We start from the raw sequence: 52,622 nt of genomic DNA on the forward strand, positions 1-52,622 counted from the left end.
CGGCCAAACTGTCAGACTGACAGTTTGGCCGGCTCCGGGAGACGAACTGGATCAGCGCGTCACTTGAGCTCGGCGCTCGAGAGTCCGAGGACCCGGCGAGCGACGATGAGCTGCTGGATCTGCTGCGTGCCCTCGAAGATGTCGAGGATCTTGGAGTCGCGCGCCCACTTCTCGAGCAGCTCCGTCTCGGCGTAGCCGACGGCGGTGCAGAGCTCGACACAGGAGAGCGTGACGTCCGAGCCGACGCGGCCGGCCTTGGCCTTCGACATCGACGCCTCGAGCGAGTTCGGCTTCTTGTTGTCGGCCATCCAGGCGGCCTGCATCGTGAGCAGGAGCGCACCCTCGAGGTCGGCCTCGAGCTGGAGGAACTTCGCAGCAGCGGCGTGCTGGAGGTAGGCCGGCTTGTCGTAGTCGATCTCGACACCGGCCTGCGCGAGCAGGTCACGGGTCAGGTCGAGGGACGCCTTGGCGCAGCCGACGGCCATGCCGGCGACCAGCGGGCGGGTGTTGTCGAAGGTGGCCATCGCACCGGCGAAGCCCTCCTTGACGTTGATCTCCGGGTTGCCCAGGAGGTTCTCCGCCGGGACGCGGGCGTCCGTGAAGGTGATCACCGCGGTGTCGGAGGCGCGGATGCCGAGCTTGTGCTCGAGACGCTCCACCTTGACGCCCGGGGTGTCCTTGAAGACGACGAAAGACTTGATCGCGGCCTTGCCGAGCGACTTGTCGAGCGTGGCCCACACGACGATCGAGTCAGAGCGGTCACCCGCGGTGACGAAGATCTTCTCGCCGTTGATGACGTAGTGGTCGCCGTCCTTGACCGCGGTGGTCGTGATGGCCGACGAGTCCGAGCCGAACGACGGCTCGGTGATCGCCATCGAGGCCCACGTGCCCTTGAACCGCTTCATCTGCTCGTCGGTCGCGACGGACGCGATCGCCGAGTTGCCCAGGCCCTGGCGCGGGAACGCGAGCATCAGGCCCGTGTCGCCCCAGCACATCTCGATGACCGAGAGGACGGACGCGATGTTGGAGCCGTTCTTGTTGCCCTTGTCGACGGGGGCGTCCACACGGACACCCGCGGCGCCGGCACCCTCGGACGAACCCGACGACTCGAGGCCGTCGATCATCGCGGCGAGCATGTCGAGTTCCTTGGGGTACGCGTGCTCAGCGAGGTCGTACTTGCGGGAGATCGGGCGGAGCATGTTCATCGCGACCTGGTGGGCCTGCTCGATGAACGCCTTCTGCTTCTTGGGAGTCTCAAGATTGATCATGGCTGTATTCCTGTCTGAGGCCGTGAGGCTCAGACCAGGACGCCTCCTTCCAGGATGCCGACGGCCCGCAGGTCGCGGTACCACCGCTCGACCGGGTGCTCCTTGGTGAAGCCGTGGCCACCGAGCAGCTGGACGCCGTCGAGGCCGATCTGCATGCCCTTGTCGGCGCAGATCTTGCGCGCGAGCGCGATCTCGCGGGTGGCGTCCTGACCACGGGCGACACGCGAGGCGGCCTTGTAGGTGATCAGGCGCATGGCCTGGAGCTCGATGGCGATGTTGGCGACCATGAACGCGACCGACTGGCGGTGCGAGATCGGCTCACCGAAGGCCTCACGCGTCTGGACGTACGGCACGACGTAGTCGAGGACGGCCTGGCCGGTGCCGATGGCGAGCGCGCACCAGGCAAGGCGCGAGTAGCGCACGGCCTCGGTGTACGTCGAGCCGTCGGTCTCGCCGAGGATCGCGTCCGCATCGACGGTCACGTCGCGCAGGTGCAGCTTGGAGAGGCTGGCGGCCTTGAGGCCCATGGCCGGGTCACCCTCGACCTTGATGCCCTCGGCGCCGGACTCGACCAGCACGAGGACGTTCTTGCCGTCGAGCTGCGCGCCCACGACGAAGAGCTCGGCGTCGGCGCCGCGGACGACGAGCGACTTGGTGCCGTTGAGGACGAGCTTGTCGCCCTGGCGTACGGCGGTGGTGGACGGCTTGAAGACGTCGAAGAGGACGGCCGGCTCGGTCAGCGCGAGCGCCGCAGCCGGAACGCCGTCACCCTCGGTGAACGACGGGAGGTAGGTCTGCTGCTGCTCGTCGGAGCCCCACAGGCTCAGGGCGGTGGCAACGGCGCCCGGCGCGAGGAGCGCCACGGCCATGCCCATGTCGCCCTTGGAGAGCGCCTCGTGGACCAGCGTGCCAGCGACGGCGGACCGCTCCTCGGCGATGCCGCCGAGCGACTCGGCGACACCGAGGATCGGGAGACCGATCTCGAGCGACGCAGCGAGCACGTCCTGCGGCGTCACGGCGGCCTCGTTGGCCTCGGACGCGAGCGGACGGACGGCCTCCATCGCGAACTCGGAGACGACGTCGACGAGCATCTGCTCGTCCTCGGTCGGGGTCAGGTCGAAGAGACCCTTGCCGGCCGCAGCCGGGGTCTTGACGCCGGGAGCGCCCTTCTTGCCCTTCTTGGCGAAGGTGCGGCTCGCGGTCGCAGCGACCTTGAATCCGCTCTTGGTGGCGTTGAAGACGACGGCTTCGGTCGTCTTGCGCATCTTGAGCTTGTCGAGGAGGGGGCTCTGGCCGAGCTTGTTCAGCGCAAGGACGGCGATACCGATGGGATCGCGGGTCTCCTTGCTGGAAAGACCGAACTTGCCGCCGGCCCGGGTGACAGGGTTCTGGGACATGCGGCAACTGTAACTGTGAGTTACACATTGCGCTACAGAGACGCGCAGCACACTAGAATTTCCGCCATGACGAGTGACTCCCCCGCATCCCACGCGCCGCACGGACCGCTGCCGACCGGCGGCACGGTCCGTCCGATCACCCGTTGGGGCGAGCCCGTCATGCACCACGCGCTGCAGCCGGTGACGGCGTACGACGAGGCGCTGCGGGCTCTGGCTGCCGACATGGTCGCCACGATGTACGCCGCCGAGGGTGTCGGCCTCGCTGCCAACCAGATCGGCGAGGACCTCGCGCTCTTCGTCTTCGACTGCCCGGACGCAAGCGGCGCGCACACCGTCGGCGTCGTGTGCAACCCGGTCGTCACCGTGCCCCAGGGCAAGGGACGCCGGCTCGACAAGGGCGACGAGGGCTGCCTCTCCTACCCCGGCGCGTTCGTGCCGCTGTCCCGCCCGGACTACGCGGCCGTCGACGGGTTCGGCCTCGACGGCGAGCCGGTGCACTTTGAGGGTGACGGCCTGCTCGCGCGTTGCCTCCAGCACGAGACCGACCACCTCGCGGGCACGGTCTTCGGCGACCGCCTGGCGTTCGGCGCCCAGAAGAAGCTGCGCAAGCAGATGGAGCAGGCGATCGAGGAGTTCCCGCTCACCTGGCCCGCCAACCTCGGCTGACGGGCCGCGCGTCGCGGGTCAGGCCTTGCGGCCGGTGCCGTACGCCTGCCCGAGCATCGTGTCGGTGACGCTGTTGGGCATCAGGTCGAACGACCCCCGGATCAGGCGCGCCCCCTTGCCGACCGGGTAGACCGCCTTCGGGCGCTTCGCGGTGGCGACCTTGGCGATCTTGCGGCCGACCACGTCGGGCGTGCAGGACATGGCCGGACCGTCGGCGGTCTCGAGCACCTTGAACGCGCGCTGGGCGTACGGGCCGTATGCCGTGCTGCCGGACGTCTCCAGGAGCGAGTCGCGGGAGATGGTGTTCCACTCGGTGACGACACCGGCCGGAGCCACGCACGACACCGAGACACCGAACGGCGCGACCTCGAGCCGCATCGAGAAGCTCAGGCCCTCCACCGCGAACTTCGTGGCGTGGTACCAGGCACCGAACGGCTCGTAGAGCCGCGCGCCGATGCTGGAGATGTTGATGATCCGGCCGCTCTTCTGCTTGCGCATGGACGGCAGGACGAGCTGGCTCAAGCGAGCCAGGCCGAAGACGTTGACCTCGAACTGGCGGCGCGCTTCGTCGATCGGGACGTCCTCGACAGCGCCGTAGGAGCCGTAGCCGGCGTTGTTGACCAGCACGTCGATGCGGCCCTGCTCCTGGAGGATCCGGTTGACGCAGGCCTGCATCGAGGCGTCGTCGGTGACGTCGAGCGCGACCACGTGGGCACCCTTGTCGGCCAGCCCGACCATCCGCTCGGTACGCCGCGCGGCGGCGTACACGATGAATCCCTTGCCGAGGAGCTCGACCACGGCGGATTCGCCGATGCCGCTCGAACCGCCGGTGACCAGTGCGACCTTCTTCGTCATGCGAGGCAGCGTAGCGACCGGGGCGCCCGCGCGCCGTCCTCCTCAGGGAGGAGATCCAACGGCCTCAGCGCGTGGCGTAGAACGTGACCGCGGTGGCCGCCGCGACGTTGAGCGAGTCGACGCCCGGCTCCATCGGGATCAGCACGCGGTGGTCGACCTGCTGCTCGGTCTTCTTGTGTACGCCGGCTCCCTCGGTGCCGAAGACGAAGGCGAGCCGTTCGTGGCGCATCGCGGCGAGCTCGTCGAGGGTGATCGCGTCGTCGGCAAGGGTCAGCGCAACGGGCACCACGTCCGCGGCCCGCAGAGCGCGCAGGATGTCCTCCATCCCCCGCGCCCGTGTCCAGGGCATCGAGTAGACGTTGCCCATGCTGGTCTTGCTGGCTCGGCGGTAGAGCGGGTCGGCGGTGCGCTCGGTCAGCACCACCGCGTCGACGGCCAGGGCTGCCGCGTTGCGGAAGATCAGGCCCACGTTGCCGTGGTCGACCAGGTCCTCGAGGACGGCGATCCGCAGCTTGCCCGGCTTCGCCAGGAGGGTGCCGAGATCCGGCAGCGGCTTACGGTCGAACGACGCGAGCGCGCCGCGGTGCAGGTGGAAGCCCGCCACCTCGGCGATCTGCTTCTCCCCCAGCACGTACGCCGGGGCGTCGCTCGCCGCGAGCACGTCGGCGAGGCCGTCGACCCACTTGGGCTGGAGGAGGAAGGCGCGTGGGGTGAAGCCGGCCTCGGCCGCACGGCGTACGACCTTGGCGCCTTCGGCGAGGAAGAGCCCGTGCTCCCCCTCGAGGGAGACACGCAGGTCGACGTCACGCAGGTCGCGGAAGTCCGCGAGCCGCGGATCGTTGACGTCCGTGACGTCGACCAGGCGGGCCATCAGCGGCCGTAGCGCTCCGGGTTGGCGACGGCGACGACCTCGCCCACGACGATGATCGCCGGCGGCGTGACGCCCTCGGCGACGAGGTCGTCAGCGAGCGTGCCGAGCGTCGAGAGCACGGTGCGCTCGTCCGGCATCGTGCCGTCCATGATCACCGCGACCGGCGTGTCCGCCGGGCGGCCCCCGTCGACGAGGGCGGCGGCGATCTTGGGAGCGTTCTCGACCGCCATCAGCAGGACGAGCGTGCCCTGCATCTGCGCCGCGGCAGCCCAGTTGACCAGCGAGTCCGGGTGCCCCGGCGGGATGTGGCCGGAGATCACGGTGAACTCGTGCGTCACGCCGCGGTGCGTGACCGGGATGCCGGCACGCGCGGGGACCGAGATCGACGAGGACAGGCCCGGGATGATCTCGACGGGTACGCCGGCGGCGTTGCAGGCGATGATCTCCTCGTAGCCGCGGCCGAAGACGAAGTTGTCGCCGCCCTTGAAGCGAACGACCCGCTTGCCCGCGAGAGCCCGGTCGACGATGACCTCGTTGATGAACTCCTGGCTCGCGTAGCGACCGCGCGGGAGCTTGGCGACGTCGATCAGCTCGACGTCCGGCGCCAGGTCGGCCAGCAGCTCGCGCGGGGCGAGGCGGTCGGCGACGACCACGTCGGCCGACGCGATCGCGTTGCGGGCGGCGATGGTGACCAGGTCAGGGTCGCCGGGACCGCCGCCGACCAGCACGACACCGGCCTTCTTCGACTCGACTGACGGGGTGCGGAGCGCCGTGCCGTCGCGCAGCGCCTCCAGGATCTGGTCGCGCACGGCAGCCGAACGCCGCGGCTCGCGGTTGGCGAGCACGGCGATGGTCAGTCCGTCGTGGCGGCCGACTGCCGGCGTCCACGCGGTCGCTTCGGAGGCGTCGTCGGAGCGGACGCAGAAGATCCGGCGCTCCTCGGCGGCTGCGGCCACCTCGGCGTTCGTCTCGGCGTTGTCCGTCGCCGCGATGGCGTACCAGGCGCCGTCGAGGTCGGCCGGCTCGAAGTCGCGGATGGCGAGGGTGATCTCGTCGGACATGCCCTCGATCGCCATCGTCGCCTCACGGGCGACGACGTGGACGTCAGCGCCGGCAGCGATCAGCGTCGGGATCCGGCGCTGGGCGACATGACCGCCACCCACGACGAGCACCTTGCGGCCGGCGAGCCGCAGCCCGACCGGGTACGTCGGCAGGTCGGCCATCACTGACCGCCCGCCATGACCGACGCGAGGGTCGCCATCTCGGTGAGGATCCGGGCGGCGGCCTGGACGATCGGCACGGACAGTGCCGCGCCGGTGCCCTCGCCGAGGCGCAGGTCGAGCTCGAGGAGCGGACGCAAGCCGAGCTGCTCCAGCGCGATCCGGTGGCCCGGCTCGAAGGAGCGGTGGCCGGCGATGCAGTAGCCGACCGAGGCGGGCGCAATCTTCTGCGCGACCAGCGCGGCGGAGCCGGCGATGACGCCGTCGAGGATCACCGGGATGCCGCGCGCTGCTGCGCCGAGGACGAAGCCCGCGATGCCGGCGTGCTCGAGGCCACCGACCTCGGCGAGCACCTCGACGCCGTCTGCGTCGGCACTGATGCGCGCGACGGCGTCGGCCACGATCGAGGTCTTGTGCGCGAGCATCTCGTCGTCGATGCCGGTGCCACGACCAGTGACGACGTCGGCGGCGGTGCCGGTCAGCGCCGCGATCAGGGCAGCGGACGGCGTGGTGTTGCCGATGCCCATGTCGCCAGTGATCAGGAGGTCGGCGCCACCGTCGATGAGCGTGTTGGCGACCTCGATGCCGGCCTCGAGGGCCTGGATGGCCTCGTCACGGGTCAGCGCCGGGCCCTTCGCCAGGTCGGCGGTGCCGGGGCGGACCTTCTTCGAGACCAGCTCCGCGCCGCCTTCAGCGCCAGGGCCCTCGGCGAACGGGCCAGCAACGCCCATGTCGACCACGGTCACGGAAGCACCAGCGGCACGCGCGAGGACGTTGATCGCCGCGCCGCCCTGCTGGAAGACGTTGCACATCACGAAGGTGATGTCGGAGGGCCATGGCGTGACGCCCTGCGCGAGCACGCCGTGGTCGCCGGCGAACACACCGACGGCAGGCTTCGCCGGGACCGCCGGAGGGCAGGTGCGGGCGATGCCGGCGAGCTGGGCCGAGAGCGACTCCAGGACGCCGAGCGCACCGGCGGGCTTGGCCAGGCCGGCCTGTGCGGCCTCGGCGGCAGCCACCGCCTCCGCGTCGATCGGCTGGATGCTGGCAACGGTGCTGCTGAGGACTTCACTCACGCCCCCATTCTCTCCACCTCACGGTGGATCGGCGTACCGGTGCCCAGAGGGCGGGCGCGTTAACAGTGCGTTGCGGGCATTCCCCTGCCCGCCTGGCGTGGCTACGGTGCCCGCATGAGCCTCGATCGCCCCGTGACGCCGGATCCCTACGACCTGCTGCCGCCCGTGCCGGCGTTCGCGGTGACCAGCAGTGACGTGACCGACGGTGCTCCACTCGACCAGGCGCAGGTCAACGCCGGCGGCAACACCTCGCCGCAGCTCCACTGGAGCGGCGCCCCCGAGGGGACGAAGTCGTACGTCGTGACCTGCTTCGACCCTGATGCGCCGATCGTCTCCGGCTTCTGGCACTGGACCGTGTGCGACATCCCCGCGTCGGTGACGTCGCTCGACACCGGTGCCGGCGCAGGCGACGGATCACTGCCTGCCGGCGCGTTCCACGTCCGCAACGACGGCGGCGGCCTCAACTTCATGGGCGCCGCCCCGCCGCAGGGTGACCAGGTGCACCGCTACTACTTCGTGGTGCACGCCGTCAGCGAGGAGACGCTGGGCGTCGACGGCTCGGTCTCCCCCGCGGTGGTCGGCTTCAACCTCGCGTTCAAGACGCTGGCGCGTGCCGTCATCGTCGGCACCTACCAGCACTGAGCGCCGCGCCAAACTGTCACGCTGACAGTTTGGCGCCCCGTGACACTTCCGAAGTGTCAACTGCGGCGAAACTGTCAGACTGACAGTTTGGCGCGGCGTCGCTCAGCCGCGGAGCTTGTCGAAGCTGAGGAACCCGGCGGCGTCCGGGTCGAACTCGGTGCTGCCCTGGAGCTTGCGTGCGGGCGGTACGTCGGCCCGCGCCGACGGCCCGTCGAGCAGCGCCACGAGCTCCGCCGCTGCCCGATCGACGCGCGCCGCGAGTCGGCCGCCGGCGTTCGAGCCGAAGTCCTCCGACGCAGCGAAGACGCCCGTCGGGACCGGCGTCGCCTTCAGGTAGGAGAACAGCGGCCGCAGCGCGTGATCGAGCACCAGCGAGTGGCGCGCGGTACCGGCGGTCGCACCCATCAGGACCGGCTTGCCCTCGAGCGCTCCCGGCTCCAGGACGTCGAAGAACGTCTTGAAGAGCCCCGAGTACGACGCGGAGAAGACCGGCGTCACGGCGATCACCGCGTCGGCGTCCGCGACGGTCTGCAGCGCCTGCGCCAGCGCACCGGACGGGAACCCGGTGAGCAGGTTGTCCGCCAGTGCCCGCGCGTGCTCGCGCAGCTCGATCACGTGGAGCCGGACGTCCTCGCCCCGCTCGAAGAGCCGCGCCTCGACCGCGCTCGCGAGCTGGTCGGCCAGGATCCGCGTCGAGCTCGGGCTGGACAGGCCCGCGGAGACGACAGCGATGTGCCGGGTCATCAGGCGTCCTCCGCCCGGTGACCGGTCGCCGCGTCCGCGTCGGCGTACACCGTCGCGTCGTGCGCGCCACCGGCAGCCGCCACCCGGGCACCGTGGGTCGGCGCGTCCGGGATGTGCGCCGGACGACCCTCCGCGTAGCCGGCCCGCAGGTCGGGGAGGATCTCGCCGAGCAGGTCCATCTGCTCGAGGACGGTCTTGATCGGCAGGCCCGAGTGGTCGACGAGGAAGAGCTGGCGCTGGTAGTCGCCCACGTAGTCGCGGAACGAGAGCGTCTTCTCGAGGAACTGCTGCGGCGAGCCGACGGTGAGCGGCGTCTGCGAGGAGAAGTCCTCCAGCGACGGGCCGTGGCCGTAGACCGGCGAGACGTCGAAGTACGGGCGGTACTCCTTCACCGCGTCCTGACTGTTCTTCCGCATGAAGAACTGACCACCGAGGCCGACGATCGCCTGGTCGGCGTCGCCGTGGCCGTAGTGCTCGAACCGCTGGCGGTAGAGGCGCACCATCTGCTCGGTGTGCGAAGCGGGCCAGAAGATGTGGTTCGCGAAGAAGCCGTTGCCGTAGTACGCCGCCTGCTCCGCGATCTCGGGGCTGCGGATCGAGCCGTGCCACACGAACGGGGGAACGCCGTCGAGCGGGCGCGGCGTCGAGGTGAAGCCCTGGAGCGGCGTGCGGTACTTGCCCTCCCAGGTCACGACGTCCTCGCGCCACAGCCGGTGCAGGAGGTCGTAGTTCTCGATCGCGAGCGGAATACCGTCGCGGATGTCCTTGCCGAACCACGGGTAGACCGGGCCGGTGTTGCCGCGGCCGAGCATGACGTCCATGCGGCCGTCGGAGACGTGCTGCAGGTAGGCGTAGTCCTCGGCCAGGCGCACCGGGTCGTTGGTGGTGATCAGCGTGGTCGCGGTGGACACGATCAGCTTCTCGGTCTGCGCGGCGATGGCACTGAGCAGGATCGGCGGGTTGGCCGGCGAGGCGAACGGCGGGTTGTGGTGCTCCGCCGTCGCAAAGACGTCCAGCCCGATCTCCTCGGCCTTCTTGGCGAGGGTGATCGTGTTCTTGATCTTCTCGTACTCGGTCGGGGTCGTGCCATTGACCGGGTCCGGCGTCACGTCGCCGACGGTGAAGATGCCGATCTGCATGTCCATCACTCCTTGGTAGATGACGTGTCAACCATATACCCTTCGGGTGCATTCCCGGACACGGAACGCGCCGATCCGGACAGAATGCGGCCATGACCCTGTCCCGCCCCGGCCCGCGGGCGTTCCTCGTCCTCGCGATGCTCCTGCTGGCGGCCACGGTCAGCCAGCTCGCGGTGGCGACGTTCGTGCCCGGCATCGACCGCTTCGCGGGGAAGGCCTTCGGCGCCCGGCTCGCGGCGTACCCGCTGATGATGCTGGCCGTCCCCGCAGCGTGGTGGCTGCGCCAGCGCGCCACGCGTCGGCACGCCCCGGCGCCGTGGGGCGCCTTCGCGCTGATCATGGTGCCGTTCCTGGTCGACGTCACCGGCAACACCCTCGACCTCTACGACTCGGTCGTGTGGTGGGACGACCTCAACCACTTCGTGAACTGGATCCCGCTCTCGGCCGGTGTCGGGCTGCTCCTCACCGGCGGGCTCACGCGACGCTGGCAGGTGGTGCTGCTGACCGCCGGCATCGGTGCCCTGCTGGCGATCTGCTGGGAGCTCGGCGAGTGGTACACCTTCATCCGGCACGGGACCGAGCTCAATACCGCGTACGAGGACACCCTCGGCGACGAGGCGCTCGGCACCACCGGCGGGCTCGTCGCGGGTCTGCTGGTCGCCTTCGGCCGCCGCCTGCCAGACTCGGCACCATGACGACGACAGACGTCCTCGGCGCTCCGTACACCGCCGAAGTCATCGACCTCCCCGCTGACGCCGAGGGCCGCGTGGTCGCCACGCTGGTCAAGCGGTCGGCCGACGCCCCGACCGGCAAGGCCGTGCTCCACGTGCACGGCTTCTGCGACTATTTCTTCCAGACCTCGTACGCCGAGTGGTGGACGTCGCGCGGCTACGACTTCTACGCGCTGGACCTGCGGAAGTACGGACGGTCCCTGCTCCCCCACCAGACGCCGAACTTCGTGCACGACCTCGCCGACCACTTCCGCGAGCTCGACGAGGCGTGGTCGCGCATCACGACGCGCGACGGCCACGACCAGGTCGTCCTCTCCGCACACTCGACCGGCGGCCTCACGGTGCCGCTGTGGGTCCGTGAGCGGGCGATCCCGGCGGCAGGCATCGTCCTCAACTCCCCCTGGTTCGACCTGCAGGGCCCGGCCTGGCAGCGGACCTGGGGCACGTCGTTGATCCAGGCTGTCGGGCGGCTGGCGCCGATGGCGGTCATGCCTCGCAACGTGAGCGGCACCTACGGACGCAGCCTGCACCGCGACTTCGAGGGCGAGTGGGACTTCGATCTCGCATGGAAGCCCGCCGACTCGTTCCCGGTCCGCTTCGGCTGGATCAGCGCCATCCGTCGCGGACACGCCGCGGTGCACCGCGGCCTCGGCCTGACCATGCCGATCCTGGTGCTCTCCTCGGCGCGCTCCGGGACCGCAGCCACCGTCGACGAGACGGCCCGATCCACGGACCTTGTCCTCGACGTCGAGCAGATCCGGCAGTGGGCTCCGTCGCTCGGTGACGACGTCACGAGCGTGGCGATCGAGGGCGGCCTGCACGACCTGTCGCTGTCGCGCGAGGACGCGCGGACGCGCTTCTACGACGCGATCGGCGACTGGTTGGGCACACACCTCGGCTAGGTTGCTGCGATGAACCCGATCACCGGCATCGCCGTCATCCGGACCGCCATCGGAGCGGGAGCGCTCGTCGCTCCTCGTGCCTCGGCGACGCTCTTCAACCTCGATGCCGACGCGTCGTCGCCGTACGTCATGCGGCTGTTCGCCGCGCGGGAGATCGGTCTCGGCGTGGCCACCCTCGCTGCACCGGCCAACGTCCGGACCGCTCTTGTCGCGGGCGGCATCGCGATCGACGCCAGCGACGCGGTGGCCGGCTACCTCGCACTGGAGGACGGTGAGGTCAGTCGCGTCGGGCAGGCGAAGCTGATGGCTCCCGCCGTCGCCGCCGTGGCGGGTGCCGTGGTCGGGCTTGCGCTCAGCCGACGAGGAATCTGACCAGCGCCACGCTGCCGACGACCACGATCAGCGCACGCAGCGCGGGCGCCGGCAGCTTGCGGCCCCAGCTCGCGCCGAGCTGGCCGCCGATGGTCGAGCCGACGGCGATCAAGGCCACGATGCGCCAGTCGATCGTGCCGAACGCCGCGATCACGAACACCAGACCGGCGACGCCGTTGCCCAGCGCCGCCAGCACGTTCTTCACGCCGTTGAGGCGCTGCAACGTGTCATCGACACCGGCGCCGAGGACCGCCATGCAGAGCACACCCTGCGCGGCACCGAAGTAGCCGCAGTAGACCCCGACACCGAGGATCGAGGGCCACACCCAGCCGGCGCCGTTGGCCGGAAGGCCACCGAGCCCGGCGTGCTTGCGGGCGACCGCCCGCGAGATCCGCGGCTGCAGCACGACCAGGACCAGGCCGAGCAGGATCAGCACCGGCACGATCGCGCGGAACGCCGCGGACGGCAGCACCAGCAGGAGCAGGGCGCCCGCGGTCGCACCGATCAGGGTCGCGGACGCGAACCGGAGGATGCGGCCTCGCTGGCCGGCCAGCTCGCGCCGGTAGCCGTAGGCGCCAGAGACCGAACCGGGCACCAGGCCGATCGCATTGGAGATGTTCGCCGTCACGGGCGGAACACCGAACGCGAGGAGGGTCGGGAACGTCACCAACGTCCCCGACCCCACCACGGTGTTGATCGTGCCGGCGGCGACCCCCGCGAGGAGGATCGCCGCCATCTCGAGCGGACTCACGCCTGGTCTGCAGCCCCGTCGGTGAGCTTGCCCAGGCCCGCGAGGGCGCCGCTGAACTCGCTCGGCAGGATCCAGACCTTGTTGGCCGAACCCTCGGCCAGCTTCGGCATCGCCTGGAGGTACTGGTAGGCCAGCAGCTTCTGGTCGGGGTTGCCGTCGTGGATGGCCTGGAAGACCTGCCCGATGGCCTGCGCCTCACCCTGCGCACGCAGGATCGCGGCCTCGCGGTCACCCTCGGCCGACAGGATCAGCGCGGTCTTGGCGCCCTCGGCGTTGAGGATCGCAGCCTGCTTGTTGCCCTCAGCGGTGAGGATCGCCGACTGGCGCTCACCCTCGGCGGTCAGGATGGCGGCGCGCTTGGAACGCTCGGCACGCATCTGCTGCTCCATCGCGTCGGAGATCGACGGCGGCGGGTCGATGCCCTTGAGCTCGACACGGTTGACGCGGACGCCCCACTTGCCGGTGGCACCATCGAGCTCGCCACGCAGACCGTTGTTGATCTGGTCGCGCGAGGTGAGCGCGTGCTCCAGCGTCATGCCACCAACGATGTTGCGGAGCGTGGTCATGGTGAGCTGCTCGATCGCCTGGATGTAGTTGGCGATCTCGTAGGTCGCGGCGACCGGGTCGGTGACCTGGAAGTAGATGACCGTGTCGATCGAGACGGTCAGGTTGTCCTCGGTGATGACCGGCTGCGGCGGGAACGACACGACGTTCTCACGCAGGTCGATCATGTAGCGCACGTTGTCGATGAACGGCACCACCATGTTCAGACCGGCGGGCAACGTCGCGTGGTACTTGCCGAACCGCTCCACGACTCCCGCAAAGGCCTGCGGCACGATCCGCACGGTCTTCACGAGGAAGACGATGACCAGGATCAGCCCCAGCACCAGGATGACGGCTACTGCTTCCACTTCACTCCCCCTCAACTGACGGGCGCACGACGGCTGTCGCACCCCGGATCTCGATCACGTCGACCGACCGGCCCGGCTCGAGTGCCACACCGTCGGCCGCCGTGGCGGTCCACGTCTCGCCGTCGAGCCGCACGGCACCGGGCTCGTGGCCCGCGATGCGCGTGGTCACGACCGCCCGCATGCCGACGTAGCGCTGGATGCCCAGCGCCGTGCCGGGCGAGCGGTGCAGGCGGTGCAGCAGCGCGGGGCGAACGAGCCCGAGCGCGGCCACCGCGGCGATGCCGGCGATGATCACCTGCAGCACCCAGCCGGCGCCGAACGCAGCAGCCACAGCGCCCGCGAGGGCACCACCGGCCAGCATCAGCAGCACGAAGTCCAGACTGGCGAGCTCGAGGGCGGCCAGCACGAAGGCCAGCCCCACCCAGGCCTCCCAGGCGTGGCCCCGGATCCATTCCATGGTGCGAATCTAGCGGGAAATGCCAACCAACCGTGAGCTGTTTCCCCAGCCCCGGTCAGCCGACGTGACGGTGCGCGCGACGCGCCTGCCAGCGGTCGTCCTCGTGGGTCACCAGGAGCGGCATCCCGAACGTCGCCGACAGGACGCTGTCGGTCAGCACGTGCTCGATCGGGCCGGCCGCCATGACCTTGCCTGCCTTGAGCACCAGCGCGTGGGTGAAGCCCGGCGGGATCTCCTCGACGTGGTGGCTGACGAGGACCGTGGCGGGCGACGACTCGTCGTACGCCAGGACGGCGAGGGTGGAGACCAGATCCTCACGGCCGCCGAGGTCGAGACCGGCGGCCGGCTCGTCGAGGAGCAGCAGCTCGGGGTCGGTCATCAGCGCACGGGCGATCTGGACCCGCTTGCGCTCGCCCTCGCTGAGCGTGCCGAAGGTGCGGTCTGCGAAGCCGTTGCACCCGAGCTCGCTGAGCAGCGCCTCCGCCTGCGCGTGGTCGAGGTCGTCGTACTCCTCGCGCCAGCGACCCACGACGCCGTACGCCGCGGAGACGACGAGGTCGCGCACGATCTCGTCGCGCGGGATCCGCTCCGCGAGGACAGCGCTGGTCAGGCCGATGCGCGGACGCAGGTCGAAGACGTCGACCGCGCCCAGGACCTCGCCGAGGATGCCCGCGACGCCGGACGTCGGGTGCATCTGCGCCGACGCCACCGCCATGAGCGTGGTCTTGCCGGCTCCGTTGGGGCCGAGGACGACCCAGCGTTCGCCCTCCCGGACGGTCCAGTTCACGGCGTCCAGCAGCAGGGCCTGGCCCCGGCGGACGGTCACATCGGCGAACTCGATCACGGCGGACATGTGGTCGACCCTATACAGCGCCTACCCTCGTCCGACGTGACCCTCTCCGACGCCGCCGTGTTCTCGTGGTGGTGGAGCGCCTGGCGGCGCGGCGACTGCTCGCTCGACGACGCGGTCGACGCCCTCGACGGCTTCCACCAGTTCCTCGGCCTGCCCGGGTACGACGAGCCGGTCGGCCCGATCTTCGCCTTCGCCGCGTTGCGGGATCTCGGCGCGACCGCAGCCGGGCTCGCGCTGCCCGATGACGGCGACCCCCTCGGACTGGGTGGTCCCGCGGCCTTCAACCGCGCCGCGGTCGACGCGCGCGAGGCAGTCGTCCTCGACGGCGCCGGAGTCGGCCTCGTCCCGCACCGTGCCGGCCACGGCGTGACCTGGACCCTCCTGCCCGCCGACCGGCGCCAGCTGCCCGACCTGGGCGAGGCCGACCGCGGGCTCCGGCTCGCGCTCGCCCAGACCGCCCACGCATTCGACGGTCGCAACCTCGGCCACGACCATCCCGACCTCGCGGACGCCCTCATGGACCTGCGCCGGCGTGACCCCCTCGACGCCCCACCCGGTACGCCGGCCGCGTGCGTCGACCTCGCGGCCCGCGGACTCCAGGCGTTCGGGCTGACGATGCTGGCCGAGCTCGACGAGCTGCGTCCGCTCGCAGCCGCCGCGCGACGGGCCCTGGTCGCCGCGTGTTCGCCCAGCGTGTGGCCGCCCGCCCGCTGATCGCGGCACCTCCCCGGCGCAGCGGAGCGATAACCTTCCGCCGTCATGACTGATGCCACCACTGCTGCCGACACCCTGCTGATCACGCTCACCGGCGACGACCGCCCGGGCGTGACGTCGACCGTCTTCGAGGCACTTGCGGCTGCGGGTGTGGAGGTCGTGGACCTCGAGCAGATCGTGCTCCGCGGACGTCTCGTCCTCGGCGTACTCGTGACGGCGCCGCGCGACGCGCGCAAGCTGCGGGCCTCGCTGGAGACCACGGCTGCCGACCTCGGCATGCTGCTCTCCATCGAGCGCGGCACGGGCGACAACGCCTCGCGTGCGGACGGCCGCAGCCTGGTGACGTTGATCGGCGGACCGCTGAAGGCATCGGCCGTCGCCGGTATCTCCGGCCGGATCGCCGACCTCGGCGCGAACATCGACCGGATCCAGCGGATGGCGCGCTACCCCGTCACCGCGATCGAGCTGCAGGTCTCCGGTGTGCCCACCGACGTGCTGCGCACCGAGCTGGTCAAGGAGTCGCGCAAGCGTGGCGTCGACGTCGCCGTGCAGGAGGCGTCGCTGCTCCGCCGTGGCGCCCGGCTGATCGTCATGGACGTCGACTCGACGCTCGTGCAGGGCGAGGTCATCGAGATGCTCGCTGCCCACGCGGGCTGCGAGGCCGAGGTCGCCCGGGTCACCGAGGCCGCGATGCGCGGCGAGCTCGACTTCGAGCAGTCGCTCCGCGAGCGCGTCGCCCTCCTCGAGGGCCTCGACGCCTCCGCCCTCGACAAGGTCTACGACGAGGTCCAGCTCAACCCCGGCGCGCGCACCATGGTCCGCACGCTCAAGCGCCTGGGTTACCGCTTCGCGATGGTCTCCGGCGGGTTCTCGGCCGTCACGGACCGGATCGCCGCCGACCTCGGTTTCGACTTCGCCCGCGCCAACGACCTCGAGATCGTCGACGGCAAGCTGACCGGTCGCGTCATCGGCGCGGTCGTGGACCGGGCCGCCAAGGCCTCCTCGCTCCGCGAGTTCGCCGCCGAGCTCGGCATCGACGAGAAGTCCGTCATCGCGATCGGTGACGGCGCCAACGACCTCGACATGCTGAACGCCGCCGGCCTGGGCATCGCCTACAACGCCAAGCCGGTCGTGCAGGCGGCCGCCGACACGGCGGTCAACGTGCCGTACCTCGACACGATCATGTATCTCCTCGGCATCAGCCGCGAGGAGATCGTCGCCGCGGACGCGGCAGCGGGCTTCGTGACGCCCGAGCCGCTCGTCTGAGCTGGCCGCGAACGGTCAGCGGCCGGGCCGGACCGCCGTCAGCAGGCCGTAGCCCTCGGTGACCCGCGCCCACTCGACGTCGAACTCGAGCACGGCGACCGAGGCCGGCGGGAAGCCGATCATCAGCGACTCGGTGAGCGTCGGGTCGCCGGTGCCGTCGGACAGCACCTGGGCGAGGAAGTGGATCGTCGGGTTGTGCCCGAGCACGAGCAGCGTGGCTGCGTCGGGATCCGCGAACCGGATCAGGTCGAGGGCGGTGTCCGGCCCCGCGGCGTACAGCCCGTCGTCGTACGTCGGAGCCAGTTGCCAGCCTGCGGCGGCCGCGAGCGCCGCCCAGGTCTGGCGGGTGCGGGTGGCCCCGGAGACCAGCGCGGTGTCGGGCACGACGCCCTGGTCGCGCAGCCACCCGCCGAGCACGCCGGCCATCTCCGTCCCGGCCGGCGTGAGCTCGCGCTCGACGTCGGACGGCGCCCAACTCGCGGCTTCGGCGTGACGGACCAGGACCAGCGTGCGCTTCACGAGCGGGTCACTCGTCGTCTTCGAGACGGAAGCCGATCTTGAGCGAGACCTGGAAGTGGTCGACCACGCCGTCGATGACGTGACCACGGACCTGGGTGACCTCGAACCAGTCGACGTGGCGCAGCGTCTTGCTGGCGCGCTCGACGCCGTTGCGGATGGCCTGGTCGATGCCGTCCGGGGACGTGCCGACGAGCTCGGAGATGCGGTACGTGCGGCTGGACATGGTGGCCTCCCACGGGTCGGTGCTGGACATCACGAACGGCCGGTCGACCGTCGACCCGGCCAGCCTATCGACGTGGGCTGCGACGTAGGCTGGAGGCATGTCCGAACCGGTCAGGATCACCTCGGCGCCGATCTCGCCAGCGGACGAGATGAAGGGCCGGATGCGTCGCTATGTCATCGCGATGACGATCCGGACGGTCTGCTTCATCCTCGCGGTCGTCTTCCGCGACACGTGGGCGATGTGGGTCTTCCTCGTGGGCGCCGTCTTCCTGCCGTACGTCGCGGTGGTGATGGCGAACGCCGTCAACCGGCGCGACGACGCTCCCCTTGCGACCGTGATGGACTCGCGCCACATCCTCGAGCCGTGAGCGCCGGGATTCACTGGGATACTTGCCGCCTCATGGACACACACGACCCTGCGCTGACCTGCTCGTCCAAGGGCTGCACCGCCGACGCCGTCTGGGCGCTCCGCTGGAACAACCCGAAGATCCACACCTCCGACCGCCGCAAGGCGTGGCTGGCGTGCGCCGAGCACCTGGCGTCGCTCACCGACTTCCTCACGGCGCGCAACTTCCTGCGCGAGACCGAGGCGATCGCCGACTTCGTCCCCGACGAGGGCCCGCAGGCCTGATCCGGCGTCAGCCGCCGATCGCGCTCATCGGCCGGTCCGGTTGGAGGAACGTCGGGTCGTCGATGCCGTGGCCCGCGCGCTTGCCGCGCAGTGCCGCCACCCAGCGCCCGGCGATCTCCTCGTCGGACGCGCCTGCGCGCAGCGGCGTACGGAGGTCGGATTCCTCGCGGGCGAAGAGGCAGTTGCGGATCTGGCCGTCCGCGGTCAGGCGCACCCGGTCGCAGTCACCGCAGAACGGGCGCGTGACGCTGGCGATGACGCCGACCGTGCCCGGGCCGCCGTCGACCGTCCAGAGCTCGGCGGGAGCGCTGCCCCGCGGCTCGCTGGCCGGGTCGAGCCGGAACGACGCCTGCAGGCTGGCCAGGATCTCGTCGGCCGTCACCATCTCGTCGCGCTGCCAGCCGTGCTGTGCGTCCAGCGGCATCTGCTCGATGAAGCGGAGCGCGTAGCCGCGCGCGAGGCACCAGTCGAGCAGCTCGGGAGCCTGGTCGTCGTTGACACCGCGCAGCAGGACCGCGTTGACCTTCACCGGTCCGAGCCCTGCATCCGCAGCCGCCTTGAGGCCCGCCACGACGTCGTGGAAGCGGTCGCGGCGGGTGATCGTCGCGAACGTCTCCGGCCGGATCGTGTCGAGGCTGACGTTGACCCGGCTCAGGCCGGCGTCGGCCAGCGTCTGCGCCGTGCGGGCCAGCCCGAGGCCGTTGGTGGTCAGGCTCACCTCAGGTCCGAACGCGGCGCTGCGTCGCACGATGTCGACCAGGCCGCGGCGCACCAGCGGCTCGCCGCCGGTGAAGCGGACCTCGCGGATCCCGAGCTGCTCGACACCGATCCGGACCAGGTGCACGACCTCGTCATCGGTCAGCTGCGTCTCGTCGGGCGCCCAGTCGAGCCCCTCGGCCGGCATGCAGTACGAGCAGCGGAGGTTGCAGCGATCGGTCAACGAGACGCGCAGGTCCGTGGCCACACGGCCGAAGCGGTCCTGGAGCAGCTGCATGGCTCCATGGTAGGTCCCGCTACCCTTCGGCCGTGCGTTCGCTGTCGTTCCTGATCAGTCGCCGATGGATCTCCTTCGCCCTGGTCGTCGCCCTTCTCGCCTACTTCGCCTGGTGGCTGGGCGAGTGGCAGTTCCACCGCCTCGAGGACCGCAAGGAGCGCAACGCCGTCACGGAGACCAACCTCCACGGCACGCCCGCCTCGTTGCGCGAGGTGTACTCGACCGACACGGATCTCCCCGCCTCGTCGGAGTGGAAGCGCGTCACCGCCACCGGCACGTACGACGCCGCCCACACGTTGCAGATCCGCTACCGGACCTTCGAGGGCAACGGAGGTGTCGAGGTCGTCGTACCCCTCACCACTTCCACCGGCACGGTGCTCCTCGTCGACCGCGGCTGGCTGCAGACGGAGAAGGCCACCGCGCCGGCCGCTGCCGTACCGGCGCCGCCCACGGGGCAGGTCATCGTGACCGGCTGGGCCCGCGCGGACGCGACCGAGTCCAACGCCGTCGACACGGCGGACGGGGTGCTCTCGACCCGGGCGATCTCGAGCCAGACCTACGACAAGGCCACCGGGCTGACGGCGTTCCGGGGTTGGCTGCAGCTGGATTCCGAGTCCCCCGCCGCGACCGCGAAGCCGACGCTGCGTCCGGGTGACCTCCCCGACCTCGGCAACGGACCGCACTTCTTCTACGGCCTGCAGTGGTGGTTCTTCGGCATCCTCGCCGTCTTCGGCTTCGGCTACCTGGCGTTCGACGAGTGGGCGATGCTCACCGGCCGCCGGCTCCCCCGCGACCAGCGGGTCTCGAAGCGTTCCGACCGCTCGAAGTGAGCTCAGAGTGAGCGCAGCGCTCCGCCGTCGACGGGGAGCATGACGCCGGTCAGGTACGACGCCGCAGGGCTGAGCAGGAAGGCCGCCGCGCGGCCGAACTCCTCGGGCTCGCCGTAGCGCCCGAGCGGGATCGTCGCGGTCGCCCGCGCACGCGCCGCCTCGGGGTCGCCGCCGAGCGCGTCGAGCTCCTTGAGCCGGTCGGTCGCGATCCGGCCCGGCAGCAGGCCGTTGACCCGGATGCCGCGCGGGCCGACCTCGTCAGCGAGGTTCTTGGCCACCATCGCCAGACCGGGGCGCAGGCCGTTGCTGATGGTGAGGCCGGTGATCGGCGACTTCACCGAGCTGCTCAGCACGAACGCGATCGCTCCGCAGGCGGGCAGGGCCGCCGCGAGCTCGCGCCCCAGGCGCACGGCGCCGAGGAACACGCTGTGGAACGCGTTGGTCCACTGCTCGTCGGTGCTGCTCGCGACGGTGCCCGGCGCAGGGCCGCCGACACTCACGAGCGCGCCGTCGAGCCGGCCGAACGTGTCCAGGGCGGTCCGCACCAGCAGTCCGGGCACCTTCGGATCGGCGTTGTCAGCGACGACGCCGACGGCGTTCTCCTCGCCGAGCTCGGCGACCGCGTGGTCGAGGCTCTCCCGGCTGCGGCCGCTGAGCACGACCCGCGCGCCCTCGGCGACGAGCTGGTCAGCGGTGGCGCGGCCCAGGCCGCGGGCTCCCCCGGTGACGATGAAGACGCGGTCGGCGAGCTGGAGATCCATGGCAAGGAGCCTAGGGCGTGTCTGACAAACCGTCTCCGTCGCGAGCGGTGTCCGGTGCGTGGGCTGGCAAGGCGGAGGAGGGAGCCGTGGCGGAGCCACGGCGACTGACGACAACGCAGCCAGGGCACGTGCAGGGCGACGCGTAGCAGGCGCAGGGTTTGTCAGACACGCCCTCGACGGCGCCCCGCACGTCGAAAGAAGGACGGCGCGTCGCCGGGAGTCGGCCGACCCGGGACGGTTACATGGAACGACGGAGGTGCCTGATGGGCGAGCACGAACACGAGTGGCACCTGGCGGCCGTCGACTTCGAGGACGCGATGGTCGTCAGGGAGTACGCCTGCGCGGGCTGCCCCGAGGTGCGGATCGGCGACTAGAAGAGCTGCCCGCGGAACGTCTTGTGCTGCGCGGCCTGCGCCAGCGGTCGTACGACGAGCCGGTCGATGTTGACGTGGGGCGGCAGCTGCACCGCGAAGGCGATGCACGCCGCGACGTCGTCCGCGACGAGCGGCCGGTCCACGTCGGCGTACACGCTGTCGGCGCGGGCACTGTCGCCGCCGAAGCGGTTGAGCGAGAACTCCTCGGTCTGCACCATGCCGGGCGCGATCTCGACGACGCGGATCGGTTCGCCGTTGAGCTCGAGGCGGAGCGTCTCGGTCATGGCGGCCTGCGCGTGCTTGGCGGCGCTGTAGCCACCGCCGCCCTCGTAGTTGATGTGCCCGGCCGTCGAGGTCAGGTTGACGATCGTCGCGTGCGGCCGACGGCGCAGCGCCGGGAGCAGCGCCTGCGTGACGCGCAGGGTGCCGAGGACGTTGACGTCGTACATCCGCTGCCAGTCGTCGGTGCTGCCGCCCGCGACGGAGTCGAGCCCGACGGCGCCTCCGGCGTTGTTGACGAGGACATCGAGGTCCCCGACGGCCTCGGCCAGAGCCGCCACCGAGGCGTCGTCGGTGACGTCGAGCGCAACGGCCCGGGCACCGATCTCCTCCGCGAGCGCCTCGAGCCGGTCGAGGCGGCGCGCCGCGACCACGACGTCCAGGCCATCGGCGGCGAGGCGGCGGGCGGTGGCAGCACCGATGCCGCTGCTGGCACCGGTCACGAGTGCGGTCGTCATGACCGCAACCTAGCGGGCAGCCGGTTGGTCACTGGTGGACGAAGGTGAGCATGGCGACCCACAACGCGATCGCGCCGCTGGCGATGAAGCAGCCGAACGGCACGACGGACGCACCGCGCACCGTGTCGCGGTCCTTCGGCTCCTCCTGGCGCTCGGCGAAGACGATCATCGCGACGCCCGTCGCGAAGAACGCGAGCGGCATCACGACATAGAGCACGAGGTGGTTCGAGCCCTGCCCGACGGCCTCCTGCAGGATCAGGAGCGCTTCGAACGCCACGAGGGCGAGGGAGACCAGCAGGAACGTCCCGGTGTGGCGCGGCATGACCGGAAGCATGCCAGCCAGACGGCATGATTCCCGTCATGTCCCCGTGGTTGCTCGTCGCCGTCGTCGCGGTGACGGGTCTCCTGGTCTTCGTGTGGAGCTCCCGGGTCGCCGGGGGCGCGCTCCTCCTCGGTGCCGTCGTGGTCGCCATCGGCGCGAGTGGTGTCTCCACCGACCTGCCTTCCTCGCCCGTCGGCGGGCACCCCTCCGCCTCGACGAAGGGCGACGCACCCTGGGTGCTGCGGGTGACCCTCGACGCCTCGGCGCCCCGGTCGCTGCCCGACCAGCTGACGAAGCGGTGGGTCGACGTACCGAGCGTGGGGTCGGCGCACCCGGATGCGCAGGGCCGGATCGTCGTACGCGGCGAGCCGGGGTCCAACGTCGTCGAGATGAACGCCGTGAAGGTCGCGCTCGGCGCGATGCCGCACGTGGAGTCGGTCGAGCGGATCCGCTGACTTTCGGCGCTCCTGTCGGATCGGGGTGCCGCCGGACGTGGTGTGGGTGGAGGCTGTCCATCGGGGACGGCCCGACCGAGGAGGACCACCATGCAGTTCCTGATCTCCGTCATCGACGACGGCGCCGGCCGCGCCACCGCGACCGAGGACGCCGCGATCGACGCCTTCAACACCAAGCTCCAGCAGTCCGGCCAGTGGGTCTTCGCGGGCGGACTCGGGGCGCCGGGACCGGCCAGCGTGATCGACAACCGCGGCGACTCCCCGATCGTCACGGACGGTCCGTTCGTGGAGTCGAAGGAGTACCTCGCGGGTTTCTGGATCATCACCGCTGACTCGCACGACGAGGCCGTCGCGCTGGCGACGGAAGCGTCGAAGGCATGTCACCGCAAGATCGAGGTGCGTCCGTTCCTCTGAGGCGGACGTCAGCTGCGGGCGATCGCGGCCATCCCGTCGCGCGCGAGCGTGAGGCGGCCGTGATCCAGGTGCACGTCCACGTGCTCGCCAGCCTCGAAGAGGTCGGCGAACGTGCTTCCGCCGCCCAGCTGCGCCACGTCCGTGGAGACGAGCATGCGACGGACGATGAAGCCGCTGTCGTCCCACGCGATGCGGAAGTTCATCTCGTTGACCGTGTCGTCGAGGCGGATGTCATCGCCCACGAAGCGGAACGACGCGCCTCCAGGCGGGTCCGTCGCGAAGCCCGTCATCGACACAACGTGCCACTCACGCAAGGCCAGCCGGAGCGGAGCGGCCGGGCGGAACGCGAGGAAGGCTGCGATCAATCCGGCGATGACCAGGCCGGGGATCCAGATCCGCTTCGGCATCGTCGCCGACCTCAACCCCGGCGGCGCTTCTTCGGCGCGAAGGCGCCGGCCAGCGCGGCCTGCGGCACACCCGGGGTCGCCAGGCCGGCGGCGTACCGGTAGATGACGGCGCGGGCGTACGTCGAGATCGCGGTGAAGACGGTGACGACGGCGATGAACGCGCTGACCGCCGCGACGATCAGGACCACGCCAGCGGTGGTGAACACGACCGAGCCGGAGAAGGCCATCACGATGCCGACGATGAACGCCGCCGTCAGGCCGAAGGAGACGAGGACCTGCAGCAGACCGAAGCGGAGCGTCGTGCGCAGGCTGGTCCCCCATGTGTCGCGCAGGAGCTGAGACGAGCGCTTCACGGCTGCTACCGGACCGAGGCCCTCGGCCACGACGACGGGCACCACGAGGAACGACACGATCGCCCAGGCCAGACCACCGAGGAATCCGAAGAACTTGCCGAGGAACCCGAGGCGCTCCTCGAGCGCGCGCATGGCGAGACCGACCGTCGTCGTGAGCAACGCCCACCCGAGGATCGGACCGCGCAGGCGCCACGCGGCCGCCAGCACGCCGCCGATCGTCGGCTGCTCGCCCTCGGCACGCTGGTTGGCGCCGATGATCAGCGCGGCCTGGAAGTAGATCGCGACGACCGAGGCTGCGAACGCCGCCAGCGCGCCGCCGAGGTAGCCACCGATGTCGTCCGTGCCGCCGACGCTGCGGCCGAGGAGGAACCCCGGCACGAAGAGGATCACGGCCGCGATCAGCGACGCGATCGCGGAGATGACCGGGATCCAGAGGAGCTGCTTGTCGACCTTGAGCATCGACCAGCTGGCCGCGAGGATCTCGCGGCCCGTCGCCTTCGTGGGCGGCAACGCGGGCGGCTGCATGCCGGGGTTGTCGATCGTCATGGATGCTCCTGGTGCGACAGCGGGTCCGACCGGGCAACGCTATCCGTGCAGGCGGCGCGCCGCAGGGATTACCTGCAGTCAGCGGGCGGTGATCCGCCAGTCCTGCTCGGAGGTGTCCGTTCCGTGCTGCCAGAGGTGGCGGGCATCCCGTGTGTAGGTGAAGTCGACCCGGTCCACGTAAGCAGTGCCGGGCTTCGACGCCACCAGCTTCATCACGATCTGGTCATGGTCTGTCTCTGCAGCGAGCACCAGGCGCTGCTCGTCATGGACCGGATCGAGACGGCTGCACATGCGCCCCAGTTGGTCACCGCCTCGAGTGCTGCCAGCTCCCACCGCGACGCTGGTGCGGCAGACCCAGAACGTCGCCGTGGCAGCCGCCGTGTTGGATGCGAAGTGCGCCCTCACGCCGTGAAGAGTGACTGTCTGTCGTGAGCCATGCATCGCGCCCGCCACACCCATCCAGTAGGACTCGTTGACCGGCTGGGGTGCGTAGTCGAAGTTCCCCAGCGCACTGGTATCACGCAGGACCGTCGGATGGGTCCAGGTCCAGCCACCCCACGACAGCCCGGCGGCCAGCGCCACCACGACCGCAATCCAGATGCCCCGCCTCACGGACGGTACTTCTCGGGCCGCGGCGTCGGCATGGGCGGCGGCGCGACGGCGTTGCCGCGGCCTTCCATCGCCCCGAAGACGCCGAGCAACACGCGTAGCGCCCGGGCGAGCACCCTGCCCGTGACGGAGATGGCAGCCCCGGCTGTGGTCGCGGCGGTGCGGCGTTCGGTCATGTGGTGAGTCTTGCCGAACGCGGCAGCCGTGTCCCCGTTTCCGGCTGGGAGCGCCGGACGGGGTCGTCGAAAATCCAGCGCACGCAGCACCCGCCGCGTCCTACGCTCCGGGCATGGACCTGGCTGACGTCGAGTGCACGATGCTCGCGGAGTACGCCGAAGCCGGCATGCCGTCCTGGCCATCACCCCGTCGGATCGGCGACGTGCCGGCGGACGACGAGTACTCGCGCGTCACGGACCCCGAGCGGTACGCCGTCGTGCACGCGCGCGCCGCGGCCTGGGCATCCGCGCTCGCGGGGCTGCCCGACGTCTCGGTGTCACGTGACGGCGACCTCCTACGGGTCTCCTCCTCACGCGCCCGCACGGCTCCGCTGCACCTTGCTCTGCGCACCGTCCTGGCCACGGATGACGCCGGGCCGATCGCGTTCCTCGACGTCGCGCTGGGCGATCCGGGGCACCTGCTCGCGACCTGGCCGGACTGCGGATGCGATGCCTGCGACTGCGGATCGGACGACCTCCTGGAGGCCGTCGACGACGCGATCAGGTCTGCGATCGGCGGCCCGGTCGTGATCCTCACCGGCCCCACGTGGGAAGCCCGGTGGTCGACCTGGCAGAGCGGCACCTCGGGCCTCGACGCTCCCCCGTTCGACGATCTGATGGAGACCTGCCGGCTGCTCGCGGACGGCTCTGCACCGGCACTTCCCGACGACGCCGAGGCGTTCGTCAGCCAGAGCTGGCTGGACGAGCAGTGATGTCGCGGCAGACTGGCACCGTGCTCCGTCGTACGCCGCGTCCGCTGCCGCGCTGGGTGATTCGTGCGCTTCCCTGGGTCTACCTCGCCGGCGGCGTGGCCCTCGTGCCGTGGGCGCTCTACCTGGCGCTCACGCTGCCCGCGAACTACGCGACGGATCACTACCGCGGCACCTGGGTCATCTTCGACGTCGGTCTCGCGGTAGCGCTGGCCTCGGTCGGCTGGTGTGCGTTCCGCCGCAGCCCCACGATCATCATCGCGCTCGCCGTCGCGGCGACCCTGCTCTTCACGGACGCGTGGTTCGACGTCTCCAGCGCACGTGGGGACGACCACCGCCAGGCGCTGCTCTCGGCGCTGCTGCTGGAGATCCCGGGCGGCCTGGTCTGCCTCCGGCTCGCGCACCGCGCGTTGTATCGCGTGCTCGCCGCCGGCGGGCTGGTGGATCTCGACATCGTCGCCGACGAGCAGGCAGCGGCCGAGAACGACTGCTAGAGAACGATCCGCGCGGATGTGACGCGCGGACACTCCATGGGTGGAACCATCCACACGAGGAGGACAGATGCGGAGCAGGTACGACGACGCGTCGTGGCGGCCGATCGGCCACACCGTGCACGACGCCTCACCGGCTGTGCCGGACCTGACGGACATGGAGAAGGACGCGCTCTGGGAGCGCATCGCCACGACTCCTCACGTCGCCAGCCGGTCGCGCAGGTCCTGGCGCACGGTCGTCGCCGCTCTCGTCGCGACCTCGGCGATCGGCGTTGCCGGGGTGGCCACGGCCGCGGTCTTCAGCGCCCACACCGGCAAGGGCCCGGTGGACGCGGAAGACGTCGAGCTCGGCGGCCCGGGCGAGCGCCTCGACCCCTCGGCCCCCGATTTCGCTCAGGTGCTGGACGAGATCAGCCGCGACATCCGCTTCCCGTCGGCAGCCACGCGCCAGAAGGCCCTCGACTGGGAGGCCGCCGACTTCCCGTATGACTCAGGTCCCGTGGTGTCGACGGGTGCGCTGCGACTGTGGATCGCCGGCCACGCCGTGTGTGCGTGGACGAACGACTGGGCCGTCGCGCTCCGCGCGGGTGACGCAACTGGGGTTGAGGAGGCGGCGTCGGTCCTCCGGTCCGCGCGGACGTGGCCCGCCATCACCGACACCGATCCGGAGATGGCTCACCAGTCGGAGGCCGCCTGGCTCCCCGACCTCGAAAGGGCCGTCGCAGACGGCAAGCCGCGGGCCGCGCGCGCCGCCCTCTTCGGCAACCAGACCTGCATGCCCGGGCTCGCCCCGGAGCTCGGCATGGGACGCGCCCAGTGACGACGGGTGCGACCCGCTCCGACCTCGAGGAGCTCTACCGGTCGTACGCCGACGAGCTGCACGCCTTCCTCTGGCGCCGTGCCGGCCAGACGGGTGCCGATCTGCTCGGAGACGTGTTCGTGGTCGCCCTGCAGCGGCTGAACGACCTGCCCGCGCCCCACCTCCGGCGGGCGTGGCTCTATGGCACGGCGCGCCGGCTGCTGCTGGCGCAGGGACGCGCGGCCGGTCGGCGTACGCGTGCCGAGGTGGAGCGCAGCCGCCTGCACGACCCGCTGTCGGGCTCCGCCGAGGAAGGCAGTGCGCGGGCGGCAGCCGTGCGCATGGCGCTCGCTTCGCTGCGCGAGATCGACCGCGAGCTGATCCGCCTCACGGAGTGGGAGCAGTTGCCGGTGACCGAGGCCGCCGTGGTGCTCGGGCTCCGCCCCGGGACGGCGCGGATGCGGCTCCTGCGTGCACGACGCGCCCTGGCCGGGCACGACGCCCTGGTGGCCCTGCTGCCCCCGACAAGCGCCTCGGCCGACACCCTTGAGGTGCCGAAACCGCAGTGCGCTCTCTGAGCACCACGGCTACGGTCACGCCATGCCCACGTACGACGACCTCACCCGACGTGGTCGAGGCCACGTACCGGGCGATGATCGCGGCGTTCATCGAGCTGGAGCTGGTCGAGCACAGCCGCTGATCGTCACGCGTTGCCGGGCACCCAGTTCAGCCAGATCACCCCGCCAGCAGCCGCTGCCACGAGGAACGGCGTCGGTGACCATCGGGACCGGACGAACATCAGCACCAGGCCGACGAGGCCTGCCGCGACGCACGGCAGCGTGAGCAGCAACTGGCCGGTGTAGAGCCAGCGGCCTGACTGCGCAACGTTCCCCGAGCAGGTGTCGTCGCAGCGGAAGACGAAGAGGAACAGCGACGTCATCAACCACAGGCCCATCGCCAGGAGCCCGAGCGCGGTAAGTCCGACCCTCGCCGCCATCGGCCGCGCCTGCTCAGTCACGACGGGCCATCTGGATGCCGCGAGCGACCGCGCGAGCGTCGTTGTTCATGCCTGCGACTCTAGGGAGGCCTGGGGCTCGGCGGCGCGGAATTCGTGGCTCGGGTCCACGGCAGATCTCCTCCCTTCGACTCTCGCTAGGCCGGTGCTTCGGGAGCGAGACCGTCCCGTCTGTCCCGGTTGCACGATTGCCCAATCCACAAGAGCATCACTCGCATGTCGAACGCAGTCCTCACCATGACCCGCGGACACCTGACTCGATGGCTCGCCATCAACAGCGGCCTCGTCGTCTTCTGGACCTGGTTCGTGCTGACCGAGTCGCACGCCGTCGTTCAGGTCCTCGGATTCGTCTTCGGACTGCTTGCCATGCGAAGCCTGGCTGGCACCGTCGTCGCGTTCTTCCGCCCTCCGACCCTGGAACTCAGCGACGCTGGCCTGGCTGTCACCACGATCATTCGCACGCAGATCCATCCCTGGGCCGAGTGCTCCGACTTCCGGCCTGTGCAGCGTCTGTTCGGCGGTCACGTCCGGTTTCAGACCGGCCAGCGCCGGCGATCACTTCCGGCCGGCTTCGGCGCGGGCGGACGACAGTTGACGGCCGCACAGCTTGCGGAAGCCTTCGAGGAAGCGCGGGCGGCGTACGTGCCTCCGCACGAAGCTCGGTGACGGCCTCACCTCCGGGCTGAACCGTCTGCGCGTTCGCGGAACCGTTCCAGCGCGCGACGACAGCCGATCAGGATCCGACGCGGACCGCAGCCCACCAGACCTTGCCCGCGGTCGCGAGCCGCATCCTGGATCGCCAGGTCAGAGCCTCCAGGCCCTCCCTGTCGACATCCACCAGGACGACGTGCAGGAACCGGTGTCCCTCGACCATCTTCTGGAGCGATGCCGGCAACGCGCCGAGGGCCAGGCTCGCCCGCCGTCCCGGAGCAACTTCGATCACCAGCGTGGCGTCGGACCCCGCTACCTCCAGCCTCAGCGTCTCCGGCATCACGCCGACCCCCAGGACGGCTCCCGCAGGGCCTTCGGGCACCGGCTTCAGCCCGATGGCTTCAGCCCACGCTGCCCGTGAGGCTCCGCCGGCGAGCAGACGGAGCGCCTGAGCGTCGACGGCGATCAGCACACCAGACCGCTCCACGTCGTACAGGCGGTCGACGACGAACGACTCCGTCCCGATGCTGCCGTGGCACCGCTGGACCGGCGAGTTGGCCGCGTAGTGGAGGTCCAGCTGGCCGTCAGGGCCGGTGCGCCAGCGAGACCGCGACTCGAGCTCGACCGGGAAGGCAAACCGTGGCGGATGGCTCAGGCTGTCCTCGGGCACGAGCGGCCAGCAATCGAGCCGGTGCAGCAGGTCCGTAGCTGCGGCATCGAGGACCGCCACGAAGAGGCTCTCCAGCGCAGCGTCATCGAGGTTGAAGCGCCACTTCGCATTGAGGTCGAGGGCTGTCAGGCCCGGGTCACGAACGCAGTCGAGCCACGTGCTGTAGCCGATCGCCAGCCGCACCTTCTCGGCGCTGACTCCTGCGAGGCTCGGGAAGACCGCGCGATCCTCATGTGTGGTGAACCCGACGCCGACGTCGAAGTCGAGGTCATGCCTGCCGATGCCGCCACGGCCGCTCACCTCGATCACCGCGACACCCTTGTCCGTGACCACACGGAACGTGCCGTGACTCCGTCGAAAGCCGTGCTTCCGCAGCGTCGGAGCCACGACGTCGCGCACGAACACGGCCAGCGGTTTCACGGACGCGAGCATCGCACGCGCCGCGGTGCTCGGGAGCGGATATCGGGCAGGCTCGGACTCAAGGCTCCGACAGTGTCAGGTCGATGCCCGTCACTCGGCCGTGGCCGTCGCTCATGAGCACGAGCTCGAAGTCAGAGGCACACGTCCTCCACGCCTCGACGGGCCGTAGCACGATCACGCTGCCTCGCGGCGGCGGTCCCTCACGCGGCGGGGCGCACAGGATCGGCGCGACGTCCGGGGCGTAGGTCAGGCCAACGTTGTTGATCCGGGCGTTCTTGATCGGGCCAAAGAGATCGACCGGGCAGACCGCCGCGGCGTAGGTCGACTGTCCGTGCGGGCACGCGGCGTTCAGTGTGCGCGGTCCGCTCGGGCCTGTCGGCAACGTCGCGGTGCCCACGCGGGCACCACCGATGCGCAGCTCGATCTCGCCTGTGTGGGGCACCGAATCCCTGGTGCCACCCACGTAGGCGACGACGTCGTGTGCCAGGCGGACGAGGTCAGCGCTGACTGCTCCGGAACCGTCGGACACCAGACCGGCGCTCCCCTGATCCGCACTCGCCGTCGGCGAGGGCAGCTGAGAGTGAGGCGTGGGGCTCACGGACGGCGGGCCTTCCGTCTGCGGCACACCACCCGACGCGCAGCCCGCCAGGAAGACCACCAACGGAGCCAGTGCCCCGACAACCCGGATGTACACGCTCATCGCCCCGCTCCTCGTCCTCACACCTCGTGAAGATCACGCGCGAGAGACGCGGCCGGTTGTCGACACCACGCCGTTACGCCGGCCGCGCGACGCGGCCCGGACGTCCTGGCTCTCCAGGTTCGTCCGGGCCGTGGCTGATGGTCAGAGCGCGGCAAACGGCAGGTGTGCGAACACGTAGGTGTCGCCATCGACACCGACCGCGTGCAGGCCCTGGTAGTACGCGTCACAGGTGTCCGCGCCAACGCGCTTGAGGTTGACCGTGACGTTCTTGTACTTGCCCGGCAGCAGGTTGCCTGTCGAGTAGCCGGAGCCCTGGACCAGGGCGGTCACGTTCGTCGTCCCCACCTTGTACGTCGCGACGACGCCGCAGTAGACCCCGTCAGCGGTGAGGTTGATGGCGCTGATCTGCTGCGAGTTGTTGGCGAGCCGGAGCGTGAAGTTGACGTTCTGGCCGACCTTGAGCGCATTCGAGCTCTCGTACATGTAGCTCGTCGCGCCGCCGACGTTGGCTTGGGAGCCGGTCTTCAGCAGGGCCGTGTGGGCCGTGGTCTGGGTAGCTGGCGCCGCGGTGTTCGCGACGGCGTACTTGTAGGCGAGGAACTCGTCGGTGGCGGCATCGCGGACCGAGACCTGGTTGTAGAACTGGGTCTGCGGTGCGCTGCCGGGGAGCGAGACCTTGAGCGTCAGCAGGATCGACGCTCCGGGGTTGACCGGCGCGCTGGTCCAGGTGTTCGGGAGCAGCGTCGTGCCCTTGTAGAGCTTGGCGGTGGCTCCCGCCGCGGGGGCTGTCTCGACCTTGTACTGCTGGACGGCGCCGCTGTTGTTGACCAGCTTGAAGCCGAACGGCTTCGCCGGCCCGCCGGGTACGACGGCGACGTTGTTGTAGGGCGCGTCGGAGTACACGGACCCCACGCCCTTCATCAGGAGCCGCGCACTCGACGCGGCGTTGGCGGGGGCTGCCGAGAGCCCCACCAGCGCGACCGTCGAGACGACGGCCAGGAGTGCCGCCGACGTGCGGCGGCGGAATGACTTGAGCATGGATTCACCCCATGAACGAACGCGGTTGCCCTGCGCAACACGGTTCTCGCAGCCTCCTCCGGTCCCTCCGCGCCACGCGAGAGCCGCCCGCCGAACCTCGGGTGCGTCCCGGTGTCAACACCCGAGCACAGGATCACCCGGCCGGGCTCGGGTCTCCCCCAGTGAACGCCGCGGACCGTGGTTACTTTCCAGTTTCCGGACGAGAGCCCCGCACACCCGACCTGGGGCCCCTCGCGCCCTAGGTTGGTGTCGTGGCAACGAAGGTGCAGTTCCCGAGTTCGACGGGCGAAATGCTGGCTGGTCTCATCGACGAACCGGAGGGCAAGGTCCGCGGCTGGGGCGTCTTCTCCCACGGCTTCACGCTCGGCAAGGACTCGCCCGCTGCCGCCCGGATCTGCAAGCAGCTCGCGGCCGAAGGCATCGGCATGCTCCGCTTCGACGCGATCGGCCTCGGCGACTCCGAGGGCGACTGGGGCTCGGGGTCGTTCACCCACAAGGTCAACGACGTCGTCGAGGCATGCGACTTCATGGCCGCCCGCGGCACGCGCCCCCAGCTCCTGGTCGGACACTCGTTCGGCGGTGCCGCCGTCCTCGCCGCCGCGCACCGCACAACGGCGGTCGCCGTGGTCACGGTCGGGGCGCCGTACGACCCGGCCAACGTCGAGAAGCAGTACGACGCGATCATCGACCGTGTCCTCCAGGACGGCGAGGCCGAGTGGCTCGTCGGCGGCCGCGCGCTCACCGTGCGCCGACACTTCGTCGAGGATGTCCGCGGGCAGGACCTCAACCGCGACATCGGTTCGTTGACGCGCCCGCTCCTGGTGATGCACTCCCCGACCGACGAGACGGTCGCGATCGACAACGCCGCGAAGATCTTCCGGGCCGCGCACCACCCGCGGAACTTCATCGACCTCGAGGGCAGCGACCACCTGCTCACCGCCCGCGGTCAGGGCAAGCGTGTCGGGCGGATCATCAGCGCCTGGGCCGACCAGTACCTCAGCTGAGGTCGCGCGCGAACTGCGTCGCGTGCAGCTCCGCGTAGAGCCCGCCCGTGGCGAGCAGCGCGTCGTGCGTGCCGGTCTGCACGACCGTGCCGTCCTCGACCACGAGGATCTGGTCGGCGTGCCGGATGGTCGAGAGCCGGTGGGCGATGACGAGCGACGTACGCCCCTCGAGCGCGGCATCGAGGGCGCGCTGGACGGCGACCTCGGACTCGGAGTCCAGGTGCGCGGTCGCCTCGTCGAGGATCACGATCGCGGGCGCCTTCAGCAGCAGCCGCGCGATAGCGAGCCGCTGGCGTTCGCCGCCGGACAGCCGGTAACCGCGGTCGCCCACGACGGTCTCCAGACCGTCGGGCAGCGCCCGCACCATCGGCGCGATCTGCGCCGCCTCGAGCGCCGCCCACACCTGCTGCTCGGAGGCGTCCGGCCGCGCGTAGAGCAGGTTCGCCCGCATCGTGTCGTGGAACATGTGCGCGTCCTGCGTGACGTAGCCGACCTGCGCCTCGAGCGACTCCAGCGTCACCTCGCGTACGTCGAGCCCTCCCACGCGGACAGCGCCGGCCGTCGCGTCGTACAGCCGGGCGACGAGGTGCGTGAGCGTGGTCTTGCCCGCGCCTGAGGGGCCGACCAGGGCCACCATCTGTCCCGGCTCCACCGTGAAGGTCACCCCGTGGAGCACCTCGCGGACGTCGCGCGACTCCTTGCGGGCCACCGACTCCAGCGATGCCAGCGAGACGTCCGCGGCCTTCGGATAGGTGAAGGAGACGCCGTCGAAGGTGATCGACGAGGCGTCCCGCGGCAGCTCGACCGCATCGGGTGCGTCGGCGATCGCCGGCTCCAGGTCCAGCACCTCGAAGACGCGCTCGAAGGAGACCAGTGCGGTCATCACGTCGACGCGGACGTTGGACAGACCCTGCAGCGGACCGAGCAGGCGCAGCAGCAGCGTGGCCAGTGCGATCAGCGTGCCGACCGAGAGCGCGTGGGACAGGACCAGGTGACCTCCGACGCCGTAGGCCACGGCGGTGGCGAGTGCGGGGATCAGCATCAGCGTGGCGCCGAAGACCCGGGTGACCAGCGCGATCCGGATGCCGAGGTCGCGGACGACGCCGGCCTTGGACGCGAAGAGCGTGTCCTCGTCAGCGCGGCGGCCGAAGAGCTTGAGCAGCATCGCGCCGCCGACGTTGAAGCGCTCGGTCATCGCGTTGCCCATGTCGGCATTGCCGTCCATCTGCATCCGGGCGAGACCGGCGAGCTTGCCGCCGACGATCCGCGACGAGAGCACCAGCAGCGGGAACAGGCAGAGGCACAGCAGCGTGACCTCCCACGACAGCGCGAGCATCGCGACACCGACCACGACCACGCTGATCAGGTTGGCAACCGTCGACGACAGCGTCGAGGTGAAGGCGCGCTGCGCGCCCATCACGTCGTTGTTGAGGCGCGAGACCAGCGCGCCCGTCTGGGTCCGCGTGAAGAACGCCAGCGACTGGCGCTGCACGTGGCTGAAGACCCGCGTGCGCAGGTCGAAGATCAGGCCCTCACCGATCCGCGAGCTCAGCAGGCCGGCCGCCACCGTGAGGACGGCATCCAGCAGCGCGACCCCCGCCATCGCCACGGCGATCGTGGTGATCAGCCCACCGTCATGCTTCGCGACGCCGTCGTCGACGAGCCGCTGCACCAGCAACGGCGAGACGACCACGAGGCCCGCGTCGATCACGGTCAGCACCAGGAACCATGCGATCAGCACGCGGTGGGGTCGGGCAAACCCGAGGACCCGGCGCAGGGTGTCGCGCGCCAGCTTCTTCTCGAGGATCGACCGGTCGGTGCGGAGGTTCCGCATCATCGGGGCCATGCCCTGCATACCGCTCATGCGGACACCTCCAGCACTTCTCGGATCAGATGGTCAGGCCAGCGAGACCAGGTCGGCGTACTCGTCGCTCCACAGGTCCTCGTCGCCGTCGGGGAGCAGCAGCACCCGGTCCGGCTCGAGGGCGTGGACAGCGCCTTCGTCGTGGGTGACGAGGACGATCGCGCCTTCGTAACGCCGGATGGCGGCCAGGACTTCCTCGCGGGAGGCGGGGTCCAGGTTGTTGGTCGGCTCATCCAGGAGCAGGACGTTGGCCGACGAGACGACCAGCGAGGCCAGCGCGAGGCGGGTCTTCTCACCACCCGAGAGAACGCCGGCCGGCTTGTGCGCGTCGTCGCCGGAGAAGAGGAACGAGCCGAGCACCGAGCGCGCCTCGGAGTCGGTCAGCTGCGGAGCGGCGTACTGCATGTTCTGCAGGACGGTCTTGCTCGTGTCGAGCGTCTCGTGCTCCTGGGCGAAGTAGCCGACCTTCAGGCCGTGGCCCGGGATCAGGCGGCCCGTGTCAGGCTCGGTGACGCCGGCGAGCATGCGCAGCATCGTCGTCTTGCCGGCGCCGTTGAGGCCCAGGATGACGACCCGCGACCCCTTGTCGATGGCGAGGTCGACGGAGGTGAAGATCTCGAGCGCACCGTACGACTTGGAGAGGTCCTCGGCCATGAGCGGCGTCTTGCCACACGCCTGCGGCGAGGGGAACTTGATCGCGGCGACCTTGTCGGACTGGCGCTCGCCCTCGATGCCGGAGGAGATGCGCTCGGCACGCTTGAGCATCGACTGTGCAGCCGAGGCGCCGGAGGCCCGGGCCTTCATCCGGTTGGCCTGGTCAGTCAGCGTCTTGACCTTGTTCTCCGCGTTGAGGCGCTCGCGCTTGCGGCGGGCCTCGTCGGTCTGGCGCTGCTTGAGGTACGGCTGCCAGCCCACGTTGTAGATGTCGATCACCGCGCGGTTGGCGTCGAGGTGGAAGACCTTGTTGATCGTCGCGTCAAGCAGGTCGGTGTCGTGGCTGATCAGGATCACGCCGCCCTTGTACTGCTGCAGGAAGCCGCGCAGCCAGACGATCGAGTCCGCGTCGAGGTGGTTGGTCGGCTCGTCGAGGATCAGCGTCTCCGCCTGGGAGAAGAGGATCCGGGCGAGCTCGATGCGACGGCGCTGACCGCCGGAGAGCGTCTTGAGCTCCTGGCCGAGGATCCGCTCCTCGATGCCGAGGCTGGCCGCGATCGTGGCGGCCTCGGACTCCGCGGCGTAGCCACCCGCGGCCTGCATCTCGTCGTCCGCGCGGGACCAGCGCTTCATGCCCTTGGCCGAGACCTCGGGGTCCTCGGACGCCATCTCGACCTCGGCCTGGCGCAGCCGGCGTACGACGTCGTCGATGCCGCGGGCGGACAGGATCCGCTCGCTGGCGATCTGCTCGGGGTCGCCCGAACGCGGGTCCTGCGGCAGGTAGCCGAGCTCGCCGCTGATGGTGACGGTGCCCCCGGCAGGCGGGTTGTCGCCCGCAAGGATCTTGGTGAGCGTGGTCTTGCCGGCGCCGTTGCGGCCCACCAGACCCACCTTGTCACCGGCCGCAACGCGGAAGGTGACACCCTCCATCAACAGACGCGATCCGGCACGGACTTCAAGGTTCTGGCAAGTGATCATCTCGGGCGCTTAGTGTACGGGCGGAAGCTCGGTACTCCCCCATCGGAAGGAACCCGCAATGCGGTTCAACCCCAAGGCAGACATCAGCGACGGCGAGGCGTCCGGCTCGAGCGGTGGCGGCGGAGGGGGTGGCCTCGGCGGCCTGGGCGGCGGTGGCGGCCTCGGCGGACTCCCGATCCCGGGCGGCTTCGGCATCAAGGGGACGATCGTCATCGTCATCCTCTACGTGATCCTGCAGATGTGCACCGGCGGCGGCCTCCCGGGCCCGAGCCTGGGCGCCGGCTCGGACCAGAGCAGCCAGGCGACCGACAACGGCGACTACGCCAGCTGCAAGACCGGCGATGACGCCAACAAGTCCCGCGTCTGCGAGCGCAAGGGGATCATGAAGTCGCTCCGCGTGTTCTGGAAGGGCCAGCTCGGCGACCAGTTCCAGCCGTCCGACCTGCGCACCTTCAGTGGTCAGACGCAGACCGGTTGCGGCGCCGCGAGCGCCCAGATGGGTCCCTTCTACTGCCCGACCGACGGCCACATCTACGAGGACCCGAGCTTCTACTCCTCGATGCTCGAGCAGATCGGTGGCGCGGACAAGCCGTTCGTCGAGCCCTACGTCCTGGCCCACGAGTTCGGCCACCACATCCAGGACATCACCGGCGAGATGAAGAACGTCCGCACGCAGCAGGGTGCCAACAGCGACTCGGTGAAGCTCGAGCTCGAGGCCGACTGCTACGCCGGCGTCTGGGCCCAGGGCGCGCTCGGCACCGATGACGGCAACGGCCAGAAGATCTTCGAGTCGATCACCGAGCAGGACATCGCGGACGCGATCGACGCGGCCAAGGCGGTCGGCGACGACTCGATCCAGGAGAAGACCCAGGGCTCGGTCAACCCCGACTCGTGGACGCACGGCTCGTCCGAGCAGCGCATGACCTGGTTCAAGACCGGCTACGCCGGCGACGTCAACTCCTGCCGCGCGATCTGGGGCTGACCGCACGACTCCTGTTCCCCCGGTTCGGGGCGCTGTCAGATGAGCGCTTCGAGCTGGGGGAACTGTCGTTGAAGGGCCTTGAGGTACGGCGCGACACTCGGGTGGCGGTACTTCGCCGCGAGCGCGCCACTCCCCTCAGCTGCGCGTGCCAGCGCCCAGTCGGCCCGCGACAGCGCCGTGTAGACCGCAGTGACCTGAGCGCCGAGCCGCGCCTGCTCGATCGTGGCGGTCCCCTCCGGCAGGCCGCTCACGTACGCCTCGAGCAGTACGTCGAACTCCTCGCGCGCCGACAGCGACCAGTAGCCCAGGTCCGAGCCCACCGGACCGGTGCCGAGGTTCGACCAGTCGATCGCGAGGACGGCGTCGTCGTCGCGACCGAGGAGGTTGGCCGGCACCGGGTCACCGTGCTGGGCGACGTGCGGCAGCTCGGCAAGGGCAGTGAGGAAGTGGCCGCGCCGCTGCCAGAGTCGGTCGGCGAGATCTGCGACCGTCGTACGGGCCAGGGTGGACCAGCCGCCCCGGCGTTCGGTGGCGGTGATCCGCTGCGCGAGCTGCCCGCGGCACAGCCACGGGTGGGAGCCGAGATCGGCACCGGCGAAGCGTCCCAGCGCCTGCGCCACGAACGGTCCCGGCAGCGCCTGCGGCGTCACCGCGGCGTACCAGAAGGTGAGGCCGTCGCCGTCCTGCTCCACGCGTACGACGGCCGGCCCGCGCAACCCCGGGGTCGACTCCACGATGCCGGATGCCGCGACGTCCGCCTGACGCCGCCACCAGCCCACCGCATCGGGCGCGACCGGGTCCTCGCCCGTCGGTGCGACCAGGCGCTTCACGATCAGGTCGCCGTCGCGCCAGACGCCCAGCGTCGACGCTCCCATCCCGCTCGGCAGGCGCTCCCAGTGCGCCTCGGGCTGCCACATGTGCCGCACGTTAGCGGTCGAACGCCGCCCGCGCGGGGATCTGATGGCGGAACCGGCGACGCGGGGCTACCGTCGAACCACCATGAAGCCACTCGTCCTGGGTCTTGCACTGCTCGCGGCAGTGACCGGGTTCAGCCGCCTCCCGGCTGCGCATGCGCCCGCGGACGGCAACCCGGGCATGGTCATCGTCCCGCGCTCACCCGTCGTCCCGTCGCCGCAGCTGACCGTGCAGCCGATCCCGACCGACGGCTGGGATGACGGAGAGCTGCCCTCGACGCATTGACCGTCCTCGTCGGCGGGAGGACGCTCGACGCATGGACGACAAGCTCCCCCTCTGGCCCACCGACGGCATCGAGCGCGTGCTCTGCGTGGTGGCCCACCCCGACGACATGGAGTACGGCGCGTCCGCAGCCGTGGCGGCCTGGACCGCTGCGGGCATCGAGGTCCGCTATCTCCTGCTGACCCGCGGCGAAGCCGGCATCGACACGATGCAGCCCGACACCTGCGCGAGCGCGCGGATGGAGGAGCAGCGCACGGGCTGCCGCGCTGTCGGTGTCGAGCGGGTCGACTTTCTCGAGCACCCCGACGGGATGCTGGTCTACGGTCTCGACCTGCGCCGCGACATCGCCCGGGCGATCCGCGAGTTCCGGCCCGACGCAGTGCTCACCGGCACCTGGCAGGTGGAGTTCATGGGCATGCTCAACCAGGCCGACCACCGGGCCGCCGGGATGGCGACCCTCGACGCGGTGCGCGACGCCGGCAACCGCTGGGTCTTTCCGGAGCTCGCGGACGCGGGGCTCGAGCCGCACTCACCGCGCTGGCTCCTTGTCACGGCAGACGACCGGCCGACGCACGGCGTCGACGTCACGGGCGCGCCGGTCGAGGCGGGCATCGCCTCGCTCGAGGCGCACAAGGCCTACCTCGCCGCACTCCCCTGGCATCCCGCGCCGCGTGACCTCGTCGAGTGGATCACGACGGCGCAGGGCAACGCCCTCGGCGTACCGAACGGGGTGGCGTTCCGGGCCTGGGACTTCCAGGCCCCGCCGCCGATGTGATCAAAGGCGCCAGGGCGGCCAGGTGGCTGCGGCGAGTCGCAGGTGTGCATCGACACGCCCACGAAGCCGGCCGCCTCGGCGCGTCGATGCGCACGTGCGACTCGCCGCATCCTGATCCCGACGTTGCCGTCGTCCGGGGCGTCCGGGACGTCCGGGACGTCCGGAGCCTGCGAAGGCAAGGCGGAGGAGGGAAGGAGTCCGTGTGCGGAGCGCAGCGGAGCGGACTTCGACCGACGACAACGCCGCCAGCGCGCGTGCCGGGCGTTCCGGATCAGACGTTGAAGCCGAGGGCGCGCAGCTGCTCGCGGCCGTCGTCGGTGATCTTGTCGGGGCCCCACGGCGGCATCCAGACCCAGTTGATGGTGACCTCGTTGACAAGACCCTCGAGCGCCGAGTTGGTCTGGTCGGTGATGACGTCGGTGAGCGGACAGGCCGCGGACGTCAGCGTCATGTCGAGGGTGACGTCGCCGTCGCCCACGTGAACGCCGTAGACGAGGCCGAGGTCGACGACGTTGATGCCGAGCTCGGGGTCGACGACGTCCTTCATCGCCTCGGTGATCTGCTCGACGAGCTGGTCGGTCATGCCTTCTCCTCCGTCTGGCCGCCAGCGGCTGCCTGGCCAATTGATTGCACCGTCGCGTCCTTCCACGCCATCCACGACAGCAGCGCGCACTTCACGCGGGCCGGGAACTTCGCCACACCGGCGAACGCGATGCCGTCCTCGAGGACGTCCTCGTCCGGCTCGACCTGGCCCTTGCCCTGCATGAGCTCCTGGAACTTCGCGTGGATCTCCATCGCCTCGTCGACGGTCTTGCCGTGGACGAGGTCGTAGAGCACCGACGCGGAGGCTTGGGAGATCGAGCAGCCCTGCGAGTCGTAGGAGACGTCGGCAACGCGACCGTCCTCCACGTGCACGCGGAGCGTGATCTCGTCACCACAGGTCGGGTTGACGTGGTGCACCTCGGCCTCGAACTCCTCGCGGAGTCCCTTGCCGTGGGGGTTCTTGTAGTGATCCAGGATGATGTCCTGGTACAGCGCGTCGAGGTCCATAGGGTCAGCCCAACTTGAAGTAGCTGCGGGTGTATTCCAGGCCCTCGATCAGCGCGTCGATCTCGGCGGGCGTCGTGTAGAGGTACGACGACATCCGGGTCGAGGCCTGCACACCGAAACGCGCGTGCGCGGGCTTCGCGCAGTGGTGCCCCGCGCGCACGGCAATGCCGCGCGAGTCGAGCACCTGCGCGATGTCGTGCGGGTGCACGCCCTCGAGCTCGAACGAGATCGCGCCGCCACGCTTCGCAGCGTCGAGCGGTCCCATGACCTTCAGGCCCTTGATCGTCTGCAGCCCCTCGAGCGCGTACGCCGTGATGGCCTGTTCGTGGGCGTGGATCCGGTCGAGTCCGACGTGGCCGAGGTAGTCGACCGCAGCACCGAGACCCACGGCCTCGACGATCGGCGGCGTGCCGGCCTCGAAGCGGTGCGGGATGCCGGCGTACGTCGACTTCTCCATCGTCACGGTGGCGATCATCTCGCCACCTCCGAGGAACGGCGGCAGCTGCTCGAGCAGGTCGCCACGACCCCAGAGGACGCCGATGCCGGTCGGGCCGACGACCTTGTGGCCGGTGAAGACCACGAAGTCGGGCCGCTCCTCGGGCGCCATCGCGGCGAGGTCGATCGCCAGCTGCGGCGCGGCCTGCGAAGCGTCCACGACGACGAGCGCGCCGACGGCGTGCGCACGCCGGGTCAGCTCGGCGACCGGGTTGATCGTGCCGAGCATGTTGGAGACCCAGGTGAACGCGACGACCTTGGTCGTCTCCGTGATCAGCGAGTCGATGTTCGAGAGGTCGAGCTCGCCACCGTCGGTGAGGCCGAACCACTTCAGGTTCGCGCCGGTGCGCTGCGTCAGCAGCTGCCACGGCACGATGTTGGAGTGGTGCTCCATCTCGGTGATGACCACGTCGTCGCCCTCGCCGACCTGGAAGGGTGCCCCACCAGATGCATTCGGCCAGGCGAGGACGTTGGCGACCAGGTTGAGCGCCTCGGAGGCGTTCTTGGTGAAGATGACCTCGTCGCGCGAGGGCGCTCCGAGGAACGCCGCGACCTTGTCCCGGCCGGCCTCGAACGCCTCGGTCGCCTCGGCACCGAGCTGGTGCATGGCACGCGCGATGTTCGCGTTGTGCCGCTCCAGGTGGTCGACCATCGCGTCAATGACGACCTGCGGCTTCTGCGAGGTGTTCGCCGAGTCGAGGTAGACCAACGGCTGCCCGCCCGCGAGCATGCGCTCGAGGATCGGGAAGTCCTGCCGGATGACCGCGAGGTCATCCAGCAGGCCCGGAAGGACAAGGTCGGACATGGTCAGACCAGTTCCTGCTGGTCAGCCTTGACGTACTTGTCGTAGCCCTCGGCCTCGAGCTGGTCGGCCAGCTCCGGGCCACCCTCCTCGGCGATCTTGCCGTTGACGAAGACGTGGACGAAGTCCGGCTTCACGTAGCGCAGGATGCGGGTGTAGTGCGTGATCAGCAGGACGCCCTTGCCCTCGCGCTCGGTGAAGCGGTTGATGCCCTCGGAGACGACCTTGAGCGCGTCGATGTCGAGACCGGAGTCGATCTCGTCGAGCAGCGCGACCTTGGGGTCGAGGAGGTCCATCTGGGCGATCTCGTGGCGCTTCTTCTCACCGCCGGAGAAGCCCTCGTTGACCGAGCGCGAGGAGAACGCCGGGTCGAGGTTCATCTTCTCGAGGGCGCCGTTGACGTCCTTGACCCACGTGCGGAGCTTCGGGGCCTCGCCGTCGAGCGCGGTCTTCGCCGTACGCAGGAAGTTGGCGACGGAGACGCCCGGGACCTCGACGGGGTACTGCATGGCGAGGAAGAGGCCGGCCTTGGCGCGCTCGTCGACGGACATCGCGAGGACGTCCTCGCCGTCGAGGGTCACCGTGCCGCCGGTGATCGTGTACTTGGGGTGGCCAGCGATCGAGTAGGCCAGCGTCGACTTGCCGGAGCCGTTGGGGCCCATGATCGCGTGCGTCTCGCCATCCTTGATGGTCAGCGTGACGCCCTTGAGGATCTCCTTGGCACCGTCCTCAGTGTCGACGGTGACGTGCAGGTCGTTGATCTCGAGGGTGCTCATGCGGGGGAAACTCCATTCAGGGTGGTGGTGACGTCGACGTAGACGTCGCCATCACGGATCTCTACGGGGAAGGTGGCGACGGCTTCGGTCGCCGGGAAGCAGGTGGGCTTGCCGCTGCGCAGGTCGAACGTCGACCCGTGCAGGTAGCACTCGACGGTGCAGGTGCCGTCGGCGTCGACAGCGACCTCGCCCTCCGAGAGCGGGATGTTGGCGTGGCTGCACATGTCCTGCAGCGCGAACACCTCGTCACCGTGCTTGGCGAGCGCCAGGTCGTAGCGGTCGACGGTCACGCCGAACGCCTCGTCCTCGGGGATGTCGGCCAGTGCGGCCGCGAACTCGAAGGCCATCAGGCGTTGTCCTCGGCGAGCACGTTCTTGGCCAGCTCTGCCTCGACGGTCGCGAAGAGGCTCTCCTCGAGCTCCGGCACGTCGATGTGGCGGATCAGGTCGTTGAAGAAGCCGTGCACGACCAGGCGGCGCGCCTCCTTCTCGCTGACGCCGCGCGAGCGCAGGTAGAAGAGCTGGTTGTCGTCGAAGCGACCGATGGCGGCGGCGTGGCCCGCGCCCTCGATCTCGCCGGTCTCGATCTCGAGGTTCGGCACGGAGTCCGCGTGGCACCCGTCGGTGAGGACCAGGTTGCGGTTTTCCTCGTAGGTCTCGATGCCCTCGGCGACCTTGCGGATCAGGACGTTGCCGATCCAGACGGTGCGGGCACCCTCACCCTGGAGCGCGCCCTTGTAGACGACGTTCGACTTGGTGTTGGGGGCCGTGTGGTCGACGAAGAGGCGGTGCTCGATGTGCTGCCCGGCGTCGGCGAAGTAGAGGCCGAGCATGTCGACCGAGCCACCGGGACCGGCGTAGTCGGCGGTGGTGTCGTGGCGGACCACGGAGCCACCGAAGGTGACGTCGACGTGCTTGAACGACGCGTCGCGACCGACCCGCACGTGGCGGTGTCCGACGTGGACGGCGTCGTCGGCCCAGTCGTCGATGGAGACGACGGTGAGCTGCGCGCCGTCACCGACGATGATCTCGACGTTGTCGGCGAGCGTCATCGAGCCGGTGAACCGGAAGACGACGGTGGCCTTGGAGAACGCCTCGGCAGTGAGCACGACGTGCGTGGCAGTGGCCTCGTCCTCCGCGGAGGTCGCGGTGCCGTCGACGGTCACGTAGACCGGCTCGTCGGCGATGTGCTCCTTGGGGATGGTCACGACCAGCGTGCGGGCCGCGGCGTCCCAGGTGCGGGCGGCGATCCGGTCCCACGGCACGAGGCCGCTGAGGCCCCGCTTCGCCTCGGCCGTCGCGACGGCCTCGACGGCGATGCCCTCGGGCGCCTTGATGTCGGTCGTGAACGACGCGCCACCCAGCGGGGCGTCGGTGTGCAGACCACGCAGGCGCTTCAGCGGGGTGAACCGCCAGATCTCCTCGCGTCCCGTCGGGATGGCGTGGTCGGCGAGGTCGAACGATCCCGTCGGGTGCAGGTGGGACTCCACCTTGTCGAGCTCGAGCGCGGCGCTCAGGTTCTCAGTCACAGTCACAGTTGGTGCTTTCGTACGTCGGGTGGTCGGGGCGGGCGGTGGCTGAATCAGCCGACCGCGCCCTCCATCTGCAGCTCGATCAGGCGGTTCAGCTCGAGGGCGTACTCCATCGGGAGCTCCTTCGCGATGGGCTCGACGAAGCCGCGGACGATCATGGCCATGGCCTCGTCCTGCTCCATGCCGCGCTGCATCAGGTAGAAGAGCTGGTCGTCGGAGACCTTCGAGACCGAGGCCTCGTGACCCATCGAGACGTCGTCCTCGCGGATGTCGACGTACGGGTAGGTGTCCGAGCGGGAGATCTGGTCGACCAGGAGCGCGTCGCACAGGACGTTGCTCTTGGAGCCGTGGGCACCCTCGTTGATCTGGATCAGACCGCGGTACGACGTGCGGCCACCGCCACGCGCGACCGACTTCGACAGGATCGAGGAGGACGTGTTGGGCGCGGCGTGGACCATCTTGGCGCCGGCGTCCTGGTGCTGGCCCTCGCCCGCAAAGGCGATCGAGAGCGTCTCGCCCTTGGCGTGCTCGCCCATCAGGTAGACGGCGGGGTACTTCATCGTCACCTTGGAGCCGATGTTGCCGTCGACCCACTCCATCGTCGCGCCGGCTTCGCAGACGGCGCGCTTGGTGACGAGGTTGTAGACGTTGTTCGACCAGTTCTGGATGGTCGTGTAGCGGCAGCGGCCGCCCTTCTTGACGATGATCTCGACGACCGCGGAGTGCAGCGAGTCGGAGGAGTACACCGGCGCGGTGCAGCCCTCGACGTAGTGCACGTAGGCGTCCTCGTCGACGATGATCAGCGTGCGCTCGAACTGGCCCATGTTCTCCGTGTTGATGCGGAAGTAGGCCTGGAGCGGGATGTCGACGTGGACACCCTTCGGGACGTAGATGAACGAGCCACCCGACCACACGGCCGTGTTGAGCGCGGCGAACTTGTTGTCACCGACCGGGATGACGGTGCCGAAGTACTCCTTGAAGAGCTCCGGCTGCTCCTTGAGAGCCGTGTCGGTGTCGAGGAAGAGCACGCCCTGGGCCTCGAGGTCCTCGCGGATCGAGTGGTAGACGACCTCCGACTCGTACTGCGCGGCGACACCGGCGACGAGGCGCTGCTTCTCCGCCTCCGGGATGCCGAGCTTGTCGTAGGTGTTCTTGATGTCCTCGGGCAGGTCCTCCCAGGAGGCGGCCTGCTTCTCCGAGGAGCGCACGAAGTACTTGATGTTGTCGAAGTCGATCTCGTTGAGGTCGGAGCCCCACGTCGGCATCGGCTTGCGGTCGAAGAGCTTCAGGCCCTTCATGCGCAGGTCGAGCATCCACTGCGGCTCGGACTTCTTGGCCGAGATGTCGGCGACGACGTCCTCGTTGAGGCCACGCTTCGCGTTGGCACCGGCGACGTCCTTGTCGGCCCAGCCGAACTCGTACTTGCCGATGCCCTTGAGCTCGGGGTTGAGCTCCTCGATCGCGTTGGGGGTGTCCTGAGAGATCGTCATCGCGACGCTCCGTCCTTCTTTGCAGGGATCAGGGGGATGCAGGTGGTGCAGACGCCGTCGCCGTGGGCGATGGTGGCGAGCCGCTGCACGTGGGACCCGAGCACGCGGCTGAACGCCTCGGTCTCGGCCTCGCACAGCTGCGGGAACTCATGAGCCACGTGAGACACGGGGCAGTGCTGCTGGCAGAGCTGGTCACCGATCGGCAGCGTCTGTACGCCGGCGGCGTAGCCACCACGCGTCAGCACCTCGGCCAGCGCCTCGGCCGGCGTCAGGTCGGGCTGCTCGGCGACGATCGCGGCGTAGTCACGCTCGATGAACTCCACGCGCTGACGTGCGAAGCCCATCACCGCCTCGTCTCCGCCGGTGTCCCGGAGGAAGCGCAGCGCCTGCGTGGCCAGGTCGTCGTACTGGTTGTCGAGCTGGTCGCGCCCCGCCTGCGTGAGGCGGAACGCGCGCGCCGGGCGCCCGCGACCGCGGGTCCCCGGGCCGACCCGCTGCTCCCTCGACTCCAAGGTGCCGATCTCGACCAGGTGGTCGAGATGGCGCCGCACCGCGGCCGCGGTGAGATCGAGGGCAGCCGCCAGATCGGCAGCCGTGCGGGGACCCTGCTCGGCAATCAAACGGAGCACGCGCGCACGCGTCGAGGCGTCCCCATCAGGGACGACCGTCGAGATCCGCTCGAATTGCACAACAACAGTGTGACGTTAATACGCGCGGCACTCAACGAAGGGTCCCCTAAGTCACGCCGACGTGCGCTTCCGGAAGGCCCGCAGAGCGAGCGGCGCCATCACCAGCGTGATGATCACGACCCAGATCAGCGTCGCGATCTCCGGGTGGTGCAGCGGGTACGCCGCCGAGGCCGGCACGCCGTCGGGGTCGTTGCCCCAGAGGTTGCGGACCGCCTGGACCAGCGACGAGATCGGGTTCCACTCCGCGATCGCACGCAGCCACGGCTCCATGCGGTCGGTCGGCGAGAACGTGTTGGCCAGGAAGGTGATCGGGAACATCGTCGCGAACATCAGCCCGTTGACCGCCTCGACCGAGCGCATCGCGGAGCCGACGAGGATGCCGACCCAGATCATCGCGAAGCCCCACGCGATCAGCAGCAGATAACCGAGGACGGCGTCGACGAAGCTCCCCCGGATCCGCCAGCCGACGACCAGACCGGTCAGCGACATGACGACGAGGCCGATGCTCGAGTGGATCAGGCTGGAGATGCTCCGCCCGACCAGGACCGCGGCCGGGTTGATCGGCAGCGACCGCATCCGGTCGACGATGCCCTTGTCGAGGTCGGCCGTCAGGCCCAGCGCGACGATGAACGACGAGAACGTGATCGTCTGCCCCATGATCCCGCCCAGCAGCCACTCGCGATATCCCGCCGGCGAGTCCGTCTGGATCGACGAGCCGAAGACATAGGCGAAGAGCAGCACGAACATGACCGGCTGGATGGTGACGTCCATCAGCATCTCGGGCATGCGCTTGATGTGGGTCAGGTTGCGCCGCGTGATCACGAGGGACTGGCGCAGCAGTCCGCCGCGGCGTACGCCGATCTCGGGCTGGAGGTCGAGGCCGCTCATGCCGTGACCTCCTCGGCGTGATCGACGGCCGCGCCGTCGAGCTCCTCGGCACGGTGTCCGGTGAGGTGCAGGAAGACGTCGTCGAGGCTGGGCCGCTTCAGGCCGAGGTCGTCGAGCTCGATGGCGCTGTCCGCGAAGACCCCGGCGATGCGGGTCATGTCGGCCAGTCCGCTGGCAGCCGCGGTGATCTGGCGCGACGCCGCGTCGACGTGGACCTCGGCGATCGAGGACCGGACCAGGCGCTCGGCCTCGGCGAGGTCGTCGGACTTCGAGACCGTCACGACGATCGACGCCTTGCCTGCGGCGTCCTTGAGCTGGAGCGGGGTGCCCTGCGCGATGACCGTGCCCCGGTCGATGACGACGATGTCGTCGGCGAGGTGGTCGGCCTCCTCCAGGTACTGCGTCGTCAGCAACAGCGTCGTGCCCTCGCTGACGAGGTCGCGCAGCACCTCCCAGAGCTCGACACGGCTGCGCGGGTCCAGGCCCGTCGTCGGCTCGTCGAGGAAGAGGACCGGCGGGTGGGCGATCAGGCTGACCGCGAGGTCCAGCCGGCGGCGCATGCCGCCCGAGTAACCCTTGGCGATCCGGCCGGCTGCCTCAGTGAGGGAGAAGCGTTCGAGCAGCTCATCGCTGCGACGCTTCACCTCCGCAGTCGGCAGCCCGTAGAGCGCGCCGATCATCCGCAGGTTCTCCCGACCGGTCAGCAGCTCGTCGACCGTCGCCGCCTGCCCGGTCAGGCCGAGCCGCGCCCGCACCTCCGCCGGGTGCCGCAACACGTCGAATCCGGCGACCCGCGCGGTGCCGGCCGTGGGCTTGGTCAGGGTGGTCATCATGCGGACCGTCGTGGTCTTGCCGGCACCGTTGGGGCCGAGCAGACCGAGCACGGTGCCCTGCGGCACTCCGAAGCTCACGCCGTCGACGGCCACGTTGTCTCCGAAGCGCTTGACCAGGCCATCGGCCTCGATCGCGAGCCCCTCCCTGGATGTCGTGGTCATGCTCACGACCCTAGGGGTGGGACTCGCGTCGGCGCATTCGACTTTGGTTCCTACACTGACGCCCGTGCCCGAATCCTCCGCTCCTGCCGTCGAGATCGACGGCCTGGTGATGCGGTACGGCGACAAGGTCGCCGTCGACGGACTCTCGCTCACGGTCGAGCGTGGCTCCATCACCGCCGTTCTCGGCCCCAACGGGGCCGGCAAGACCACCACGCTCGAGACCTGCGAGGGCTTCCGGCGACCGCAGGCAGGGCACGTCCGCGTGCTCGGCCTGGACCCCGTGACCCAGCGCCGCGAGCTGCTCCCCCGGATCGGCGTCATGCTGCAGAGCGGCGGCGCCTGGTCCGGCGTACGCGCGGAGGAGATGCTGCGCCACGTCGCCAAGCTGCACGCCAACCCGCTGCCCGTCGACATGCTCGTCGAGCGGCTCGGGCTGGGTGAGTGCGGCAAGACGCCGTTCCGCCGGCTCTCCGGTGGCCAGCAGCAGCGGCTGGGCCTGGCCATGGCCGTCGTGGGCCGCCCCGAGCTGGTCTTCGTCGACGAGCCGACGGCCGGCATGGACCCCGCCGCCCGGCGTACGACCTGGGAGCTGCTGCAGGAGCTGCGCGCCGACGGCGTGACGATCGTCCTGACGACGCACTACCTCGAGGAGGCCGAGCGCCTCGCCGACATGGTGCACATCATCGACCGTGGCCAGCTGATCGCGACCGGTTCCCCGGAAGAGCTGACCCGCGGGTCCTCCGCGACCGTGCGCCTGGTCGTCGACCGCGAGCTGCCCGCCGACGCCGAGGCCGCGCTGCGTGCGGCCGTCTCGACGTGGAGCGAGCAGCACCAGGTCGGTCTCCAGTCGATCAGCTTCGGCTCCCGCACGCTCGAGGACGTCTTCCTCCACCTGACCGGACGGGAGCTCGAGTCATGAGCACTGCCACCCCGGGGACCTTCACCCCGCAGCCCGGCGCCGCGCCGCTGGTCCAGCAGGTGCGCGCGCAGGCCGCGATGGAGACCAAGCTCCTGCTCCGCAACGGCGAGCAGCTGCTGATCGCCCTCGTCATCCCCGTGCTCGCGCTGGTCGGTGGCGTCGTCGGCGCGGAGCGGCTCGGCCTGACCTTCGACGACCGGGTGGTCGACGTCCTGACGCCAGGCGTGCTCGCGCTCGGCGTGCTGTCGACGTCGTTCACCTCGCTGGCCATCGCCACCGGCTTCGAACGCCGCTACGGCCTGATCAAGCGCCTCGGCGCCTCGCCGCTCCCCCGGTTCGGCCTGCTGCTGGGCAAGGTCGTGGCCCTCTTCGGAGTCATGGCACTGCAGGCGGTCGTGATCTCCGCGGTCGGCTTCGCGCTGGGCTGGCACCCGCACGGCGGCGTCATCGGCGCGATCGTCGCCCTCTCCGGCGCGTTCCTCGGCACGCTGGCGTTCGCCTCACTCGGCCTCTTCATGGCCGGCACGCTGCGCGCCGAGGCGACCCTCGCCGCAGCCAACCTGATCTACCTCCTGCTGATGATGGGCGGCGGCGTCGTCCTCCCCCACACCTCGTACGGCGGCGGCGCCGGCGTCCTGCGCCTGCTGCCGTCCGGCGCACTCGGCGATGTGATGCGCTCGGGTCTCGCCGACGGGCAGTGCGATGCGCTGGGGATGTTCGTGCTCATGGTCTGGGCGATCGCGGGTTCGCTGCTCGCCGGCCGATTTTTCAAGTGGGAGTGACCCTGTGACGTCCGTGCAGCGCTGGCTCCGGTGGTCCGCCATCGCCAACCTGGTCGTGAACATCGGCATCGTCGTGACGGGTGGCGCCGTGCGCCTCACCGCGTCCGGCCTCGGCTGCCCGACGTGGCCCAAGTGCACCGAGGACAACCTCGTCTACCACGAGGACCTCGGCTTCCACGGCGCGATCGAGTTCGGCAACCGGATGCTCACGTTCGTGCTCGTCGTCGTGGCCGTCGCCTGCTTCGCGTTCGCGCTGGCCAACGTGGTGACCACCCAGAACCGTGGCCGGTGGGCGATCCTCTGGCTCTCGGTCGGCATCGCCCTCGGCATCCCGGCCCAGGCGGTCGTCGGCGGCATCACCGTGCTCACCGACCTGAACCCGTGGATCGTCGCGATCCACCTGCTCATCTCGATGGGCATGATCGGCCTCTGCGTCTGGCTGGTCGACGAGGTCATGGGTCCCGTGCGTCCGGCCGCCTCAGCACCGTCGCGGGCGCTCGCCTGGACGGTCCTCGCCGTCGGAGCGGTCGTGCTCTGGCTGGGCACGGTCGTCACCGGATCGGGCCCGCACGCCGGCGACGAGAAGGCGCCGCGCAACGGCCTCGACCCGGCGGTCGCCTCGCACGTACACGGCTTCGCGGTCTGGGCGCTGGTGCTGCTGACGATCACGCTGATGGTCCTCGCCGCGCGGCGCAACGAGCGCACCCTCGCCTTCTTCGCCTCGGTGCTGCTCGGCATCGAGCTCGGCCAGGGCGTCCTCGGGTACGTCCAGTACTACACGGACCTGCCGGGCCTCCTGGTCGGTCTCCACATGCTCGGCGCCGCCCTCGTCGCAGCGGGTCTCGCCCGCGTCGTCCTGACGACGCGCGCTCGCGCCTGACGCCACCCGCACCGCCTGGATGCGGCGAGTCGCACATGCGAAGGGACACGCCGGCCGGACCTGTGCCGACGGCGCGTCGTCTCGCACGTGCGACTCAGTGCGCCATGGCTCGGGTCGCGCGACCGCTGACGGTTTCCCGGTGCGACGGCCCTCGGGAGACGCCTTCCCGAATGTCCGTTTTGGGTCGACACTGAACTGACGGCCGCGCCCGGCCGCCAGGCAGGGGTCGTGCCATGACGATCGAACAGTTCCAATACGCCGCGTTGGCGCTGGGTGCCGTGGCACTGGGAATGTCGTTCATCATGTCGGTCGGCATCGACCGGACACGGTCCAACCTGCTCGCCGGACTCTTCGCCGGCACGGTCGGTCTGGCTGTCGCCACCATGCCCGTGTACGCCGACGGCGTCGACGTCGCCCACCCGCAGATGCTCGCGCGGCTGCAGGGACTCACCGAGTCAGCGGCCATCGCGCTGGCCGGCTTCTACATGCTCAGCCTGCTCGGCTCCTCGGAGGTGCGGGGACCCCGCGCTCGCGTCGTACGCGCCAGCTCGTGGGCTGCGGTGTTGCTGGCCGGGGTGCATGCCGCCATGGCGATCACGTGGCCGGTCCAGCGCCTCAACGACTACGAGCTCTCGCTCGGCGAACCCGGCACGCTCTCCACACCGGGATTCTGGCTCTTCGCCGGATTCTGGATCGTCGCGCTGATCGCCTACGCCGTGGGCTGGGGCGGGCTGGCGGTCGGCGGCCTGGACGCTGCTCAGGAGCGGCGTGCCTTCGCCTTCATGCTCGCGTCGGCGTTCGTCATCGCGGCGACGGCGCTGCCGCCGGTTGCCGCCGGGATCTGCGTCGCGTGCTGGATCTGTCTCTGCGTCTACGGGCAGCTCGAGTACGCCACGGCCCGGGCCCAGCGCAGCGTCTTCCTCAGCCGCTTCCTGTCACCCCAGGTCAGCCGGCTCGTCGAGTCGCGGGGCATGGCCGAGGCGATGAAGCCCCACCAGGCCGACCTCACGGTCGTCTGCGCGGACCTGCGCGGCTTCACGGCGTACTCCGAGGGGGTGCCGTCGCAAGCGGTGGTCGACCTCCTCGCGGACTACTACGACGCGGCTGGAGAGGTGGTGGCGAAGTACGGCGGCACGATCACCAACTACGCCGGCGACGGAATCCTGATCCTTGTCGGTGCACCGATCGCCGACCCCCAGCACGCGGCCACCGGCCTGGCCCTCGCACGCGAGCTGCTCACCGCCGTCGAGCCAGTGATCGGACGCTGGGAGACGCGGCTCCACCCGCTCGGGCTCGGCGTCGGGCTGGCCAGCGGGCGGGTCACTGTCGGTGCGATCGCCGCCGAGACCCGCATGGAGTACACCGCGATCGGCATGCCGGTGAACCTCGCAGCGCGGCTCTGCTCCCACGCTGCAGCCGGCGAAGTGCTCCTCGACGCGGCCGCCGCCGGCCTCTGCCCCAGCGAAGCCGTGCAACTGCACGGCGAGCTGCATGTGAAGGGTTTCACCGACCTGCAGCTGGTCTACGCCGTAGCACCGTCCTGACCCTCGACACCACCAACCGGACGCGCCATGGTGATGGCCATGACCATGCTCCCGTCGCGCAGGTTCCTCGCACCGCTGGCCGCAGCCGCGTTCCTCGTCGGCCCGGCGGTCCCGACGGCCACGGCCGCCACCGGCCTCACGTTCCGGGTCACGACGACCGCCGACCAGATCGACGCCCGCCCCGGCGACGGCGTCTGCCGCACAGCCGCGGGCACTTGCTCCCTGCGCGCGGCCATGATCGAGGCCGACTTCCATCCGACGCAGCGCACCACGATCCAGATGCCGGCGGGTCACTTCACCATCACGCGCGGTCCGCTCCTGCCGATCGTCAACGCCTCACCGTCGCTGGCGGGACCGTTCATGGTCCTGAGCAACGTCACGGTGCGCGGTGCCGGCGCCCGGCAGACCGTGATCGACGGCAACGGCCTCGACCGGATCTTCACAGTCGCGCCGCCCTGGGTGACCCTCGACCTCAGTGACGTGACCCTGACCGGCGGCATCGCACGCGAGCGTGAGCTCGTCGTCGTCACCGGCGGTGGAGCGATCGCCAACCAGGGTCATCTCGTCCTGCACCGCGTCACCGTCCAGGGCAACCGCGCGGACTATGGC

General features: G+C 70.1%; 65 protein-coding genes and 1 pseudogene (1 of these 66 running past the window's edge). 27 read left to right on the forward strand and 39 right to left on the reverse strand.

Annotation, left to right across the window (positions count from 1 at the left end; all coding sequences use genetic code 11):
- Positions 1-59 precede the first annotated feature (59 nt).
- Positions 60-1,268, reverse strand: coding sequence for an acyl-CoA dehydrogenase family protein (locus EPD65_RS01380; protein ID WP_131581229.1), 1,209 nt, complete (start codon positions 1,266-1,268; stop codon positions 60-62).
- 29 nt (positions 1,269-1,297) lie between these two features.
- Entirely contained in the window at positions 1,298-2,665 is a 1,368-nt protein-coding gene (locus tag EPD65_RS01385) for an acyl-CoA dehydrogenase family protein (RefSeq protein ID WP_131581231.1), read from the reverse strand.
- 66 nt (positions 2,666-2,731) lie between these two features.
- Here EPD65_RS01385 and def point away from each other — a divergent pair, with 66 nt between their 5' ends.
- A complete protein-coding gene (gene def, locus EPD65_RS01390; RefSeq protein WP_131581233.1) occupies positions 2,732-3,331 on the forward strand; it encodes a peptide deformylase in 600 nt (199 codons plus the stop codon).
- A gap of 18 nt (positions 3,332-3,349) precedes the next feature.
- Here the strand turns inward: def and EPD65_RS01395 are convergent, their stop codons facing one another.
- The 4 genes from EPD65_RS01395 to cobT all read right to left on the reverse strand — a co-directional run bounded on the left by EPD65_RS01395 (position 3,350) and on the right by cobT (position 7,353).
- Positions 3,350-4,186, reverse strand: coding sequence for an oxidoreductase (locus tag EPD65_RS01395; RefSeq protein WP_131581235.1), 837 nt, complete (start codon positions 4,184-4,186; stop codon positions 3,350-3,352).
- Positions 4,187-4,250: 64 nt separating this feature from the next.
- Entirely contained in the window at positions 4,251-5,057 is an 807-nt protein-coding gene (locus tag EPD65_RS01400) for a TrmH family RNA methyltransferase (protein WP_131581237.1), read from the reverse strand.
- Positions 5,057-6,280: a uroporphyrinogen-III C-methyltransferase gene (cobA, locus tag EPD65_RS01405; protein ID WP_131581239.1), complete on the reverse strand. Its 1,224-nt coding sequence runs from the start codon at positions 6,278-6,280 to the stop codon at positions 5,057-5,059. The genes EPD65_RS01400 and cobA overlap by 1 nt, the downstream gene beginning before the upstream one ends.
- The gene (gene cobT, locus EPD65_RS01410) at positions 6,280-7,353 is read right to left on the reverse strand and encodes a nicotinate-nucleotide--dimethylbenzimidazole phosphoribosyltransferase (RefSeq protein WP_131581241.1); all 1,074 of its coding nucleotides are present in this window, start codon (positions 7,351-7,353) and stop codon (positions 6,280-6,282) included. The genes cobA and cobT overlap by 1 nt, the downstream gene beginning before the upstream one ends.
- A 114-nt stretch (positions 7,354-7,467) precedes the next feature.
- Here cobT and EPD65_RS01415 point away from each other — a divergent pair, with 114 nt between their 5' ends.
- Positions 7,468-7,995: a YbhB/YbcL family Raf kinase inhibitor-like protein gene (locus EPD65_RS01415; RefSeq protein ID WP_131581243.1), complete on the forward strand. Its 528-nt coding sequence runs from the start codon at positions 7,468-7,470 to the stop codon at positions 7,993-7,995.
- 102 nt (positions 7,996-8,097) lie between these two features.
- Here the strand turns inward: EPD65_RS01415 and EPD65_RS01420 are convergent, their stop codons facing one another.
- Together EPD65_RS01420 and EPD65_RS01425 are read right to left on the reverse strand one after the other, a co-directional pair.
- Positions 8,098-8,739: an FMN reductase gene (locus tag EPD65_RS01420; RefSeq protein WP_165872842.1), complete on the reverse strand. Its 642-nt coding sequence runs from the start codon at positions 8,737-8,739 to the stop codon at positions 8,098-8,100.
- On the reverse strand, positions 8,739-9,878 hold the full coding sequence (locus EPD65_RS01425) for an LLM class flavin-dependent oxidoreductase (protein ID WP_131581593.1): 1,140 nt from the start codon (positions 9,876-9,878) through the stop codon (positions 8,739-8,741). Before EPD65_RS01425 ends, EPD65_RS01420 begins: the two co-directional genes overlap by 1 nt.
- A gap of 92 nt (positions 9,879-9,970) precedes the next feature.
- Between EPD65_RS01425 and EPD65_RS01430 the strand changes: the two genes are divergently transcribed.
- The 3 genes from EPD65_RS01430 to EPD65_RS01440 are packed head-to-tail and all read left to right on the forward strand — an operon-like array spanning position 9,971 to position 11,883.
- Positions 9,971-10,573 carry a DUF2238 domain-containing protein gene (locus tag EPD65_RS01430; protein WP_243640382.1) on the forward strand — a complete coding sequence of 201 codons (603 nt, stop codon included), beginning with the start codon at positions 9,971-9,973 and terminating at the stop codon, positions 10,571-10,573.
- Positions 10,570-11,511: an alpha/beta hydrolase gene (locus EPD65_RS01435; RefSeq protein ID WP_131581245.1), complete on the forward strand. Its 942-nt coding sequence runs from the start codon at positions 10,570-10,572 to the stop codon at positions 11,509-11,511. The genes EPD65_RS01430 and EPD65_RS01435 overlap by 4 nt, the downstream gene beginning before the upstream one ends.
- Positions 11,512-11,520: 9 nt before the next feature.
- Positions 11,521-11,883, forward strand: a complete 363-nt coding sequence (locus EPD65_RS01440; RefSeq protein WP_131581247.1) for a hypothetical protein — start codon at positions 11,521-11,523, stop codon at positions 11,881-11,883.
- On the opposite strand, the gene EPD65_RS01445 is transcribed toward EPD65_RS01440, so the two are convergent.
- The 4 genes and pseudogenes from EPD65_RS01445 to EPD65_RS01460 all read right to left on the reverse strand — a co-directional run bounded on the left by EPD65_RS01445 (position 11,864) and on the right by EPD65_RS01460 (position 14,855).
- The gene (locus EPD65_RS01445; protein WP_131581248.1) at positions 11,864-12,634 is read right to left on the reverse strand and encodes a sulfite exporter TauE/SafE family protein; all 771 of its coding nucleotides are present in this window, start codon (positions 12,632-12,634) and stop codon (positions 11,864-11,866) included. The two genes, EPD65_RS01440 and EPD65_RS01445, sit on opposite strands and share 20 nt — an antisense overlap.
- Before the next feature lie 29 nt (positions 12,635-12,663).
- Positions 12,664-13,545, reverse strand: a pseudogene (locus EPD65_RS01450) (SPFH domain-containing protein); the annotation flags it as partial.
- A 1-nt stretch (position 13,546) separates the two neighbouring features.
- A complete protein-coding gene (locus EPD65_RS01455; RefSeq protein WP_131581252.1) occupies positions 13,547-14,002 on the reverse strand; it encodes an NfeD family protein in 456 nt (151 codons plus the stop codon).
- 55 nt (positions 14,003-14,057) lie between these two features.
- Positions 14,058-14,855, reverse strand: coding sequence for an ABC transporter ATP-binding protein (locus EPD65_RS01460; protein WP_131581254.1), 798 nt, complete (start codon positions 14,853-14,855; stop codon positions 14,058-14,060).
- 36 nt (positions 14,856-14,891) lie between these two features.
- On the opposite strand from EPD65_RS01460, the gene EPD65_RS01465 reads away from it, so the two are divergent.
- Positions 14,892-15,569: a hypothetical protein gene (locus EPD65_RS01465; RefSeq protein WP_131581256.1), complete on the forward strand. Its 678-nt coding sequence runs from the start codon at positions 14,892-14,894 to the stop codon at positions 15,567-15,569.
- A gap of 45 nt (positions 15,570-15,614) precedes the next feature.
- Entirely contained in the window at positions 15,615-16,835 is a 1,221-nt protein-coding gene (serB, locus tag EPD65_RS01470; protein ID WP_131581258.1) for a phosphoserine phosphatase SerB, read from the forward strand.
- 15 nt (positions 16,836-16,850) lie between these two features.
- Here the strand turns inward: serB and EPD65_RS01475 are convergent, their stop codons facing one another.
- Positions 16,851-17,354, reverse strand: coding sequence for a SixA phosphatase family protein (locus tag EPD65_RS01475; protein WP_131581260.1), 504 nt, complete (start codon positions 17,352-17,354; stop codon positions 16,851-16,853).
- Between the two features lie 7 nt (positions 17,355-17,361).
- Positions 17,362-17,676: a dodecin gene (locus tag EPD65_RS01480; RefSeq protein ID WP_243640383.1), complete on the reverse strand. Its 315-nt coding sequence runs from the start codon at positions 17,674-17,676 to the stop codon at positions 17,362-17,364.
- Here EPD65_RS01480 and EPD65_RS01485 point away from each other — a divergent pair.
- Complete coding sequence (locus EPD65_RS01485) at positions 17,675-17,944, forward strand: DUF3099 domain-containing protein (protein WP_131581264.1); 270 nt, start codon at positions 17,675-17,677, stop codon at positions 17,942-17,944. The genes EPD65_RS01480 and EPD65_RS01485 overlap by 2 nt on opposite strands.
- 32 nt (positions 17,945-17,976) lie before the next feature.
- Positions 17,977-18,207 (forward strand): hypothetical protein, encoded by a 231-nt coding sequence (locus EPD65_RS01490; RefSeq protein WP_131581596.1) that lies wholly within the window; start codon positions 17,977-17,979, stop codon positions 18,205-18,207.
- A gap of 7 nt (positions 18,208-18,214) precedes the next feature.
- On the opposite strand, the gene moaA is transcribed toward EPD65_RS01490, so the two are convergent.
- On the reverse strand, positions 18,215-19,201 hold the full coding sequence (gene moaA / locus EPD65_RS01495) for a GTP 3',8-cyclase MoaA (RefSeq protein WP_207891375.1): 987 nt from the start codon (positions 19,199-19,201) through the stop codon (positions 18,215-18,217).
- Between the two features lie 32 nt (positions 19,202-19,233).
- On the opposite strand from moaA, the gene EPD65_RS01500 reads away from it, so the two are divergent.
- Positions 19,234-20,031: an SURF1 family cytochrome oxidase biogenesis protein gene (locus EPD65_RS01500; RefSeq protein WP_131581266.1), complete on the forward strand. Its 798-nt coding sequence runs from the start codon at positions 19,234-19,236 to the stop codon at positions 20,029-20,031.
- 2 nt (positions 20,032-20,033) lie between these two features.
- Here the strand turns inward: EPD65_RS01500 and EPD65_RS01505 are convergent, their stop codons facing one another.
- The 3 genes from EPD65_RS01505 to EPD65_RS01515 all read right to left on the reverse strand — a co-directional run bounded on the left by EPD65_RS01505 (position 20,034) and on the right by EPD65_RS01515 (position 22,225).
- Positions 20,034-20,792, reverse strand: a complete 759-nt coding sequence (locus EPD65_RS01505) for an SDR family oxidoreductase (RefSeq protein ID WP_131581267.1) — start codon at positions 20,790-20,792, stop codon at positions 20,034-20,036.
- Between the two features lie 370 nt (positions 20,793-21,162).
- Positions 21,163-21,903, reverse strand: a complete 741-nt coding sequence (locus EPD65_RS01510) for an SDR family oxidoreductase (RefSeq protein ID WP_131581269.1) — start codon at positions 21,901-21,903, stop codon at positions 21,163-21,165.
- 28 nt (positions 21,904-21,931) lie between these two features.
- Complete coding sequence (locus EPD65_RS01515) at positions 21,932-22,225, reverse strand: hypothetical protein (protein ID WP_131581271.1); 294 nt, start codon at positions 22,223-22,225, stop codon at positions 21,932-21,934.
- Positions 22,226-22,263: 38 nt separating this feature from the next.
- On the opposite strand from EPD65_RS01515, the gene EPD65_RS01520 reads away from it, so the two are divergent.
- Both EPD65_RS01520 and EPD65_RS01525 read left to right on the forward strand, forming a co-directional pair.
- Complete coding sequence (locus tag EPD65_RS01520; RefSeq protein ID WP_131581273.1) at positions 22,264-22,680, forward strand: hypothetical protein; 417 nt, start codon at positions 22,264-22,266, stop codon at positions 22,678-22,680.
- A gap of 90 nt (positions 22,681-22,770) precedes the next feature.
- A complete protein-coding gene (locus EPD65_RS01525; protein ID WP_131581275.1) occupies positions 22,771-23,094 on the forward strand; it encodes a YciI family protein in 324 nt (107 codons plus the stop codon).
- An 8-nt stretch (positions 23,095-23,102) separates the two neighbouring features.
- Here EPD65_RS01525 and EPD65_RS01530 read toward each other — a convergent pair whose 3' ends face one another.
- The 4 genes from EPD65_RS01530 to EPD65_RS16135 all read right to left on the reverse strand — a co-directional run bounded on the left by EPD65_RS01530 (position 23,103) and on the right by EPD65_RS16135 (position 25,185).
- The gene (locus tag EPD65_RS01530) at positions 23,103-23,501 is read right to left on the reverse strand and encodes a hypothetical protein (RefSeq protein WP_131581277.1); all 399 of its coding nucleotides are present in this window, start codon (positions 23,499-23,501) and stop codon (positions 23,103-23,105) included.
- Between the two features lie 11 nt (positions 23,502-23,512).
- Positions 23,513-24,400: a DUF6159 family protein gene (locus tag EPD65_RS01535; RefSeq protein ID WP_131581279.1), complete on the reverse strand. Its 888-nt coding sequence runs from the start codon at positions 24,398-24,400 to the stop codon at positions 23,513-23,515.
- A gap of 78 nt (positions 24,401-24,478) precedes the next feature.
- Complete coding sequence (locus EPD65_RS01540) at positions 24,479-24,985, reverse strand: hypothetical protein (protein ID WP_131581281.1); 507 nt, start codon at positions 24,983-24,985, stop codon at positions 24,479-24,481.
- 23 nt (positions 24,986-25,008) lie between these two features.
- Positions 25,009-25,185 carry a hypothetical protein gene (locus EPD65_RS16135; RefSeq protein ID WP_165872843.1) on the reverse strand — a complete coding sequence of 59 codons (177 nt, stop codon included), beginning with the start codon at positions 25,183-25,185 and terminating at the stop codon, positions 25,009-25,011.
- A gap of 113 nt (positions 25,186-25,298) precedes the next feature.
- Between EPD65_RS16135 and EPD65_RS01545 the strand changes: the two genes are divergently transcribed.
- From EPD65_RS01545 to EPD65_RS16630, 5 genes are all read left to right on the forward strand, one after another.
- Positions 25,299-25,937: a DUF6226 family protein gene (locus tag EPD65_RS01545; RefSeq protein WP_131581283.1), complete on the forward strand. Its 639-nt coding sequence runs from the start codon at positions 25,299-25,301 to the stop codon at positions 25,935-25,937.
- Entirely contained in the window at positions 25,937-26,428 is a 492-nt protein-coding gene (locus EPD65_RS01550; protein ID WP_131581285.1) for a hypothetical protein, read from the forward strand. The genes EPD65_RS01545 and EPD65_RS01550 overlap by 1 nt, the downstream gene beginning before the upstream one ends.
- Positions 26,429-26,495: 67 nt before the next feature.
- Entirely contained in the window at positions 26,496-27,245 is a 750-nt protein-coding gene (locus tag EPD65_RS16140) for a hypothetical protein (RefSeq protein ID WP_165872844.1), read from the forward strand.
- Positions 27,242-27,802: an RNA polymerase sigma factor gene (locus tag EPD65_RS01555; protein WP_165872845.1), complete on the forward strand. Its 561-nt coding sequence runs from the start codon at positions 27,242-27,244 to the stop codon at positions 27,800-27,802. The genes EPD65_RS16140 and EPD65_RS01555 overlap by 4 nt, the downstream gene beginning before the upstream one ends.
- Entirely contained in the window at positions 27,790-27,924 is a 135-nt protein-coding gene (locus EPD65_RS16630) for a hypothetical protein (RefSeq protein ID WP_279387546.1), read from the forward strand. Before EPD65_RS01555 ends, EPD65_RS16630 begins: the two co-directional genes overlap by 13 nt.
- Positions 27,925-27,927: 3 nt before the next feature.
- Here EPD65_RS16630 and EPD65_RS01565 read toward each other — a convergent pair whose 3' ends face one another.
- Positions 27,928-28,242, reverse strand: coding sequence for a hypothetical protein (locus tag EPD65_RS01565; RefSeq protein ID WP_131581289.1), 315 nt, complete (start codon positions 28,240-28,242; stop codon positions 27,928-27,930).
- A 213-nt stretch (positions 28,243-28,455) separates the two neighbouring features.
- Between EPD65_RS01565 and EPD65_RS01570 the strand changes: the two genes are divergently transcribed.
- Entirely contained in the window at positions 28,456-28,905 is a 450-nt protein-coding gene (locus tag EPD65_RS01570) for a hypothetical protein (RefSeq protein ID WP_131581291.1), read from the forward strand.
- Positions 28,906-28,972: 67 nt separating this feature from the next.
- On the opposite strand, the gene EPD65_RS01575 is transcribed toward EPD65_RS01570, so the two are convergent.
- From EPD65_RS01575 to EPD65_RS01585, 3 genes are all read right to left on the reverse strand, one after another.
- The gene (locus EPD65_RS01575; RefSeq protein WP_131581293.1) at positions 28,973-29,980 is read right to left on the reverse strand and encodes a hypothetical protein; all 1,008 of its coding nucleotides are present in this window, start codon (positions 29,978-29,980) and stop codon (positions 28,973-28,975) included.
- 58 nt (positions 29,981-30,038) lie between these two features.
- Positions 30,039-30,509: a hypothetical protein gene (locus EPD65_RS01580; RefSeq protein ID WP_131581295.1), complete on the reverse strand. Its 471-nt coding sequence runs from the start codon at positions 30,507-30,509 to the stop codon at positions 30,039-30,041.
- A 312-nt stretch (positions 30,510-30,821) separates the two neighbouring features.
- Entirely contained in the window at positions 30,822-31,718 is an 897-nt protein-coding gene (locus EPD65_RS01585) for a hypothetical protein (protein WP_131581297.1), read from the reverse strand.
- Positions 31,719-31,969: 251 nt separating this feature from the next.
- Here EPD65_RS01585 and EPD65_RS01590 point away from each other — a divergent pair, with 251 nt between their 5' ends.
- Positions 31,970-32,722: an alpha/beta hydrolase family protein gene (locus tag EPD65_RS01590; RefSeq protein WP_131581299.1), complete on the forward strand. Its 753-nt coding sequence runs from the start codon at positions 31,970-31,972 to the stop codon at positions 32,720-32,722.
- On the opposite strand, the gene EPD65_RS01595 is transcribed toward EPD65_RS01590, so the two are convergent.
- Positions 32,715-34,586 carry an ABC transporter ATP-binding protein gene (locus tag EPD65_RS01595; RefSeq protein WP_131581301.1) on the reverse strand — a complete coding sequence of 624 codons (1,872 nt, stop codon included), beginning with the start codon at positions 34,584-34,586 and terminating at the stop codon, positions 32,715-32,717. The genes EPD65_RS01590 and EPD65_RS01595 overlap by 8 nt on opposite strands.
- 33 nt (positions 34,587-34,619) lie before the next feature.
- On the reverse strand, positions 34,620-36,218 hold the full coding sequence (locus EPD65_RS01600) for an ABC-F family ATP-binding cassette domain-containing protein (RefSeq protein ID WP_131581303.1): 1,599 nt from the start codon (positions 36,216-36,218) through the stop codon (positions 34,620-34,622).
- A gap of 58 nt (positions 36,219-36,276) precedes the next feature.
- Here EPD65_RS01600 and ypfJ point away from each other — a divergent pair, with 58 nt between their 5' ends.
- Entirely contained in the window at positions 36,277-37,200 is a 924-nt protein-coding gene (gene ypfJ / locus EPD65_RS01605) for a KPN_02809 family neutral zinc metallopeptidase (RefSeq protein WP_131581305.1), read from the forward strand.
- 35 nt (positions 37,201-37,235) lie between these two features.
- Here the strand turns inward: ypfJ and EPD65_RS01610 are convergent, their stop codons facing one another.
- Positions 37,236-38,117, reverse strand: coding sequence for a phosphotransferase (locus EPD65_RS01610; RefSeq protein WP_131581307.1), 882 nt, complete (start codon positions 38,115-38,117; stop codon positions 37,236-37,238).
- 82 nt (positions 38,118-38,199) lie between these two features.
- On the opposite strand from EPD65_RS01610, the gene EPD65_RS01615 reads away from it, so the two are divergent.
- Complete coding sequence (locus EPD65_RS01615) at positions 38,200-38,400, forward strand: hypothetical protein (RefSeq protein WP_131581309.1); 201 nt, start codon at positions 38,200-38,202, stop codon at positions 38,398-38,400.
- Between the two features lie 31 nt (positions 38,401-38,431).
- The gene (locus EPD65_RS01620) at positions 38,432-39,172 is read left to right on the forward strand and encodes a PIG-L deacetylase family protein (protein WP_131581311.1); all 741 of its coding nucleotides are present in this window, start codon (positions 38,432-38,434) and stop codon (positions 39,170-39,172) included.
- Between the two features lie 271 nt (positions 39,173-39,443).
- On the opposite strand, the gene EPD65_RS01625 is transcribed toward EPD65_RS01620, so the two are convergent.
- The 10 genes from EPD65_RS01625 to EPD65_RS01670 are packed head-to-tail and all read right to left on the reverse strand — an operon-like array spanning position 39,444 to position 47,888.
- Positions 39,444-39,755 (reverse strand): metal-sulfur cluster assembly factor, encoded by a 312-nt coding sequence (locus EPD65_RS01625; protein ID WP_131581313.1) that lies wholly within the window; start codon positions 39,753-39,755, stop codon positions 39,444-39,446.
- Positions 39,752-40,222: a Fe-S cluster assembly sulfur transfer protein SufU gene (gene sufU / locus EPD65_RS01630; protein WP_131581315.1), complete on the reverse strand. Its 471-nt coding sequence runs from the start codon at positions 40,220-40,222 to the stop codon at positions 39,752-39,754. The genes EPD65_RS01625 and sufU overlap by 4 nt, the downstream gene beginning before the upstream one ends.
- A gap of 4 nt (positions 40,223-40,226) precedes the next feature.
- Positions 40,227-41,522 carry a cysteine desulfurase gene (locus EPD65_RS01635; RefSeq protein ID WP_131581317.1) on the reverse strand — a complete coding sequence of 432 codons (1,296 nt, stop codon included), beginning with the start codon at positions 41,520-41,522 and terminating at the stop codon, positions 40,227-40,229.
- A gap of 2 nt (positions 41,523-41,524) precedes the next feature.
- Entirely contained in the window at positions 41,525-42,295 is a 771-nt protein-coding gene (sufC, locus tag EPD65_RS01640; protein WP_131581319.1) for a Fe-S cluster assembly ATPase SufC, read from the reverse strand.
- Positions 42,292-42,642 carry a non-heme iron oxygenase ferredoxin subunit gene (locus EPD65_RS01645; RefSeq protein WP_131581321.1) on the reverse strand — a complete coding sequence of 117 codons (351 nt, stop codon included), beginning with the start codon at positions 42,640-42,642 and terminating at the stop codon, positions 42,292-42,294. The genes sufC and EPD65_RS01645 overlap by 4 nt, the downstream gene beginning before the upstream one ends.
- The gene (gene sufD / locus EPD65_RS01650) at positions 42,642-43,823 is read right to left on the reverse strand and encodes a Fe-S cluster assembly protein SufD (protein WP_131581323.1); all 1,182 of its coding nucleotides are present in this window, start codon (positions 43,821-43,823) and stop codon (positions 42,642-42,644) included. The genes EPD65_RS01645 and sufD overlap by 1 nt, the downstream gene beginning before the upstream one ends.
- A 53-nt stretch (positions 43,824-43,876) precedes the next feature.
- Positions 43,877-45,316 carry a Fe-S cluster assembly protein SufB gene (gene sufB, locus EPD65_RS01655; protein WP_131581325.1) on the reverse strand — a complete coding sequence of 480 codons (1,440 nt, stop codon included), beginning with the start codon at positions 45,314-45,316 and terminating at the stop codon, positions 43,877-43,879.
- Positions 45,313-46,005 (reverse strand): helix-turn-helix transcriptional regulator, encoded by a 693-nt coding sequence (locus EPD65_RS01660; RefSeq protein ID WP_131581327.1) that lies wholly within the window; start codon positions 46,003-46,005, stop codon positions 45,313-45,315. The genes sufB and EPD65_RS01660 overlap by 4 nt, the downstream gene beginning before the upstream one ends.
- Positions 46,006-46,056: 51 nt before the next feature.
- Positions 46,057-46,893 carry an ABC transporter permease gene (locus EPD65_RS01665; protein WP_131581329.1) on the reverse strand — a complete coding sequence of 279 codons (837 nt, stop codon included), beginning with the start codon at positions 46,891-46,893 and terminating at the stop codon, positions 46,057-46,059.
- A complete protein-coding gene (locus EPD65_RS01670) occupies positions 46,890-47,888 on the reverse strand; it encodes an ATP-binding cassette domain-containing protein (protein ID WP_131581331.1) in 999 nt (332 codons plus the stop codon). The genes EPD65_RS01665 and EPD65_RS01670 overlap by 4 nt, the downstream gene beginning before the upstream one ends.
- 64 nt (positions 47,889-47,952) lie before the next feature.
- Here EPD65_RS01670 and EPD65_RS01675 point away from each other — a divergent pair, with 64 nt between their 5' ends.
- From EPD65_RS01675 to EPD65_RS01695, 5 genes are all read left to right on the forward strand, one after another.
- Positions 47,953-48,807 (forward strand): ABC transporter ATP-binding protein, encoded by an 855-nt coding sequence (locus EPD65_RS01675; protein WP_243640384.1) that lies wholly within the window; start codon positions 47,953-47,955, stop codon positions 48,805-48,807.
- Positions 48,804-49,589 (forward strand): ABC transporter permease, encoded by a 786-nt coding sequence (locus EPD65_RS01680; RefSeq protein ID WP_131581333.1) that lies wholly within the window; start codon positions 48,804-48,806, stop codon positions 49,587-49,589. Before EPD65_RS01675 ends, EPD65_RS01680 begins: the two co-directional genes overlap by 4 nt.
- 4 nt (positions 49,590-49,593) lie before the next feature.
- Positions 49,594-50,469: a COX15/CtaA family protein gene (locus EPD65_RS01685; protein WP_243640385.1), complete on the forward strand. Its 876-nt coding sequence runs from the start codon at positions 49,594-49,596 to the stop codon at positions 50,467-50,469.
- A 233-nt stretch (positions 50,470-50,702) separates the two neighbouring features.
- Complete coding sequence (locus EPD65_RS01690) at positions 50,703-52,013, forward strand: adenylate/guanylate cyclase domain-containing protein (protein ID WP_131581337.1); 1,311 nt, start codon at positions 50,703-50,705, stop codon at positions 52,011-52,013.
- Between the two features lie 39 nt (positions 52,014-52,052).
- On the forward strand, positions 52,053-52,622 hold the 5' portion of the coding sequence (locus EPD65_RS01695) for a choice-of-anchor Q domain-containing protein (RefSeq protein WP_131581339.1). It continues 675 nt past the right edge of the window; only the first 570 of its 1,245 coding nucleotides appear in the window; the start codon lies at positions 52,053-52,055; its stop codon lies off the right edge, out of view.

Source organism: Nocardioides jejuensis (assembly GCF_004337475.1).
In the GTDB taxonomy this organism is placed as follows: domain Bacteria; phylum Actinomycetota; class Actinomycetes; order Propionibacteriales; family Nocardioidaceae; genus Nocardioides; species Nocardioides jejuensis.

Excerpts from the sequence above, each read along its gene's own strand:
- EPD65_RS01380 (WP_131581229.1), bottom strand. The coding sequence starts at position 1,268 with ATGATCAATCTTGAGACTCCCAAGAAGCAGAAGGCGTTCATCGAGCAG.
- EPD65_RS01550 (WP_131581285.1), top strand. The coding sequence starts at position 25,937 with ATGTCGCGGCAGACTGGCACCGTGCTCCGTCGTACGCCGCGTCCGCTG.
- EPD65_RS01585 (WP_131581297.1), bottom strand. The coding sequence starts at position 31,718 with ATGCTCAAGTCATTCCGCCGCCGCACGTCGGCGGCACTCCTGGCCGTC.
- sufB (WP_131581325.1), bottom strand. The coding sequence starts at position 45,316 with ATGACGATCTCTCAGGACACCCCCAACGCGATCGAGGAGCTCAACCCC.
- EPD65_RS01480 (WP_243640383.1), bottom strand. The coding sequence starts at position 17,676 with ATGCCTCCAGCCTACGTCGCAGCCCACGTCGATAGGCTGGCCGGGTCG.
- EPD65_RS01440 (WP_131581247.1), top strand. The coding sequence starts at position 11,521 with ATGAACCCGATCACCGGCATCGCCGTCATCCGGACCGCCATCGGAGCG.
- serB (WP_131581258.1), top strand. The coding sequence starts at position 15,615 with ATGACTGATGCCACCACTGCTGCCGACACCCTGCTGATCACGCTCACC.
- EPD65_RS01665 (WP_131581329.1), bottom strand. The coding sequence starts at position 46,893 with ATGAGCGGCCTCGACCTCCAGCCCGAGATCGGCGTACGCCGCGGCGGA.
- EPD65_RS01645 (WP_131581321.1), bottom strand. The coding sequence starts at position 42,642 with ATGGCCTTCGAGTTCGCGGCCGCACTGGCCGACATCCCCGAGGACGAG.
- EPD65_RS01420 (WP_165872842.1), bottom strand. The coding sequence starts at position 8,739 with ATGACCCGGCACATCGCTGTCGTCTCCGCGGGCCTGTCCAGCCCGAGC.
- EPD65_RS01615 (WP_131581309.1), top strand. The coding sequence starts at position 38,200 with ATGAAGCCACTCGTCCTGGGTCTTGCACTGCTCGCGGCAGTGACCGGG.
- moaA (WP_207891375.1), bottom strand. The coding sequence starts at position 19,201 with ATGCAGCTGCTCCAGGACCGCTTCGGCCGTGTGGCCACGGACCTGCGC.
- EPD65_RS01525 (WP_131581275.1), top strand. The coding sequence starts at position 22,771 with ATGCAGTTCCTGATCTCCGTCATCGACGACGGCGCCGGCCGCGCCACC.
- EPD65_RS01635 (WP_131581317.1), bottom strand. The coding sequence starts at position 41,522 with ATGTCCGACCTTGTCCTTCCGGGCCTGCTGGATGACCTCGCGGTCATC.
- sufC (WP_131581319.1), bottom strand. The coding sequence starts at position 42,295 with ATGAGCACCCTCGAGATCAACGACCTGCACGTCACCGTCGACACTGAG.
- EPD65_RS01625 (WP_131581313.1), bottom strand. The coding sequence starts at position 39,755 with ATGACCGACCAGCTCGTCGAGCAGATCACCGAGGCGATGAAGGACGTC.
- EPD65_RS01570 (WP_131581291.1), top strand. The coding sequence starts at position 28,456 with ATGTCGAACGCAGTCCTCACCATGACCCGCGGACACCTGACTCGATGG.
- EPD65_RS01425 (WP_131581593.1), bottom strand. The coding sequence starts at position 9,878 with ATGCAGATCGGCATCTTCACCGTCGGCGACGTGACGCCGGACCCGGTC.
- EPD65_RS01520 (WP_131581273.1), top strand. The coding sequence starts at position 22,264 with ATGTCCCCGTGGTTGCTCGTCGCCGTCGTCGCGGTGACGGGTCTCCTG.
- EPD65_RS01430 (WP_243640382.1), top strand. The coding sequence starts at position 9,971 with ATGACCCTGTCCCGCCCCGGCCCGCGGGCGTTCCTCGTCCTCGCGATG.
- sufU (WP_131581315.1), bottom strand. The coding sequence starts at position 40,222 with ATGGACCTCGACGCGCTGTACCAGGACATCATCCTGGATCACTACAAG.
- EPD65_RS01490 (WP_131581596.1), top strand. The coding sequence starts at position 17,977 with ATGGACACACACGACCCTGCGCTGACCTGCTCGTCCAAGGGCTGCACC.
- EPD65_RS16140 (WP_165872844.1), top strand. The coding sequence starts at position 26,496 with ATGCGGAGCAGGTACGACGACGCGTCGTGGCGGCCGATCGGCCACACC.
- EPD65_RS01415 (WP_131581243.1), top strand. The coding sequence starts at position 7,468 with ATGAGCCTCGATCGCCCCGTGACGCCGGATCCCTACGACCTGCTGCCG.
- EPD65_RS01610 (WP_131581307.1), bottom strand. The coding sequence starts at position 38,117 with ATGTGGCAGCCCGAGGCGCACTGGGAGCGCCTGCCGAGCGGGATGGGA.
- EPD65_RS01395 (WP_131581235.1), bottom strand. The coding sequence starts at position 4,186 with ATGACGAAGAAGGTCGCACTGGTCACCGGCGGTTCGAGCGGCATCGGC.
- EPD65_RS01530 (WP_131581277.1), bottom strand. The coding sequence starts at position 23,501 with ATGCCGAAGCGGATCTGGATCCCCGGCCTGGTCATCGCCGGATTGATC.
- EPD65_RS01385 (WP_131581231.1), bottom strand. The coding sequence starts at position 2,665 with ATGTCCCAGAACCCTGTCACCCGGGCCGGCGGCAAGTTCGGTCTTTCC.
- EPD65_RS01545 (WP_131581283.1), top strand. The coding sequence starts at position 25,299 with ATGGACCTGGCTGACGTCGAGTGCACGATGCTCGCGGAGTACGCCGAA.
- EPD65_RS01690 (WP_131581337.1), top strand. The coding sequence starts at position 50,703 with ATGACGATCGAACAGTTCCAATACGCCGCGTTGGCGCTGGGTGCCGTG.
- def (WP_131581233.1), top strand. The coding sequence starts at position 2,732 with ATGACGAGTGACTCCCCCGCATCCCACGCGCCGCACGGACCGCTGCCG.
- EPD65_RS16135 (WP_165872843.1), bottom strand. The coding sequence starts at position 25,185 with ATGACCGAACGCCGCACCGCCGCGACCACAGCCGGGGCTGCCATCTCC.
- EPD65_RS01600 (WP_131581303.1), bottom strand. The coding sequence starts at position 36,218 with ATGATCACTTGCCAGAACCTTGAAGTCCGTGCCGGATCGCGTCTGTTG.
- cobA (WP_131581239.1), bottom strand. The coding sequence starts at position 6,280 with ATGGCCGACCTGCCGACGTACCCGGTCGGGCTGCGGCTCGCCGGCCGC.
- EPD65_RS01680 (WP_131581333.1), top strand. The coding sequence starts at position 48,804 with ATGAGCACTGCCACCCCGGGGACCTTCACCCCGCAGCCCGGCGCCGCG.
- EPD65_RS01510 (WP_131581269.1), bottom strand. The coding sequence starts at position 21,903 with ATGACGACCGCACTCGTGACCGGTGCCAGCAGCGGCATCGGTGCTGCC.
- EPD65_RS01485 (WP_131581264.1), top strand. The coding sequence starts at position 17,675 with ATGTCCGAACCGGTCAGGATCACCTCGGCGCCGATCTCGCCAGCGGAC.
- EPD65_RS01595 (WP_131581301.1), bottom strand. The coding sequence starts at position 34,586 with ATGAGCGGTATGCAGGGCATGGCCCCGATGATGCGGAACCTCCGCACC.
- EPD65_RS01670 (WP_131581331.1), bottom strand. The coding sequence starts at position 47,888 with ATGACCACGACATCCAGGGAGGGGCTCGCGATCGAGGCCGATGGCCTG.
- EPD65_RS01455 (WP_131581252.1), bottom strand. The coding sequence starts at position 14,002 with ATGGAATGGATCCGGGGCCACGCCTGGGAGGCCTGGGTGGGGCTGGCC.
- EPD65_RS01435 (WP_131581245.1), top strand. The coding sequence starts at position 10,570 with ATGACGACGACAGACGTCCTCGGCGCTCCGTACACCGCCGAAGTCATC.
- ypfJ (WP_131581305.1), top strand. The coding sequence starts at position 36,277 with ATGCGGTTCAACCCCAAGGCAGACATCAGCGACGGCGAGGCGTCCGGC.
- EPD65_RS01400 (WP_131581237.1), bottom strand. The coding sequence starts at position 5,057 with ATGGCCCGCCTGGTCGACGTCACGGACGTCAACGATCCGCGGCTCGCG.
- EPD65_RS01620 (WP_131581311.1), top strand. The coding sequence starts at position 38,432 with ATGGACGACAAGCTCCCCCTCTGGCCCACCGACGGCATCGAGCGCGTG.
- EPD65_RS01515 (WP_131581271.1), bottom strand. The coding sequence starts at position 22,225 with ATGCCGCGCCACACCGGGACGTTCCTGCTGGTCTCCCTCGCCCTCGTG.
- EPD65_RS01535 (WP_131581279.1), bottom strand. The coding sequence starts at position 24,400 with ATGACGATCGACAACCCCGGCATGCAGCCGCCCGCGTTGCCGCCCACG.
- EPD65_RS01505 (WP_131581267.1), bottom strand. The coding sequence starts at position 20,792 with ATGGATCTCCAGCTCGCCGACCGCGTCTTCATCGTCACCGGGGGAGCC.
- EPD65_RS01460 (WP_131581254.1), bottom strand. The coding sequence starts at position 14,855 with ATGTCCGCCGTGATCGAGTTCGCCGATGTGACCGTCCGCCGGGGCCAG.